Below are 41,431 nucleotides of genomic sequence, written 5' to 3'. Positions count from 1 at the left end.
GTTGTCCGTCGAGGCGGACCACTTCAGCGACACGCTCGAAGCCGTCGTCCCCGACACCGCGAGGTTCGTCGGCGCCGACGGAGCCGTCGTGTCGGTGCCGCCGCCACCGCCACCGGAGCCGAACCCTGGCGCCTTGACGGACGTCAGATAGCCGTCCTTGGCGGTGTCGACCGTCTGCCAGTCGTCCTTGAGGATGCCGCCGGTGTCACCGGAGTCGGGGTTCCAGCACCAGAAGGTCCACTGGAAGCTGTCGGCGCCGTACTGCGAGGTCGGGCGGAGGTAGTCGACCAGGGCCTTCAGCCAGGTCTGGTCGGTGGCCGACTGGAGCGTCGTGCCGAACTCGCCGACCCAGACGGGGGCGATGTTGTTCTTGAAGAGGTAGCCCCAGTACTTGTCCCAGATGCCGGGCATGTTGCTCGGGAAGGACGGGTCGCTGAACCAGGGCTGGTTGGCGACGCTGGTGGCGTAGTCGTGGGCCGAGTAGACCACGCGGTTGGCCACGTCGAGCTGGACCGGGTAGGTGCCGGCGCCCTCCAGGTTGCCACCCCACCAGATGGAGTCGCCGTTGTACGTCTGGACGCCCTCCACGAAGATCAGCATGTCGGGGTTGGCCGACAGCACCGCGTTGCCGCCGCGCTCGGCCGCGAGCCGCCAGTCGATGCTCGTGTCGCCGCAGCCCCAGCAGGCCGGGTCGTGCGGCTCGTTGTGCAGGTCGATGCCGATGACCGTGGAATTGTTCGCGTAACGGCTCGCCAGCGACTTCAGGTCGGCGATCCAGGTCGACTCCGGGACGCTGTTGGTGTACCAGAGGGCGCTCTGACCGCTGGAGTCCGGCCGATGCCGGTCGAGGATGATCTTCAGGCCGATCTGCCCCGAGTAGTCCACGATCTTGTCCAGGACCTGAAGGGAGTCGAGCCCTTGGAGGTCCGCGTTCTTGCCGCTGGAGAAGTCGATACTGGACGGTGCCGTGCCGGCCTTGAAGATGTCGTCGGAATACGGGATGCGCAGCGTGTTGTATCCGGTCGCGGCGATCTGGTCGAGCATGCTCTTGTAATCCCGTGACCACAGGCCGTGGACCACGTGGTTGTCGGTCTCGAAGCCGAACCAGTTGATCCCGGCGATGCGTACCGGGGTGCCGTTCGCGTCCACGATCTGGCGGCCGCTGGTGTGCCAGTAGCCCGATCCCGCGGTGCCCGCCGCCCGCGCGGGCGCCGTACCGGTCACGGCGGCCAGCAGGGCGAGCAGGATCACGGCCACGGCCCCGATGACCGTATACCGCCGAGGTGGGCCCAAGTCCGCAGGTCTCATAGCAGCCAACTCCTCTTGTATGGCGTGCCCCCGTGCTGGCTGACAGCGCTGCCGCAGCGTGGCGCGCCGTTGCGCCGCGGTGCGGTTCGGCATGCGGTTCGCACGCGGTGGTACTGCGCCGGGGAGCGCCGCCCCGGTGCCGGCGGACCGGAGGCTTCCGCCACTCGGTACCGCGTTGACCGACTTCGGCTTGGTTTAAGAGCGTTGAGCGTGGGAGCGCTCCCAGCGCTGAGGAAAGTAACAACTCGAAACAGCGCTGTGAAGGGGCCTCGGCGAAACCTGGGCGCAATGGCGTGTTCACGCGCCCTCTCGGCGAGGAGGCCGGAGCGCTCGACGGCGGCGGGTCGTCACCGCCCGAAAACGCGGTGAACTCGCCCCATCCGGCGGCGATGCACGACGGGGCACGGACCTACCGCCGGGTATCCGCCGCGGGCCGTCGGGGATCGGATACCGAGCGGGGGCAAAGGCAAGGCGGAGAAACAGCCATTCGGCAATTGCACGGACGACGCCCGCGCGCCGCGCACGCGCGCCCCCGGTTTGACGCAGTGAGCACCGGGGCAGCCCTCATGGGCCGGCGGTATCCGGATGCCGGGCAGGCCCCCACGGCTCGACGGCGTGCGGCAGCCGGAACAGGCCCCCGTGGCCGGATGGATTGCCGGTACCAGGCAGGTCACACGCCTCCGCGGCCTGCGGACGCCCAGGCAAGCCCTCGCCTCGGGATGCGGCCGCCGGGGCGATCCCCGCTACCGGCCTCAGGCGGACTCGCGGAGCACCAGCTCCGTGGACAGCACCACATGGCGCCGGACGCCGGTGCGGGACTCGATCTCCTCCAGCAGCACCCGCGCCATGGTGCGGCCCATCTCCTCGGTCGGCTGCCCCACGCTGGTCAGCGGCGGGTCGGCGTGCCGGGCCACCGCGGAGTCGTCGAAGCCGACCAGTGCCACGTCCTCGGGGACGCGTCGGCCCGACTGGCGCAGGACGTGCAGAGCGCCGCTGGCCATGACGTCGGAGGCGGCGAAGACGGCGTCGATGCCGGGGTGCCGTTCCAGCAGTGCCCGCATGGCGGCGCGGCCGCCCTCCTCGGTGAAGTCGCCGTGGGCGACCAGCGAGGTGTCACCGCCGAGCCTCGCGGAGTCCATCGCCTGGGTGTAGCCGTCGAGCCGGCAGCGGGCGACGTACATGTCCAGGGGGCCGGTGATGGTGGCGACGGTCCGCCGGCCCATGCCGAGCAGGTGCTCGGCGGCCGACCGCGCGCCGCCGACGTTGTCGGCGTCGACGTAGGACATCCATTCCCGCTCCGAGCGCCGGCCGTTCAGCACGGTCGGCACCCGCAGCCGCTCCAGCAGGCTGGGCAGCGGGTCGTTCTCGTGCACCGACACCAGCAGCACCCCGTCGACGCGGCGGGCCTCCAGATGCTGGGCCAGGCGTCGGCGTTCGCGCGGGGTCCGGATGAGGGTGAGCAGCAACTGCATGTCCGTGTCGGCGAGTTCGGTGCTCACGCCGCGCACGATGTCCAGGAAGTACGGCTCCGCGCCGAGCCGGGTCTCCGGTTCCGGGATGACCAGGGCGACCGCGTCCGTGCGGTCGGCGGCCAAGGCGCGGGCGGCGCGGTTGGGCACATAGCCCAGTTCCGCGATCGCCGCCTCCACCGCCGCACGCGCCTGGGCGCTGACATGCGGGGAGCCGTTGACGACCCGCGAGACCGTGCCCCGCCCGACACCGGCTCGCGCGGCGACCATCTCCAGCGTCGGCCGGCCGCCCCGCCCCTCGGCCGCAGCCGTCGTGCCCTTGCCCGTCACCATGGATGACAACCCGTCAGTCGCACCAGCTCGGAGTGTCCGTTCCCTTGACACACCCGCGGGAACGGTGGACCTTCATTATGCCAATCTGGGAGCGCTCCCACGGGAGCGCTCCCAGATAAATGCCGCTTTGATCAGGCCACAGCCCGGGGTGAACGACGTGAACGCACGGTTCCGGAGGGGGTGGGCAGGAGGGGCCCGCCCTTCGGCCTCGCCGGGCCGCTCGCCCCGCGCATGCCGGATCACCGGGCTCGGCGAGCTCGGTGATCCGGAAGAAACCGGTGGTCCGGCGGGACGGCCGTGTCTCAGAACTTCGGGTCGGGTGACTGGGACCTGACCAGTTCCACGGCCTCCGCCTCCGATTCAACGGACGGCGGGGAGCCGTCCAGTGGCTTGTTCGCCGTCTCCCGCATGCACAGGACGGCGATGACGCCGACGGCCGCGGCGCCCACGGCGTAGAACGCCGGCATCAGACTGGTGTGGAAGACGCCGATCAGCGCGGTGATCACCAGCGGGGTGGTGCCGCCGAAGAGCGAGGCGGAGAAGTTGTAGGCGACCGACAGGGAGCCGTAGCGGACGTGCGTCGGGAAGATGGCCGGGAGAGCCGCCGACATCGTGCCGAGCATGGCCACCAGGGACAGGCCCATCAGCAGCAGACCCAGCGCGATCAGCGCGACGCCGCCCTGCCGGATGAGCAGGAAGGACGGCACGGACAGGACCAGGAAGCCGAGCATCCCCGTCATCAGCAGCGGTTTACGGCCGAAACGGTCCGAGAGGCGGCCGACCTGGTTGATGACGCACATTTGCAGGACCATCACGATCAGCAGGATCAGCAGCCCGTGGTCGGTGTCGTAGCCGAGTGCGTCGGAAAGATAGGTCGGCATGTACGACAGCAGCATGTAGTCGGTGATGTTGTACGCCGCCACCAGCGCGACGCACAGCAGCAGCGGCCGCCAGTAGCGGGTGAAGATCTTGCCGAGATCGGCGGCGGCCGAGGTCTCCACGGCGTCGGCGGCCTCGGTGGCCCGCGCCTGACCGCCCTCCAGCTTCTGGAAGGCCGGCGTCTCGTCCAGCCTGAGCCGCAGATACAGGCCGATGAAGCCGAGCGGGGCCGCGACCAGGAAGGGGACGCGCCAGCCCCAGTGCAGCATCTGCTCGTCGCTGAGGAGACCGGTCAGCGCGACGACCAGCCCGGACGCCCCGACGTAACCGGCGAGCGTGCCGAACTCCAGGAAGCTGCCGAAGTAGCCGCGCCGCTTGTCGGGCGCGTATTCCGCGATGAAGGTGGAGGCGCCGCCGTACTCGCCGCCGGTCGAGAAGCCCTGCACCAGACGGAAGAAGATCAGCAGGGCGGGGGCCCACATGCCGATCGCGTCGTGCGAGGGGATCACGCCGATGGCGAAGGTACCGATCGCCATCATGATCATGGTGAGGGCGAGGACGGTCTTGCGGCCGGTCCTGTCGCCGAGCGGCCCGAGGACCATGCCGCCGACGGGCCGCACCAGGAAGGCCACCGCGAAGGTCGCGAAGGTGCTGAGCAGCTGGGCGGTGTGGTTGCCCGAGGGGAAGAAGACCTTTCCCAGGATCGCGGCCAGATAGCTGTAGATGCCGAAGTCGTACCACTCCATCGCGTTGCCGAGCGCCGCGGCCTTCGTGGCGCGTTTGACCGCCGGTTCGTCGGTCACGGTGATGTCGCTGCGGCGCAGCTTGGGGTGGCGTCGCTTCTCGATCGCGCGGAAGAGCATGCGGTGGCGTCTGACCGCGGCGGGATCCACCGGATCGTCCTGGTCAGTCGCCGTCATCACAGGGCTCCTTTCGCCGATCGCATTGCACACGCCAACGCCTGTGCAGATCTCGCGCGCTCAAACTCGCCGCTTCGTACCGTACTCGCGCCGCTACGATGAGTGCATGACGATCCCGGTCGGTGTGCGTCAGGGGATGTCGCCGGTCCAGTCGAGGCGGGTGGGATCACCGGGGCGCGGGGTGTATATCGCCCGGCCGCCGGTGCCGAACCGGCCCAGCTCGGTCGGAAGCGGAACGCCCGCGGCGGAGGCGTCGTCGGCCCGGTCGGTGATGTCCAGGAGCAGGCCGTCCAGGGGGCCGCCGACCAGTTCGGCGTACCTGCGGTCCGGGCGCGGGCCCGGGTCCTCGTGGTCATGGCCGTAGACCCGGCCGCGCAGCAGCTGCTCGTCGTCGCCGTTCATGGTCCAAGCCTCGCAGCCACCACTGACAACGGGATCTTGGCCGATGGGGTCACCGAATCGCGTCCGGGCGGATTTTCTTCCCGGCCTTTGCGGTTGCAGCTAGAGGTGTGTGTCCGTGACCCGGCGGGGGAACGTGATTCCTCCGGGCGGGTCCGAGCGGAGAGGAGCCCAGGTGACAACGTCGACGCCAGCGGCGGACGGTCGCGGCCGGGGGGCTCAGGAGGCCGGTTACCAGCCGGATCCGCGGCGGTGGCGAGCCCTGTGGGTCACGCTCGTGGCCGGCTTCATGAGCCTGCTGGACGTGACGATCGTGGCGGTCGCCCTGCCCACCATCCAGCACGCTCTGGGTGCCTCCCCCGCACAGGTGCAGTGGGTGGTGTCCGGATACGCGCTCACCTTCGCCCTCGCCCTGGTCACCGCCGGGCGGCTCGGCGACGCCCTGGACCGGCGCCGGATATTCCTGCTCTCGCTCAGCGCCTTCGTGCTGGTCAGCGCGGCCTGCGGGGCGGCGCCGAACATCACGCTGCTGGTGGTGGCCCGGCTCGCCCAGGGTCTCGCGGCCGGATTCATGGCACCCCAGAACTCCGCGCTCATCCAGCAGCTGTTCCGGGGCGCGGAACGCGGGCGGGCCTTCGGGTTCTTCGGCGCGACCGTCGGCATCTCGTCGGCCGTCGGGCCGATCACCGGCGGCGCGATCCTGGCGCTGGCCTCGGGCGCCGACGGATGGCGGTGGATCTTCTACGTCAATGTGCCCATCGGCGTCCTCGCCGTGCTGCTCGGCCGCCGGCTGCTGCCCCGCGTCGAGGGGTCGGGGCGCAGCCATGTGGACGCGACCGGTGTCCTGCTCCTCGGGCTCGGGGTGCTCGCGCTGATGTATCCGCTGGTGCAGGCGGAATCCGGCGGGATCGACCGGCTGTGGTGGCTGTTCCCGGCGGGCGCGCTGATGCTCGTCGCCTTCGCCCAGTGGCAGCGGCGTCTGGTGGCCAGGGGCGACCAGCCGCTGCTCGATCCGCGCCTGTTCAGCACCGTGCGCGGCTACGCGGTCGGCGCGGGCGTCGGCACGCTGTACTTCATCGGCTTCAGCGGGGTGTGGCTGGTCTTCGCGCTCTTCTACCAGCATGGTCTGGGCTTCTCCCCGCTGCGGTCCGGGCTCGCCGTGACCCCGTTCGCGGTGGGCTCGTCGGTCGCGGCCGTCATCGCGGGGCGGCTGGTGGAGCGGCTGGGCCGTCTGCTCACCGTGTGCGGTCTCGCGGGCGTGATCCTCGGCCTGGGCGGCACCGCGCTGCTGCTGCGTTACGTGGACCTCGGCATCGCTCCCTGGGTCGCCGCCCCGGTGCTGTTCCTCGGCGGTGTCGGCGGCGGGTTCGTGGTCTCCCCCAACTTCACGATGACGTTGCGGGACGTGCCGGTGCGGATGGCGGGCGCGGCGGGCGGCGCGCTGCAGACCGGACAGCGGCTCGGGGCCGCGATGGGCACGGCCGCCCTGCCCGGCCTCTACTACCTGGTGCTCGGCCGGCACCATGACTACCGCGCCGCCGTCGTCCTGGCACTGGTTGCCGCGCTCATCGGCATGGTGGCCTCCCTGGCCCTCGCCACGTTCGACTGGCGGCGGGACCGGCCGACCCACGTGAGGCCTCGCGAAGTGGCCGACGACCCGGTGCGCTCCGGGCGGTCGTGACCGCCCGGATCAGAAGAAGCCGCCGTCCAGGGGGAGCGTACGGCCGGTCATGTACGCGGCGTCGTCGCTGGCCAGGTAGGCGTAGCCCGCCGCGATCTCCTCGGGTCGGGCGAGGCGGCCGAGCGCGCCGTGCAACGAAAGCCACCGCCCGAGCGGCATGTCGCCGCGCAGCCGGGGGTGCTGGTACCTGGCGGCGTTCTCGGCGGCCATGTCCGTGTCGGTGCCGCCGGGCGCGATGGCGTTGATCGTGATGCCGCGCTGACCCAGCTCGGCGGAGAGGTTGAGGACCATCGACTCCACGGCGGCCTTGGACGCGGCGTACAGGGTGTGCGCGAAGACCGCGCGGGACGCGCTGACCGAGGAGGTGAGCACGATCCTGCCGCCCTCCCCCATCCGGGCGGCCGCGTGCTGGACCGCGAAGAGCTGGCCGCGGGTGTTCACGGCGAAGACGCGGTCGAAGTCGGCCGGGGTCAGGTCCGCCAGGGCGCCGAAGTGCTCGATGCCCGCGCAGGAGGCCAGCACGTCCAGTCGTCCGAACTCCGCGACCGCGCGCTCGATCAGGGCCTCGCTCTGGCCGGGATCGGTCACGTCCGCGCCGTGGGCCACGGCCTGGCCGCCGTCCGCCTCGATCGCGGAGACCAGCGCGTCGGCCGCCGCCCGGTTGTCGCGGTAGCCGACGACGACGGCCGCGCCCTCGGCCGCCAGGCGCCTGACGACCGCCGCCCCGATGCCCCGGCTGCCGCCGGTCACCACCGCGGCCCTGCCCACGAAACGCCCGGTGTCCCTTGCCATGGAGACCTTCCTTCCTGTCCTTCGCCGGCCCGTCGCCGCCACTGTCCAACGGCGTTTGCGCACAGGCGGGTTGAGTGCGGCTCGACAACGCGTGCGAATCAGGCCGTTCCGCGTCCGAGCCCTCGTCAGAGTTGCGAGCCCCGTGGGGTTATGTGATCAAATCTGCCGATGCGTACCCCCCACGCATCGACGCATCACACCACTCGCTCCGACGGACCTGACCCCGACGGGGTTCCGTCCGCGCGAAGTCCGTACGACGAACTGGCCGCGCTCGCGGACGATCCGGCGGAGGGCCGGGCGGGCGATCCGGCGGACGGCCCCGCGGACAGTCCGCTGGACGACTTCCTCCGTATGGAGGACACCCCGGAGTCGCGCGACGAGGAAGCCGACGACCCCTGGGCGCCACCCAACCACAGGCGCCGGGGCCGCCGCCGCAACCGGGCCACCGGACTGCCCACCCTGCTCAGGCTGCTCGCCCGGGTGCTCACCCTCGCCTGCCTCGTCACCCTCGCCGACCGCTGGGCGCTGCTCTACGCCGAGCGCCAGGCCGCCGACCGGCTCAAGGACCGACTGCACCTGACCGCCGCGCCCGAGGTGCGGATCGGCGGTTTCCCGTTCCTGACCCAACTGCTCGACCAGCGCTGGATTCGGTCCAGGTCACCGTCCCGGACGTGCCCGCCGACCGGGTCACCCTGACGCGGGTCACCGCCACCGCACGCGGCATACGCGTCGACGGCGACGGACCGACCGCCGTACGCGGGGCCCTCGTTCAGCGGATGCACGGGCAGGTGCTGCTGTCCTTCGCCGACATGAACCGTGAACTGGGCGCCTCCCAGGTGTCGTTCAGCGCCCACGGACCGGGCCGGATCCGGGCGCTCGGCTCCCTGCGCCTGGCCGGGCACGATGTGCGGGTGCGCGCCGACGCCCGCATCCAGCGCGACGGGGACCGCGGCATCAGTACCTCGGTGGACGGGATGCGGCTGGACATCGGCGACCTCGCGACCTACCGGCCCGGCACCGGCCGCACCGAGGGGCTGCACCTCACCCGTGCGGCGGCGCACCGCATCACCAAGGAGGCGGACCAGATCAAGGCGCTGCTGGGCGTCCCTGAGATCGCGCGCCGCATGGGCGTGCCGGACCGCGCGGTGAACGCCGCGCTGCACGACGAGGGCGAGCTCCACCGGCTCACCGGCGCGCCCCGCTTCCTGCACCGGCTGACCCGGGTGAACCTGGTGGACGTGGCGCTCGCCCACCCCGAGGTGCTCAAGCGGCTCGGCGTCGATCTCTCCCTGCTCACCTCCCTGACCAAGCTGACCCGTCCGCAGATCGCCGACCGGTTCGACTTCGCCTTCCGGGTCCCGGAGCCGCCCTCCGGCGTGCTGCGGGTCGAGCGGGTCGCCGTGGACAAGGACGGGATCCACGTCTACGTCAGCGGGACGGGGCTGCTCCTGGGCAAGTGAGCGGCCCGTGGGCAGGGTTCACGCGGGTTCCGCGGACGGGAGCGGCGCGGGGTAGGGCTCGCCGAAGTCGGCCGAGCGGCTCACCTTCTCCCAGGCGCTCGCCTCGGCGAGCTGACGGCGGGAGTGGTCCAGCGCCATGGTCACGGCGTCCACCCCGAGCAGGAGATGGCTCGGGATCTCGCCGCGCCGCACGGTCTCGACGATGATCCCGGCGGCGCGGCGCGGGTCCCCGGCCGCGCCGGCCGTGTTCTGCCGCATCAGCCGGTTCATCGCGCCCACGGTCGCGTCGTAGGCCTCGGGAATGTCGTGGACGGTCATGGAGGAGCCGGCCCAGTCGGTGGCGAAGCCGCTGGGCTCGACCACCATGACCCGCACCCCGAACGGCGCGGTCTCCGTCGCCAGCACCCGGCTGAAGCCGTCCACGGCGAACTTGGCCGCCTGGTACGACGCGATGCCCGGCGAGCCGCCGACCCTGCCGCCGATCGAGGAGAACTGGACCACGGTGCCCGCCCCCTGTCGGCGCAGGACCGGCAGCGCGGCCTTGGTGACGTGGTAGACACCCCAGAAGTTCGTCTCGAACTGGGCGCGGAAGTCGTCGTCCTCGGTCGTCTCGATGGGCGACACGTTCGCGTACCCCGCGTTGTTCACCAGCACGTCGATGCGCCCGAAGCGGGCGACGGCCGCCTCGACGGCCGAACCCGCCGCGTCCGCGTCGGTGACGTCCAGGGCGACGGGCAGGACACGGTCGCCGTACGCGGCCAGGTCCGCCGCGAGGGTCTCGGGGCGGCGGGCGGTGGCCACGACGCGGTCGCCGGCCTCCAGCGCGGCGGCCACCAGGGCACGACCGAAGCCGCGTGACGAACCGGTGATGAACCAGACCTTGGGATCCTGTGCACTCATGCGGTTAGTACAACACTGTTCTCTTATTAGCGCAACACCGTTGCCTTAACTCTTCCTATGATGTCCTGCATGAGTGAGCCTGCTTTTCAGCGTGCGCGCAGTGCCGAGGCCAAACAGGCGCGGGAAGCGGCGATCCTGGACGCCGCCCGGACACTCGGCGCGCTGCGGGGGGTACGGGACGTCACTCTCACGGACATCGCCGCGGAAGTGGGCATGCACAAGTCGGCGCTGCTGCGCTACTTCGAGACGCGGGAGCAGATCTTCCTCGCGCTGACCGCCGAGGGCTGGCGCGAGTGGTCCGCCGAGCTGCGCGGCGACCTGGGACGACGGGCCGAGGCGACGCCCACCGAGGTCGCGGCCGTGTTCGCGGGCACGCTGGGGGCGCGCCCCATGTTCTGCGACCTGCTCGCGCAGGCTCCGCTGAACCTGGAGCGGAACGTGTCGATCGAGTCGGTGCGCTCCTTCAAGCTCGTCACGCTGAAGGAGGTCGAGCTGATCTGCGGCGAACTGGGCCGGCTGCTCGGCCTCGACGAGTCGCAGGGCGTCGACACGATCGCCACGGCGACCGGTCTCGCCGGGGCACTGTGGCAGATGGCCACGCCGGGCCCGCGCCTGCGCGAGCTGTACGCGAGCGATCCCCGGCTCGGGCATGCGGTGGTGGAGGTGGAGCCGCGGCTGAACCGGGTGCTCACCGCGTATCTCACGGGGCTCGGCGTACGGTCGGCCGCGGCCGACTGAGCCGCGGGCCGCGGGCCGCGTAACCGTAGACGCCGACCGTCAGGCCGTCCTTCGCGGCGGTGCGCAGGACTTGCGCGCCGGGGCGGATACGGCTGGGGGCGGCCGTCGCGCCGGGGGCGGATTGGGGGCCGGGGCGGATTCGGGGCCGAACCGGAATCCCCGCCCGGGACCGGCTTTCGCACCGGGGATGGATCACACCGGAGACCGGCTTCCATGTCGGGGACCGAATGCCGTGCCCGGTCGACGGCCCGCACGCCAGGGGAGGGAACACACCCCGCAGCCCCCCGCCCCGGGAGACTCCACACCAGGGACCGAATTCCACACCCGAAAGCGAACCCCACGCCACAGGGCGACCGCGCAGCCGGAACCAACTCCGCACCCGGAGGCCGACCCACACCAAGGGCCCGAACCACACACCAAGAACCAGCCCCCCTCACCCAGGGAGACCCCAGGGGGCCGAATTCCTCGCCCCGCGGCGAACCCCACGCCAAGGGGCGGACCCGCGCCCCGGGGCCGGCTCCGGCGCCGGAGGCGATGTCGCCCCGGTGGGTGTCGTACCCGTGGGTCTTACGACCGCACGCCCGGCCGTTGCTCCCCCGTCCGCGCCTCTCCGCCGGGCGGCATCGGCAGCAGCCGGTCCAGGGCCGTGAGGACGTGTGCGCAGACGGCGTCCGGTTCGGCGCTCGCCAGGGGTTCCTGGCGCACGACGACCCGCATCAGGCCTATGCCGAGCAGCCAGGCCATGGCGAGCTGGGCGCGCAGGGTGCCGTCGTCGGCCTCGGAGAGGGCGGCGAGCGCGGCGGCGTACTCCTCGCCCAGCGCGCGGACCGTCTCCGGGGCGGCGTCCGCGCTGCCGATGGAGCGCAGATAGACGGCGAGCAGCCGGTCGGCGCCGGCGCCGCCCTCGGCGAGGACGCCACGCAGCGCGGTCTCGAACAGCCGCTCGGGCGGCGTGGTGCTCACCTGCTCCTTGCCGTCCTGGGCCATCACCTCGGCGAGCAGGGCTTTCTTGGAGCCGAAGTAGCGGAATATGAGCGCCTGGTTCACCCCGGCGCGGGCGGCGATGTCGCGGACCGTGGCCGCGTCGTATCCGCGTTCGGCGAAGACCGCGCCGGCCGCGCGGAGGATGCGCGCGCGGGTCTCCCGGGCGTCGCGCGGACGCTGCGGCGGCTCCCCGCCCGGGGCACCGCCGGCACTCCGGTCCTGGCCCTGCGTGTGCTCGCCGCCGTCCACCCGCTGCTCCTTCTGCCGCCCCGCGCCCGCGCGCGTCTGCCGAGGACCCGCAGAGTAACGGCCGATTAGCGTCGTTGCGCCGTCGGTGCGCAGCTCCTAGCGTTGTAAGCGTGTGCTTACACAAGGGAGACAGCTGTGACGGCAACGGACCACGCACCCCTCGCCTACCCCTTCAACTCCGGCTCGGACCTGGACCTGTCCGAGGCGTACGACCGCGCACGTGACACCCCCGGGCTGCTGCGCGTGCGGATGCCGTACGGGGAGCCGGCCTGGCTCGCCACCCGGTACGCGGACGCCCGGCTGGTCCTCGGCGACCAGCGCTTCAGCCGCGCGCTGAGCCTCGAACACGACGAGCCGCGGGCTTCCGAGGGCCGCCGGGACAGCGGGATCCTCAGCATGGACCCGCCCGACCACACCCGGCTGCGCTCCTTGGTCGCGAAGGCGTTCACCGTGCGCCAGGTGGAGAAACTCCGGCCGCAGGTACGGGAGTTGACGGCGTCCCTGCTGGACGCGATGGAGGCGGCGGGCCCGCCCGTCGATCTGGTCGACCGCTACGCCCTGCCCATTCCGGTGGCGGTGATCTGCCGGCTGCTCGGGGTGCCGGAGCGGGACCGGCCGCAGTTCCGCGTGTGGAGCGACGCGGCACTGTCCACCAGCTCGCTGACGGCGGCGGAGTTCGACCGCAACCGCGAGGAACTGCGCGCCTACATGGCCGAGTTGATCGCCGCGCACCGCGCGGCGCCACAGGACGATCTGATGACGGCGCTGATCGAGGCGCGCGACCACGGCGACCGGCTGTCGGAGCTGGAGCTGGTCGACCTGTGCGTCGGCATCCTCGTGGCCGGGCACGAGACCACCGCCACGCAGATCCCCAACTTCGTGCTCACGCTGCTCGATCACCCGGAGGCGCTGGCCCGGCTGCGCGCGGAGCCCGCGCTGATCACGCAGGCGATCGAGGAGCTGCTGCGGTTCGTGCCCCTGGGCAGCGGGGCGGGGCAGGCCCGTTACGCGACGGAGGACATCGAGGTCGGCGGCACGCTGGTGCGGGCCGGGGAGCCGGTGCTGGTCGCCATCGGCGCGGCCAACCGGGACGCGCTGCGCTTCACCGACGCCGGGACACTCGACATCTCCCGCGGCGGCAACGCGCACCTGGGCTTCGGCCACGGCGTGCACCACTGCCTCGGCGCTCCGCTCGCCCGGCTCGAACTCCAGGAGGCCATCGGGGCGTTGGTGGCCCGCTTCCCCGAGCTGCACGTCGCCGGTGACATCACCTGGAAGACCGAGATGCTGGTGCGCGGGCCCCGTGTCATGCCGGTGGGCTGGTGAGGCGGCGATGAGCTGGCAGCTGCGCGTGGACCCCGGCCGATGCATCGGTTCCGGCATGTGCGCCGGGGCCGCGCCGGATCTGTTCACCCTCGACGGCGACCGTTCGCATCCGGTGCGCGAGCACATTCCGGACGGCGACGAACGCGCCCTGGACGCGGCGGACATCTGCCCGATGCAGGCCATCACCGTCCGGGACGCCGACGGGAAGGAGATCGGGCCCCGGGACTGACCCCGCGGCTGTTACAGAACGAGGACAGACCGTCAGTGAACGCCCGCCCTCGTGGTGTCGTCGTTTCAAGTGACCGCGCCAATCGGCATGTTCCTCTCCTTTGGCGTGAACAGTTGAACTCACCACAGAAAAGGACAGATTCATGATGGTCACGAAGCGGCGTTCCCTGCGCCTCGCCGTCGTCGGCGTCCTCGGCGCGACCTCTCTCGCCCTCGCGGGCACGGCGATGGCGGCCACCCCGGCCGCCCACACCACCGCTCCCGCCGACGCCCGCACGGCCGCGGCCACCAAGCCCGCCATCACGGCCACGCCGTCCGTGTCCTCGGTGCGCGCCTGGACGCTGTTCCGGGTCACGGGCAAGACGACCGGCATCAAGGCGGGAAGCAAGGTGACCCTCCAGCAGAAGCAGCGCGGCAAGTGGGTCACCCTGCCCGCCTCCACGCCGGTCAACCGCAGCGGCTCCTACGCGCTGCGTGTCGAGCTGGGCCTGAAGGGCAGGAACGACCTGCGCATGGTCAGCGGCGGCACGGCGTCCCCGGTCTTCGAGGTCACGGTGCTCTGAGCGGCCGCTTTTCCACGGAACACCGGTGCCGGGACGGGTCGTCCGTCCCGGCACCGGGCATGTCCGGACGGTCTGCGGCCCGATCCGTTCCCCGCTCCGGAACTCCTTACGAAGATTTTCATAGGGTTCCTATATAGGCGGGTGATACTTAAAGAGTGTGGATCACTCTCACAGAGATCACCCTCACAGAGACCCGGACGTGCGGCAGACCGCACAGTCACTGGCGGAGACGGCATCTGCCGTGATCAGAGTCGTGACGGACCACAGGGGCCTCAGTTTCACCGCGGCCTCCACCTTGGCGCGACTCGAACGCGAGGGTCCGGTCCGGCTCACGCTCCTCGCCGCGGCGGAGGGCGTGGCCCAGCCCTCCATGACCCAGTTGGTGCAGCGGCTGGAACGCCAGGACCTGGTCATGCGCGTCGGTGACGCGGTGGACGGCCGGGTGACGCTGATCGCCATCAGTGACGTGGGACGGGAGGTGCTCGCCGCCCGCCGCCGGTCGCGGGACGCACGCCTGGCCGAGCTGATGGCCGCCCTGCCGGACGACGACCAGCGGGCCCTCGCCGACGCGATGCGCGTCGTCGCCCCGCTCGTGCAGCGCATGCTCACCGGCACCGCCAGGCCCGGCCGGCCCGCCCAGCCCGACAAGACCGCCCCTCTGCCCGAACGGCCTGACACCGGGAGCGACCGATGACGACCAGGGAGACCGATCACATACCCGGTGCCGCCGACACCGGGCAGCACCGCCGGCGCGCTTGGATCGGCGCGGACCACCCCGGCTACAAGTGGGTGGCGCTGACCAACACCACATTGGGCATGCTGCTCGCCACCATCAACAGCTCGATCGTGCTGATCTCGCTGCCCGGCATCTTCACCGGCATCCGCCTGGACCCGCTGGAGCCCGCCAACGTCAGCTATCTGCTGTGGATGCTGATGGGCTACATGCTCGTCACCGCGGTGCTGGTCGTGGCACTCGGCAGGCTCGGCGACATGATGGGCCGGGTCCGCATCTACAACGCGGGCTTCCTGATCTTCACGCTCACCTCGGTGGTCCTCTCGCTCGACCCCTTCCACGGCGGCGACGGCGCGCTGTGGCTGATCGGCTGGCGCATCGTGCAGGCCGTCGGCGGTTCGATGCTGATGGCCAACTCGGCGGCGATCCTCACCGACGCCTTCCCCGCGCGCCAGCGCGGCATGGCGCTGGGCGTCAACATGGTGGCCGGCATCGCCGGTTCGTTCCTCGGCCTGGTGCTCGGCGGTGTGCTCGTCACCTGGAACTGGCGCTCGATCTTCTGGGTCAACGTGCCCATCGGCCTGATCGGCACGGTGTGGGCGTACAAGTCGCTGCACGAGACCGGCATCCGCAGGCCGGGGCGGATGGACTGGTGGGGCAACATCACCTTCGCCATCGGCCTGACCGCGCTGCTCGCCGGGATCACCTACGGCATCCAGCCGTACGGCGGCCACACCATGGGCTGGACGAACCCCTGGGTGCTGGCGGGCCTGGTCGGCGGCGCCGTGATGCTCGCGGTCTTCTGCCTGGTGGAGACCAAGGTCCCCGAACCGATGTTCCCGCTGCGGCTGTTCCGCGACGCGGCCTTCGCCGGCGGCAACGCCGCCACGCTGCTCGGCGCCATCGCCCGGGGCGGGCTGCAGTTCATGCTGATCATCTGGCTGCAGGGCATCTGGCTGCCGCTGCACGGGTACGACTATGCCGACACACCCTTGTGGGCCGGCATCTACATGCTCCCGCTGACCATCGGCTTCCTGCTCGCCGGGCCGCTGTCGGGCGCTCTGTCGGACAATTTCGGGGCGCGGCTGTTCGCGGCGTGCGGCTTCCTGGTGATGGCGGTGTCGTTCGCCGGGCTGCTCGTGCTGCCGAGCGACTTCTCGTACTGGGCGTTCGCCGCGCTGATCTTCCTCAACGGGCTCGGCGGCGGTCTGTTCGCCGCTCCCAACACCGCGATCATCATGTCGAGCGTGCCCGCCGACGCCCGCGGCGCGGCCTCCGGCATGCGCGCCACCTTCCAGAACGCGGGCATGGTGCTGTCCATGGGCGTGTTCTTCTCGCTCATGGTCGCGGGTCTCGCCGGGACCCTGCCCGACACCCTCACCACGGGTCTGACGGCCCAGGGCGTGCCCGCGGGGGCCGCGCACACGGTGTCCGCGCTGCCGCCGGTCGGCGTCCTGTTCGCCGCGTTCCTCGGTTACAACCCGATCCAGCACCTGCTCGGCCCGGACATCCTGCACCATCTGTCGCCGGCCGCCGCCGCGCATCTCACCGGCCGCGAGTTCTTCCCCCACCTGATCTCGCAGCCCTTCCACGACGGCCTGGTCGTGGTCTTCTCCCTCGCCATCGCGATGTCGCTGGCGGCGGCGGGAGCGTCTCTGATCCGCGGGCGCGGGCCGGAGCCGGCGGCCGCCGCGGGATCGCCGGCTCCGGCACCGGCCGGGGCCGCGGCTCCTGCCGTCAAGGACGCCGATGTCCCTGCCGACGCGTCGCACGAGGCCGCCGCCGCGACCACCACCGCGCCGCCCGCCAAAGTGCTGCGCGGGCGGGTGTACGACAGCGCGGGGCGGCCCCTCGCACGGGCGACCCTCACCCTGGTCGACCGTTCCGGCCGACAGCGGGCGCTGGCCGGCACGGGCGAGGACGGCACGTACGAGCTGACGCCGACGCAGCCCCGCGCGTACACCCTGGTCGTCTCGGCCCCCGGGCACCACCCGCGGGCCGTCCGGCTCGACGCCGATGCCGGTCCCGTCGTCCCGGACGTCACCCTCGCGGGCCTGGGCGGCGTCCATGGCACGGTGCGCCACGAACACACCGGTCGGCCGGTCCCGGACGCCCGCGTCACCCTGCTCAGCGCCTCCGGCGAGGTGGTCGCCTCGGCCGCGACGGACACCGACGGCACCTACACCCTGCAAAACCTCGTCCCGGGCGCCTACACGGTCGTCACCTCCGGCTATGCCCCCGTCCTCGCCGACGTGGAACTGGGCGAGGGCAAGTCCTGCGAGGTGGACCTGCACGTGGGCCACCACGACGCCGACTGACGTCCGGCGACATCGAGGGGGCGCGGTTCAGGGAACCGCGCCCCCTTCGCGTACGGACGGCCGGCACCGGGTACCGCGGGTCGCCAGGTAGAGGGCCGAGGCCGCCATCAGGACCGTCATCACGGCGAGCACGACCCGGTAGTCCACCAGCGCGATCAAGGCGGCTCCGGAGGCGACGGCGGGTGGGGTGGGCGACGGCCCGCATGGCCTCGGGTCGGTGAGCACGTCGTCGACCCGACGACTCCCCGGCCGGCGCGCGCCGACGGGTCGATCGCGTGGCTTCCCTGGGGCGGCGCACGGCCAGGCGGTGGAGGCGGTGTCGCTCGTACGGGTGGAGCGGGGGGTGATGTCCGTGGCGCGGGCGGGGTTGCCTCGTTCGGCATCTGTGTGATGTTCGCCATGTGACGAGATGGAACGGGGAGGAGCGGGCAGCAGATCCCTCCCTTCCCCATGCCAACCCTCTGCGGCAGGTGATTCGATGACCACGGCGACGACCCGGGCGCTCCGGACGACGCCGCCCGCCCCGACCGGCACGACGAACGCACGTGTCCCGCCCGCCGCCAATCCCTCCCTGCCGTCCTTGACGGGGCTGCGGTGGATGGCGGCGCTGCTGGTGTTCGGACTGCATGTCAACAACTTCGGCTATTTCGGAGGCACCGGAGGCCACCTGGTCAGCTGGGGATTCGGCGCCGGCGCCACCGGAGTGTCGTTCTTCTTCGTCCTGTCGGGCTTCGTCCTGACCTGGTCGGCGCGGCCGGGCGACAGACCCCTCGCCTTCTGGCGGCGGCGCCTCGCCCGGATCTACCCGGTGCATCTGGTCACCCTCGCCGTGGCCCTGCTCATGGGCCTCACTCTGGCGCACCAGAGCGAGCCCGCGCCGCAGCAGGCCCTGGCCAACGCCCTGCTGCTGCACTCCTGGTGGCACCCCTGGTGGCAGACGCTCAACCCGGTCAGCTGGTCGCTCGCCTGCGAGGCGTTCTTCTACGCCGGCTTCCCGCTGCTGATCCTGCTGCTGCGCCGCCTCGGCCCCCGCTCGTCGGCCGCGCTGGGCGCTCTGTCGGCGGCCTCGGTGCTGGTGCTGGCCTGGTCGGACGCGCACCACTGGTGGACGTACACGCTCTACTCGTTCCCCGCGGCGCGGCTGCCCGAGTTCGTGCTCGGCGCGGTGACCGCGCGGCTGGTGCTGCTCGGCCGATGGCGCGGGCCGGGGCTGGAGGCCTCCCTCGCGCTGGCGATCATCGGTTACTTCCTCGTACCCCAGGTCACGCCCGGCTATTCCGCCACGGTGTGCACGCTCGCCGGGTTCGCCCTGCTCATCCCGGCGGCGGCCGTCGCCGATCTGAACGGGCTGCCGTCCCTGTGGCGGCACCGCCGCCTGGTGCGGCTCGGGGAGCTGTCGTTCGCCTTCTACATGATCCATCTGCTGGTGCTGCGCGCCGCCACCAACCTCCTGGGCACCAAACCCCACTTCGGCGTCCTCGCGGGCCTTGCCGTCACCGCCACCGCGTTCGCGATCTCGCTCGGGCTGTCCTGGGTGCTCTACGAGGCGGTCGAGTGCCCGGCCAGACGGCTGCTGCTGCGGCGCCGGCGGGGGGCCGCCCAGGAGTCGCGGCGCCAGCCGCAGCCGGACCCTCTCCCGAGCCACCGCGAGGTCCCGACGGGTACGTCGGAGCGACGGGCCGAGAAGGAATAGGGCCGTCGGAAAAAGGGTCCTGCGGTCGGACCGCAGGACCCCTCCAGGGGTCCCGCGGGGCCGCAGGGGGCGCGGGGCGGGGCACCGGCGAGGGACTTCCCGGACAGGCCGTTCGCGGGAGGACGACCGGTGGACCGGGAGTGCGGCCACCTGGTGGGACGATGCCCACGCGGTCCGGGACGGACCCGTTCTCCCCCGTCGCGATCGGCGGGGCCGGCAAGCGGGCGCGGGAGGCCGGTCTCGGTGTCCGTCTCCGGATGCGGAGCCCTTCCTGTGGGCGGCCCTCTTCCGTCGGTCGGCCGAAAACACCCCGGGCGGCCACCCGGACGGGTGACATCCGCAACAGTCGGGAGACTCTCGCGCCATCCGGGGTAGACGGCCCACCGGTGACCGCGCCCCGACGGCGGTGCCGGACGGCCGTCACCGGCCGGGCAACCGTCACCGGCCGGGCGACCGTTCAACTCCCTTCGGAACGAGGGGAGTTGGCAGGTCAGATGCCCTCTTGGGTTTGGGCCGGCCGGACGGTGGGGGCTAGGGTGCCGGGCGGTGAAGATCGACTGCCGGACGATGGCGGCCGGATGTGCGAGAGGAGCGTGTGAACAGTGCCCATGGAGCAGGACGCGGCCGCGTCGGCACCGCAGTTGGTGGGGTCCTTCCTGGAGCGGCGCCGCGAGCAGATCGCCCAGCGATGGGCGGACGCCCCCCTGTTCAGGTCGGTGTTCACGGTCTCCCGGGACGAGGCGGTCGAGGCCAGCAAGGCGGTCGTGGACGCCCTGTCCGACGTGGCCGTGAGCGGGCGCCTGGAGGACACCGGCGCGCCCGGGTACGAGCCGGTGCGCGATCAGTTGGGGCGGATGACCCAGAACCGGGCCCGCACCGGTGCCACGCCGTCCGGGATCGCCGACGAGGTGGCCGCCCTGCGCACCCCCGCCGTCGACCTGCTGCGCGAGGAGTTCGCCGACCCCACCGCCCCGCAGGCCCAGGAGAGCGTGCTGGCGCTGACCCTGCTGCTCGGCACCCTGCGCCTGGTCGTGATGGAGACCGCCCTGGACGCGGGCACGGAGCTGATCGAGCGGCAGCGTCTGCAACTGCTCGAAGTGGCCACCCCCGTCATCAAGTTGTGGGAGGGCACCGTCGCCGTACCGCTGATCGGGACCCTGGACAGCGCCCGCAGCCAGGTCGTGATGGAGTCGCTCCTCGAAGCCATCGTCGACCAGCGCGCGCGGTACGCCATCCTGGACATCACCGGCGTTCCCACGGTGGACTCGCTGGTGGCGCAGCACCTGATGAAGACGGTGGCCGCGGCGCGGCTGATGGGGGCCGAGTGCATCGTCTCCGGTATCCGTCCGGCGATCGCGCAGACCATCGTGCAGCTCGGCATCGACCTGGGCTCGGTGCTCACCCGGGCCTCGCTCTCCGACGCGCTGGCCTACGCGCTGAGCCGGCAGGGCATCGAGGTCTCCCGTGCGCAGACGGGTACGAGCGCCCGGTGAACGAGCCCATCCCGCATCCGGCCCCCGTACCGGTGCTCGCTCTGGGGGACGTCCTGCTCGTCTCGCTCCAGGGCGAACTGCACGACGGCCTCGCCGAGCAGTTGCAGCAGGACCTCAGCCACCGCATCGCCACGACCCGGGCGACGGGGGTGGTCATCGACATCTCCGGAGTGGACATCGTCGACTCCTTCCTCGGGCGGGTGCTCGCGGAGATCGCGTCCACCGCCCGGCTGCTCGCCGCCCGTACGGTCCTCGCGGGCATGCGGCCCGCCGTCGCGATCACCCTGGTGGAACTGGGGCTGGCGCTGCCCGGTCTGACCACCGCGCTGGACGTCGACCGGGCCATGGAAGCGCTGTCCCAGAGGGGGAGATGATGCGGCCGTCCGGCCAGACGTCCGCGACCAGCGTGCCCATCGGTTCGGACGCGGATCTGGCCTGGGTACGGCAGCAGGTGCGGCAGTGCGCGGCGGCCCTCGGATTCGGTCTGGTGCAGCAGACGAAGCTGGTCACGGCGGCGAGCGAACTGGCCCGCAACACCCTGGTGCACGGCGGTGGCGGGCACGCGGAGATCACTCCGCTGGACAACGGCCGGGCCCGCGGCCTCAGGATGAGGTTCGTCGACAGCGGCCCCGGCATCCGCGACCTGGAGCTGGCCATGACCGACGGCTACACCACCGGGGGCGGCCTCGGGCTGGGGCTCAGCGGTGCCAAGCGGCTGGTGCAGGAGTTCAGCGTGGACACCGAACCGGGCCGGGGCACGACCGTCACGGCCGTGGCCTGGGTGACCCAGGTGCCTTTGGCACGACCGGGGGTGGGATGAGCCGGGTGTGGGAGGTCCCGGTGCATGACTCCACGCGGGTCCGGGACGCCCGTACGGCGGTCCGGGAGGCGTGCGGGCAGGCGGGACTGGGGCCCGACCGTACGGCGGCCGGGTAACTGGTGGCCACCGAGCTGGCCACCAACCTGCTGCGGCACGCGGGCGGGGGCACCCTGGTGGTCAACCTCGTGTCCTCGCCCTCGGGCACGGGAACCTCGGTCCGGCTGTTCGCGCTGGACCACGGACCGGGCATCGCCGACGTCGCGGCGGCCCTGCGCGACGGCTGCACCACCGCCGGGCCCTCCCTCGGCGCGGGACTCGGCAGCTGTCTGCGCAACGCCGACGCCTTCCGGCTGTACGGCGCCCCGGGGCGCGGCACGGTGGCGACGGCGCGGATCGATCCGGAGCGCGAGCGGGGCGGCCGGACGGCCGAAGGTCCCTCGGCCGGCGGCATCGTCGTGTCCCTCGCCGGGGCCGAGACCTCCGGGGACGCCTGGGACTGCGTGCGCCAGGACGGGCGGGCGACCCTGCTGCTCGCCGACGGGTTGGGGCACGGGCCCAAGGCGGGGCACGCGTCCACCGCGGCGGTGACGGAGCTGCGGCGGACCGCGCATCTGCCGCCGCCGGAGATCCTGCGGCGGCTGCACGGCGCGCTGCGCCCCACCCGGGGGGCCGCGGTCGCCGTGGCCCAGGTGGACACGGCCGAGGGGGAACTCGCGTTCGCCGGGGTCGGCAACATCGGCGCCCGGCTGCGTACCCCGGACGGGTGGACGTCCCTGGTGTCGCATCCGGGGATCGTCGGGGCGTACTTCCCGGCGCACGTCCCCTTGCGCCGCGTGCCGTGGCACCGGGACAGTCTGCTCGTGGTGCACAGTGACGGGCTGCCCAGCCGCTGGACCCCGCCCGAGGACCCCCGGCTGCTCGCCCATGATCCGTCGGTGCTGGCCGCGACCGTCCTGCGGGACGCGGGCAGCCCCGCCCGTCCCCCGCGCGACGACACCAGCGTCGCCGTACTCGCCCCGGACCAGTGCCCATGACGACGACCTCCGCCATCTGGACCCTCACCGGCCCCGTCGACGCGGCCCGCGCCCGTGCCCTGCTGGCGCGGCTCACCGCGGACGCGGGGGTACCGGCGCGGGACCGTGCCCGTTTCCTGACCGCGCTGACCGCCCGGCTGCGGCCCTGCCGGGACGGGCGGCGGCAGCGGCTGACCCTGACCGCCGACGGGACGCTCCGCCTCGCCCTGGACGGTCCCGAGCCCTGGCGGCACACCCTGGCCTGCCCCTCGCCCTTGCCCCGGCCCCTGCCCCGGCCGGGCGAGGTGACCGAGGCCGACCTCGCGCGGGCGCTGCTCGACGCGGGCGAGGACACCGCCGTCGTCCTGGCGGGGCTGGACGAGGCGGAGGAGCTGGTCCGGTTCCACCGGGAGGAGCTGCACCAGACCAACCAGGGCGTGCTCGCGCTGCACGCCGAGCTGGAGGCGGCCGCGCTGGCGCAGCGGGAACTGCTCGACGCCGAGCGGGCGGCGCGCGCGGAGGCGGAGGACGCCCGCCGGCTGCTGACCTTCCTCGCCGACGCCAGCGCCGCGCTCAACGCCTCCCTCGACCACGAGGACATCCTGCGCCGGCTGCCCAAGCTGCTGGTGCCGGAGTACGCCCGGCACGTGGACGTCTGGCTGGTCGACGACGAGCGGACCCCGCCGGCCGAACGGGCGGCGGCCGCGGTGACGGCGGCCCGCACCGGGCGCCCCCAGCACGCGGGGCCGTACCCCGGCGGGCTGCCGGGCGTGGACGACCTGCCGGCCTCCGCGCTCTCCCCCGAGCGGCCGCTGCTGTGCCTGCCGCTGGGCGCGCGCACCGTGCAGGGCGTGCTGACCCTGTCGGCGCCCGGCGAGCGGTTCGCCCCGGACACCGCCGTGATGCTGCTGGAGCTGGCCCGCCGGGCCGGCATCGCGCTCGACAACGCCCGCCAGTACGAGCAGCACCGGGACGTCGCCGAGGCCCTGCAGCGCGCGCAGCTCACCGAGTTGCCCGACACGCCGGGCCTCGCGCTCGCGGCGCGCTATCTGCCGGCCACGCACGGGCTGAACATCGGGGGCGACTGGTACGACGCGTTCCCCGGGCCCGACGGCAGTGTGCTGGCGGTGATCGGGGACGTCACCGGACACGGGCTGCGCGCCGCGGTGATCATGGGCCAGTTGCGCACCGCGCTGCGCGCCTACGCCGTGGAGGGCAACGGACCCGCGCGCATCCTCACGCTGCTGCACCGGATGCTGCGCCATCAGCAGCCGGAGCTGTACGCGACCTGTGCCATCGCCCGGTTCACGCCCGGCGAGCCCGGTGTGGTGTGGGCGGCGGCCGGGCATCCGCCCGCGCTGGTGCGCGGCCCCGGCGGCGAGGTGCGGGTGCTGGACGCCAAGCCGGGGATCATGCTCGGGGTGCCGGTGCCGTACGAATACGAGGAGCACCACGAGGAGTTGCCGCCGGGCGCCACGCTCGCGCTCTACACGGACGGCCTGGTGGAGCGGCGTTCCGCGGGGATCGACGCGGGCATCGGGCGGCTGGCGCGGGCCGTGGGCGCGCTCGGCGCGGCGGAGCTCCAGGAGCTGGACTCGGCGGCCGACGCCGTGTTGAAGCCGATGCTGCGCGACTCCGAACACGACGACGACATCTGCCTGTTGCTGTGCCGCACCGCGGCGTCCTGACCGGCCCGTGCGCCGGCCCCCGGGGCGGGGAGCCGGCGCACGGGCGTGCCGTCACTCGTTGACGCAGATGTTGCCGACCGTCGGGTTCAGCAGCGAAGCGTAGTCGACGGTGTCGCCACAGATGTTGACCGGGGCGTCGATCGGGATCTGGACGACGTTGCCGGACAGGAAACCCGGGCTGCCGACGGCGACACCGGTCGTCGGGTCGTGGTCGGCGGCGAAGGCGCCGGCGGCGCCGCCCAGCGCGAAGACGCCTGCGAGAACGGCGGTTGTGGCGATGCTGCGGATGCGCATGGCTCTGCCTCACTGGTGGAAACTAGGGACAGCACCATCACACCCGGCGCCCGGCGGGTCCGCCTCCCCGGATACGCCGACGGGGTGGCTGCCTTCGGAGGGAACCATCCCGCGGCGCGGCCGGGCCGCTCAGGCGGTGGCCGGGAAACGCTCCCAGACACGGTGGGCGCCCAGCAGCCGGACGAGCTCCTGGAGGACCGTCGTCGCGCCGTCCCCCACGATCACCCCGGGGGCGTCGAGCGGGATGCCGGCCGCCTCCAGAACGTCCTGACCGCCCTTGGCGGCGCCGATGGCCTTGCCGTGCCGGAAGGCCTCCACGAGCAGCAGCCCCACCCGGGGGTCCGGCGTGGACGGGGCGGACGGCAGGCCGGCCTTGGCGTCGCGGGCGCCGTACGCGTCGGCGCCGACGCCAGGGGTGCCGGCCACCAGCAGGGCGTCGTACTCCACCGAGCGCGCGGTGGCGTAGGTCCGCTGCACGGTCAGGGCGTCGCCGCCCGAGCCGAGCTTGCCGCCCTTGGGGGCGATGACCAGCGGGACCATGCCGCCGTCCAGCACCTCCCGGCGGACGGCGGCCACGCCGTCGAGGTCGCCGTCCTCGCCGGTGATGATGCCGATGACCCGGCCGTCGGTGGGCCAGGTGCGGCCGACCTGGGACAGGGCGGGGCTGGGCGCGACGTCGGCGAGCGGTTCGGTGGGCTCGGGGGCGGGCAGGCCGAGGCCGGCGGCGACGCCCTGGCACAGCTCCGGGTCGATGTTGGCGAGCACCTGCAACGCCCGCTCGCGGATGGCCTGTTCGTAGCACTTGGCGAGTTCGAAGGTGTAGGCGCCGATGATGTGCTCGCGCTCCACCGGGCTCATGCTGAGCCAGAACCGGCGCGGCTGGCTGAAGTGGTCGGCGAACGACTCCGGCGCCTCGCGGACCTTGGTCGCCTCCGGGACCCGTACGGGCGCCTCGACGTAGGCGCCCATGTCGGCGCCCGCGGTGAACGGGCAGCCGCCGTCGAGGGAGTTGGGCCGGTAGGGGGCCACGCCCCGGTGCACGGCGGTCTGGTGGAAGCTGTCGCGCAGCATGTCGTTGACGGGGGCGTGCGGCCGGTTGATCGGGATCTGCGCGAAGTTGGGGCCGCCGAGGCGGGTGACCTGGGTGTCCAGGTAGGAGAAGAGCCGGCCGGCCAGCAGCGGGTCGTCGGTGATGTCGATGCCGGGGACGAGATGGCCGGGGTGGAAGGCGATCTGCTCGGTCTCGGCGAAGAAGTTCGACGGGTTGCGGTCCAGCGTGAGCAGCCCGATGGGCTGCACGGGGGCCAGTTCCTCGGGGACGATGTTCGTCGGGTCGAGCAGGTCGATGCCCTCGAAGGTCTGGTCGGGGGTGTCGGGGAAGGTCTGGATGCCGAACTCCCACTCGGGGTAGGCGCCCGCCTCGATCGCGTCGGCGAGGTCCCGGCGGTGGAAGTCGGGGTCGACGCCGTTGATGATCTGCGCCTCCTCCCACACCAGGGAGTGCACGCCCAGCCTCGGCTTCCAGTGGAACTTCACGAGGGTGGTGCCGCCGTCGGCGTCCACCAGGCGGAAGGTGTGGATCCCGAAGCCCTCCATGGTGCGGAAGGAGCGCGGGATGCCCCGGTCGGACATGTTCCACAGGGTGTGGTGGGCGGCCTCGGTGTGCAGGGTGACGAAGTCCCAGAAGGTGTCGTGCGCACTCTGCGCCTGCGGGATCTCCCGGTCCGGGTGCGGCTTGCCGGCGTGGATGACGTCCGGGAACTTGATCGCGTCCTGGATGAAGAAGACCGGCATGTTGTTCCCGACCAGGTCGAAGACGCCCTCGCTGGTGTAGAACTTCGTGGCGAAGCCGCGGGTGTCGCGCACGGTGTCGGCGGAGCCGCGGGAGCCGAGGACCGTGGAGAAGCGCACGAACACCGGGGTCTCGACGTCCTCGGCGAGGAAGGCCGCCTTGGTGACGTTCGCCGCCGTGCCGTAGCTGCGGAAGAGGCCGTGGGCGCCGGCGCCGCGGGCGTGCACCACGCGCTCGGGGATGCGCTCGTGGTCGAAGTGCATCACCTTCTCGCGCAGGTGGTGGTCCTGGAGGAGGACCGGGCCCCGGGGTCCGGCTTTGAGGGAGTGGTCCGTGTCGGGGAGGCGGGTGCCCTGCGCGTTGGTGAGGTAGCTGCCGCTCTGGGCCATCCGGGCCTGGTCGGCGCCGGTGGGCTGGCCGGTCGGCGAGACGGTGTCCGGGCCGGTCTGGTCGGGCTTGGGGGGCAGCGGCTCCCGGGCCTGGGTCGGCTCGGCGACGGACGGCGACTCGGGTCCCGGCTTGCCGGGGATGCCTTCCTCCGGCCCGTCACCCGCACCCTTCAGGGCGTCCGCCGCTCGCTTCAGGGGGTTCTTCTCGCTCATCAGTACCATTCCTTCGCTGATCACGGGCGGGCCCGGCAACGGCGAGGCGCGATGACCCGCCGGACGGACGATTCAGGCCAGACATGAGCAAAAGGGCGGCCGACCCTTGTTCCGAGGTCCCCGGGCCGGGGCGTCCGAAACCGGGGAATCGGCTGATTTCCCGGCCGGGGTGAAGTCGGGCCGTCTCCCATAGAGTTGCCGGGACAGCTGGCCCGCCGGACGCGCTGGTCCGGGCCCGGAGACCGCTCGGGCAGGGTCAAGTCCCCTTTGCCGAGGGCACCTTCGTCAGGGGCCGGCTTCTTGACCCGAGTCAGGGCAGCACCCGGCCGCCCGCATACGACACCCTAGGGGCAGCACCGCGTCCGCGCAGTTCGGGACGGCCGGTCACGCGCGACCCGCGCGAGGCCGAGTCGTACGGGGCGGGCGTGGGCGGGCGGCGCGGGCCGGGACCGCGACGTGGGGGGCCGGGACCGCGACGACCGGCACTCCGGGGGGCTGATCATCTCGGCGGCGGCGCGTCCGGCGCGGTGCGGGGCCGCGTCCGTCGGTTCGCGGCCCCGCTCGACCATCTGGCGTAGCCGGACGGAGCGCCGTACACACCGAGCTCTGCTCGATGGCGCCGAGGGGCAGCGGGGCGCCCTCGGCGTGAGAGACGTCCAGGCCGAGGATGTCGGCGATCCGGGGGGCGGTGCCGCGAGTGGTCCATTGCGTCCTCCTGAGCCGGTCGGCGCCGTGCCGGACGGGTTGCACCGGGCCCGCCGCGCAAACCCGTGAAGGCGCTCCGGCCAGGGGCGATCCGCGCGGTGCGTCCCGGGACCGGACCGGTGGTACCCGGCCCGGGGCGCGGTGGGGTCACCGGAAGGACGTCAGGCGATGCGATTGCTCACTACTTGATTCAAGATTTGATTTGATTGGCGAGCCGTAGGGCGCACAAGCCTTCGGGAGCCGAACGACCAGTGCGGGCCCGCGCTGACGTAGCGTCAGCTGGCCTCTTGCGTCTGCCGCCTGACCATCGCGAGGAGTGCGGCATGCGTCCCAGGATCGGCCGCGGCGATCAGTCCGCCCCTTCCGGTGTGCACCGGTTCGCCGTACAGGCCGGTCACCGTGCAGCCGGCGGCCCGGCACAGGGCGATCCCGGCGGCGAAGTGCACGCTGTCGCGGAGGTCGCCGTCGGTGACGTAGGCGGCGCGGCGCCCGGCGGCGACCCAGGCGACGGCCAGGGTGCTGGAGATCACCCGGGGCCGGAACCACTCGGTGAAGCCGGGGTCGGCGAGCAGGAGCGGCGCCCGGAAACCGGGGGCGTTGGGGAAGGGCGGGTCGAGGTTGACGTCCACCAGAGCGGAGGCCGCGGACGGGGTGAGCTTCTCGTCGCCCTGCTCGGTGCTCAGCCGGGCCCGGGAGCCGTCGGTCCAGAAGACCTCGCCGGTGAACGGATCGGCCGTCGCCGCCGCGGTCACCTCTCCGTCCACCCGCAGCGCCACGTTGACGCCGACGAGGGGGGTCCGCACCGCGTAGTTGAGGGTGCCGCACAGCGGGTCGACCAGCCAGCGGCGACGGGCTCCTTCGGCGCCTGTGGCGCCGCTCTCCTCGCCGGTGACGGCGTCGTCCGGGCGGGCGGGGCGCAGCACGTCCAGGATGGCCCGCTCGGCGGCGAGGTCCGCCTCGGTCGCGAAGTCGCCCGCGGTCTTCTCGTAGCGCGCGAGCCGGCCACCGTACAGGTCGCGCACGACGGCGGCGCCCGCCCGGGCCGCGGTCACGGCCAGGCGGGCGTCGGATTCCCCGTTGGTGATCGTCATGGATGCAGCCTATGCCCGACTCACGGGTGCTGCGGGGGAGTTCATCCCCGTTCCGGAGTCAGGGTGAGCGTCTGCTCGGCGGCGGTGCGGTGCAGCGCGCGGTGGTGCGGTCGTCGGGGTCGGCCGGGTTCACCGCGGTGCTCGGCGCGCCGTCGAAGCCGGCGGTGTCGAAGTCGGTGCCGGTGGAGAAGTCCCGGCTGCGCGGGTCGCCGGCGCCGTACAGGGCGGCGGACTGCTGGTGGTGGAAGATGCCGTCGCGGTCGAGGAAGGGGCTCGCGGGGGTGCCCGTGGGGTACGGGAAGGGCACCGGGCTGCCCACGGACACGGTGTAGGCGGCGGGGGCTGCGGTCACCGGGGTCGCGGTGACGCCGCCCAGGCCGAGGGCGGCTGCCGCGGCCACGGCTCCGCCCGCTCCGCTCAGCAGTCTCGCGGATGCTCCTCGTCGCCGAGAGTGATTCCGGAGGACCGGTCCCACGGGACGATCAGCCCCCGGCGGTTTCCCGGCAAGGGACTCCCGTACGCCGCCTCTCGCACTTTCGCGCGCGCCGCGCGGTCAGCCCTTCTCGGACAGGGGCTGGTCCCAGGCGAGTTGGCGGATCAGTTCCTCGTCCCGGTGGTCGGGGCGGTGGTTCGGGTCGGCGGGACGGGCGGGGGCATGGGTGCCGCGCGAGATGCCGCCGCTGACGGTGATGTTGTGCTCCACGCGCGGGCGCCGGTGCCGCTCGTAGGCGTCGAACGCCCGTGCGGCGTCCGGGAGATCGCGCAGCGCCTTGGCGAGCACGACCGCGTCCTCCAGCCCCGTCGAGGCGCCCTGCCCGGTGGCCGGGGAGGCCGCGTGGGCGGCGTCCCCGATGAGCAGGACCCGGCCCACGTGCCAGCGGGTGCCGAGCGGCATCTCGGTGGCGTTGGTGACCATGACGGGGGCCGCCGCGGCGGCGACGAGCGCGGCGGCGGGTGTGGTGTCCTCGCGCAGCAGGGGCAGCAGGTCGTCGCGCGGTACGGCGCGCTGGGCGCCGGTCGCCCGGCCGGGCAGCGGATCGCCGCCGACGCGGGCGAACCAGTACGCCTCCCCCGTCGGCGCGTTGGCGTACCCGAAGGCGCTCTCGCTGCCTCGCACCATGGTGATGACGCCGCTGCCGCCCGTGCCCGGCACGCCCGGTGTGCAGCCGTAGAAGACGCGTTGTCCCGCGTAGGCGGGCCGGACGCCGGGCAGGAGGGCACGGCGGACGGCGGAGTTCAGCCCGTCGGCGCCGACGAGCAGATCGCCGGTCGCGGTGGTGCCGTCCGCGAAGCGCGCGGCCACGGCTTCCGGGCCGTCCGTCACGGACGTCAGCCGGGCGCCGTGGACGAGGCGGATGCCGCGCCGCAGCACCTCCTTCTGGAGCGCGGCGTTCAGCTCGCCGCGGCGCAGGCAGCGGTAGCGCAGATCGGGGTCGGCGATCTCGCCGAGCGGGACATGGGCCAGTTCGGCGCCCCGCGCGTCGAGCAGGCGCAGCGAAGTCAGCGGAAAACCGATGGCCGTCACGGCTGTGACGGCGTCGAGCTGGGCCAGGGCGCGCATGCCGGTGCTCGCCAGGGTGAGGAAGGCGCCGATGTGCTCTGCAGGTCCGGGGTGCGCCTCGTACACGCGGACGTCGCAGCCCGCTCTGTGCAGGCCCAGTGCGGCGGCGCTCCCCGCGATGCCGCCGCCGATCACCAGGACCCTGGTCGCTGTCGTACCGGTCATGTGCCGCTCCCCATGCCGACAGTGGTGGCGTCCATCCAAGTACAGCGGTGGGCCCCCGGGGACGGCCGGGGCCCGGATCCGGACAGGGGCGGGTGGGCCGCCGGGGGCGCGCCGGTCGGTGTCCGTCGTGCCCCGGGCGCCGCCCGCGAGGCCGGGGTGTGCGCGCGTCCGCCCCTCGGGCGCAGGCGTTCCGGCGGGTGGAGTGGGTACGCACCCGGCCATGCGGGTGAGTGTGGTGGACGCGGGATCGAACACGGTGCGACTGGTGATCGCGGATGTGGAAGGGGGTGTTCCGCTGCCGGTGCACACCGTCAAGTGGAAGCTGCGCCTGTCCGAACAGGTCGGTGCGGACGGCACGATCGCGGAGGAGGCGGTGGAACGGCTGGTCAAGGCGGTGGCCGAGGCGGGCGACACGGCGCTGCGGTGGAGTGCCTCGGGCCCGCTGGCGTTCGCCACGGCGGTGGTGCGGGGTGCCCCGAACCGCGCGGAGGTGCTGGAGCGGGTGGCGTCCGGGACCGGGATCCGGATGTGCACGCTGCCGGGCGAGACCGAGGCCGAGCTGACGTTCCTGGCGGCCCGCCGCTGGCTCGGCTGGAAGGCGGGGCCCCTCGCGCTGCTGGACATCGGCGGCGGCTCGCTGGAGGTGGCCTTCGGGCGGGGGCGGCTGCCGGACTTCGCCGCCTCGCTGCCGCTGGGCGCGAACCGGCTGACCCGCGAGTACCTGGGCGTCCAGGACCCGCCCGGAGCGCGCGAGCTGAAGGAGCTGCGCCGCCGGATCCGTCATGAACTGCGGGACGTGGCGGCGCGGATACGGTGGGAGGCGCCACGCACCGCGGCCGTCAGCTCCCGTACGTTCCAGCAGCTGGCCCGGCTGTGCGGGGCCGCGCCGGGGCGGTTCGGCCCGTTCGAGCCGCGCGTGCTGCTGCGCCGGGACCTGCGGGAGGCCGTGGGGGCACTGGCCGCCCGGCCCGCCGCGGAGCGCGCCCAGTTACCGGGCATCTCCGCGCCGCGCGCCGCGCAGAGCCTGGCCGGTGCCGTCGTCGGGCACACGGCCCTGAAGCTGATGGGGCTGCGCCGGGCCGTGGTCTGCCCGTGGGCGATCCGCGAGGGCATCCTGCTGCGCTACGTCGAGGACGGCGCCGACTGGTGGACACGAACCACGGGGGCCTGTCTCACGGCGCCGCCGTCCTCGGCGGTGTCGCTGCGGAGCGTCGCGGGGCCGTCCGCGTGACGCGGGGGAGGGGTGACCGTACGGCCACCCCTCCCCCGGTCCTGGTCAGCGCAGTTTGCCGACCTTGATGGTGTAGATGCCCCGGCCGTGCGTGGCGGCGTACAGCGTGCCGCCGTCGGGGCTGGTCCTCAGCTGGAGCACGGCGACGGCGGGCAGGTCGCCGACGCGCTTCCAGGTGGTGCCGCCCGGCGCCCGGTAGACGACGCCGAGGTCGGTGGCGACGGCGAGGCCGCCGTGCGCGGTCACCAGCGCGCCATCGGTGGGCACGTCCGGCAGGTTCTCGGAGATGTCCTTCCAGGTGGTGCCACCGTCGGTGGACTCGAACACGTGGCCGACCCCGGCGCCGGGACCCTCGGTCCAGTGGCGGGAGAAGCCGTTGACCGTCAGGTAGACGTGGTCGGCGTCGTCCGGGTCGACGGCGAAGCCGCTGAGGTAGCGGTTGGGCACCGTGCCGTCCACGGGCAGGCTGATGTCGTGCCAGCCGGTGCCGTCCGCGTTGCCGACCGAGATGCCGCGGGCGAATCCCTGGTCGTTGCAGGGGCCGCACCAGGCGGCGTACACCTTCCCGCCGGAGGCGGCGACGGCGGTGGCGGTACGGCCCTTGCCGAGGTCGTAGGCGCTGGTCCACTCGGAGCCGCTGCGGATGGCGTAGCCGTGGTGCTGCACCCACACGTGCCGGCCGCCGGCGACCCAGGTGTCGCTGTCCTTCAGGTCCGCGGCGAGCGGGGCGATGAAGCGGGCCTCGCCGGTGGCGTTGTCGGGCGGGGCGACCGAGTACGACGTGATCTTGCTCGGGTCGTTCACCCAACCGCCGTCGTTGACCGCGCAGTTCTGGGTGACCTGGACGGCGAGGTAGACGTACTCCTGGGCGATGTTGCAGCCGTTGGCGGGGTCGGTGAGCGTGTCGCCGCCGTCACCGCCGAAGTTGGAGCCCATCACGGTGTCGTTGCCGCGCAGCATGGACTGGCCGTTGTCCTGCAGACCGCCGGTGACGGAGACGCCCCCGTGGTCGAGGTCCTTGCCGATGCCCACGGAGTAGTACTCCAGGGCGTCGATGGTGCCGTCGTTCAGGGACGTCCAGTCGGTGGCGTGGCCGTCGGCGTCCTGGGAGCCGTCGACCGGGCGCTTGTAGATGCCTCCGTCGTTGCCCACGTACACGTACGGCTTGCCGTGGTAGGTGCCGATGGCGACGCCGTGCTGGTCCGAGTGGGTGGTGGGGTTGCAGTCACCGGTCTGCTTCGCGGGGTCGATGCTCCAGCAGGAGAAGGTGAAGTTCCAGTACGGGCCCACGGTCGACCAGGTGCTGCCGCCGTCCCTTGTCTCGTAGACCTCTTCGAGCCCGGCGTACAGGTGCTCCGGGTCGCTCGGGTCGACGGCGAGGAACTGGTTGTACCAGGCCTGCACGCCGGGCATGTAACCCGGGGAGGTCAGCGCCGAGTTGTCGGCGGCCAGGCCCTTGTAGTCGGCGATCTTCGTCCAGGGGCCGGCCGGGGAGCCGGACTTGGAGACGTAGATGCCCTCCAGGCCGCTGTCCGGGTTGGTCCCGAGCTGCTCGGGCGACTGGTCGATGGCGTAGTAGCGGGAGCCGTCGGCGGACCGGGCGAAGGTCACGTTGCCGACGTCCTCCGGGTCGGCCGGCAGGTCGCCGAGACCGCTGGTGATCCGCTTCCAGGCGCCGTCGGACTTGGTGTAGAAGCCGTTGTAGTCGTCGCCGCTGCGCCAGCCGACCGCGAGGACCACCTTGGCGGGGTCCTCGGGGTCGATGGCGATGTCATTGGCGATGTTCTTGTACGCCGCGGCCGGGTCGTGGGCCTTCGGACCGTTCGGCAGGTAGTCGGGGTTCGGCGCGAACTCCAGCTTCCAGGGGCCGTCCAGGTCCCTGGTGGAGTGGCTCCACACGCCCTCGCTGGTGGCCGCCCACACCGTGCCGCCGGCGAAGCGCAGCTCGTGGATGGTGGTGCTCTCCAGCTCGTCGCCGCCGACCCGGGTACGCCGGGAGAAGGTGCCGTGGTGCGGGTGGGCGAGGACGTAGACGCCGCTGCCGAGGTAGGCGTCGGAGTTGGTCGTGGCCTCGCCGGTGCCCAGCCACAGCCGGCCGCCTCCGTCGACGGCGAGGGCGCCGGTGGACTGCGAGGGCAGCTCGTCGCTGATGGGCTGCCAGTTCCCGCCGCCGGTGCGCGAGCGCCACACGCCGCCGCCCGCGCTGCCCGCGTACACATAGCCGTCGTCGTCGGCGGCGACGGCTGCCATCCGTCCGGTGACGTTGCCCGAGCCGCCGCTGGAGTTGGAGTCGAAGTCGCGGTAGCGCGGGTCGTCCGAGTTGTACGGCAGGTCCGTGATGTTGTGCCAGCTGCCCCCGGTGCTCTTGAGCTTGCCGAGGTCGCCCCACGCGGCGCCGTAGGCGCCCGGCGCGACGATGCCGGGCGACGTACGGGCCTCGGCGTACTGGTCCGCGCCCTCGGCGATCTCGTCCGCCTCGTTGCCGCCGTCGCCGTCCGCCGACAGGTGCGGCGTCATGGCGCCCACCGACTGGGTCCGCTCCTTGGCGAGCTGACCGAGGGCACGGACGCCGAAGGGGCTCGCCGAGCGGCCGGCGGCCGACGACGGGGGTATCGCCACGAGCGCGGCGGACGCGGTGATCGCGCAGACGGTGAACCACCGTCTGCTGCGGGTTGGTTCGGACACCAGACCTCCAAGAACAGGCATTCGACTCTGCCGACGCAGGAGACCCGATCACATCGATGGGCGGCACTCCACCACTTGGTGAACATTTGACACGTACGCGCCAGTAATGGTCCCGACGGTCGGCGGGCCCGCGCAGCCGCGGGTGGGCCGGCACGGTGTCGCGCGGTCCCCGCACAGGCCGGCGCCACAGGCGGTGGACGAGGGCCACCGGACGCGGCCGGACCAGGAAGCCCTCACCGAACCGCAGTTCACGGGTCTTCAGCCAGTCCTTGTACTCCCTGTCGCCGCGCCGGGGTCCATCAGGCGCGCCCCGTGCCGGGCGGCGGCCTCGGCGATCTCAGACGCATCATCAACCCCGAGGAACAGCGGTGCGGTTCGGGATCGCACGCGGTGAACCAGACAGCCAGGTGCTCGAACCCGGGGTCCGACGTGGGCGGCGGCACGAGGGTGCGCGGCACCTCGGGATCGCGCTCGGCGAACGCGAGGCGCGCCTCGCCGATGCCCCGGCCGAGGCGGCGCTCCTCCTTCACGCGCGAACGGCCGCTGTCCGGCGGCGAGATGGCCGAACTCGAAGACGCCGAGCCCGCAGGCCGGCAGCGACTCCCCGGTGTCCCAGGTGATTCCGGGCCGGTGCGCCAGGGCCTGGCGGCAGAGAGTCCCGTGAACTTCCCTTTCCCGCGCGGGAGGAGACTCCGACTGGCAGACTCGGGATCGACCTGGCACCCGTGATCAACCTGGCACTCACGAAAGGCGGTACGTCATGACGTCCCTCTCCGAGCCCGCCGAGCTGCTGGCCTCCATGCCGTTCGCGGCCGGCCTCGGCATCGAGCTGCGGGAGGCCACCGCCGAGCGCACCGTGGGCTCACTCGCCTGGTCGCCCGAGGCGTGCACGGCCGGCGGCGCGCTGCACGGCGGGGCGCTGATGGCTTTGGCGGACAGCGTGGGCGCGGTGTGCGCGTACCTCAACCTGCCCGACGGGGCCGCCGGCACCTCCACGGTGGAGTCCAAGACCAACTTCCTGCGGGCGGTCACCTCGGGCCGGGTCCACGCCACGGCCCGGCCGCTGCACCTGGGCGGCACGCTCATCGTGGTGCAGACGGACCTGCGGGACGACCGGGACCGGCTGGTCGGGCAGACGACGCAGACGCAGATCGTGTTGCGGAAGCAGGCCGGCTGAGCCACCGCGGCCGAAGGGGCCGGACCGCGCCGGAAGGCGGGGCCCGGCCCCTTGCCGTATGCGCTCACGTCATCCCGGCAGGCACCCCGGATGAGCCTGCGGTATCGAATACCTGTGTCCCCTCCGAGCGGGACGACCGTGTCCGTGGGCGCCGCCGAGGGCGACCACGCGGGCAAGGTGGCCGCCCGGACGCGCCGGTTCACCGCGCACGGCGGCTCCGCGCCCGCGCGGGCGCCGGCGGACGGGCGCCGACTACCCTCCTCCGCCTGGTCGTTCGACCCGGCGGCCCGGGTCACGACGGTCACCACGGGGAGCCTGGCGCTGGATCGGGACTTCGGTCTGCGTTTGGTCGGCAACAAGTAAAGGGATCGCATGGTCTAGTCCAAAGAGCAAGTTGGTCTAGGCCAACTTATTGACGTGAGCGCAACAGCTCTTGGAGGGTGGGGGCTCCTCCCCCACACGGGCTCACCCCCACCCTCTGGAGGCACGCAGTGAGACGTCTTCACGCCTGTCTGAGCGCGGCGGCCGCCGTCACGCTCGCCGCCGCGGGCACCACCGCACTGGTCGCGTCCAACGCCTCGGGCGCCACTCCCCAGGACGCCCTGGGCAACCGCTGGTACGCGGCCGCCCCCTACCTGATGCCGCTGGACAACGACCCGCCGGACCCGGCCGCCATCATGGACGCCACCGGTCTCAAGGCGTTCCAGCTGGCCTTCGTCCTCGCCCCCGACGGGGGTGGCTGCTCGCCCACCTGGGGCGGCACGGCACCGGTCTCCTCGGACACCGCCGTGAAGTCGATGATCGACACGATCCGGGGCAAGGGCGGCGACGTGTCCGTCTCCATCGGCGGCTACGGCGGCACCAAGCTCGGCCAGGCCTGCGCGGACGCGGCGTCCACGGCGGCGGCGTACCAGCAGGTGATCACCAAGTACGGCCTGCACGCCATCGACTTCGACCTGGAGGAGCCGGAGTACGAGAACACCGCGGCCATCAGGAACGAGATCGGCGCGGCGAAGATCCTCCAGCAGGACAACCCGGGCCTGTACGTCTCCGTGACGACGGCCGGCACGGCGGACGGCACCGGCTGGTTCGGCAAGCAGATGCTGCTGGAGGCGAAGTCGCAGGGGTTCACCCCGAACAACTTCTCCATCATGCCGTTCGACGGCGGCTTCAGCGGAGCGGCGAGCCAGACCAGCGCGCTGACCAACTTCAACTCGATCCTGCGGTCCACCTTCGGCTGGGACGAGGCCACCGCCTACGCCCACGAGGGCTTCTCCGGCATGAACGGCCGCAGCGACACCGGCGAGATCTTCAGCCAGAGCGACTTCCAGACGGTCCTGGACTACGCCACCAGCCACCACATGGACCGGTTCACCTTCTGGTCGCTCAACCGGGACCGGCAGTGCAGTCCGCCCGACAACGGGGGCCGTACGTCCGGGACGTGTTCGAGCGTGGCGCAGAACGACTGGGACTTCGCCACGTACTCGGTGAAGTTCGCGGGCGTGACCCCGCCGACCAGCACCCCGACCCCCACCCCCACGCCGACCCCGGCCTCCTGCAAGCCCGCCTGGAACTCGTCCACCGCGTACACGGGCGGAGCCGAGGTGTCGTACGACCAGCACAACTGGAAGGCCAAGTGGTGGACCCAGAACGAGGTGCCCGGCGCCTCGACCTGGGGCCCCTGGCAGGACGAGGGCGCCTGCTGACACGCGGTACGACCTGCGCGACTGGTGGAATGCGCCGCGTGGTCGTAGCGTCGATGTGACCTGCTCGGACACGGCACGAACGGTGGGAGCGGCCATGCGCGGAACAGTGATGGGAACGGCGGTGACCCTGGCGGCGGCTCTGCTGACGACGGGGATGACGGCGGCCTCGGCCAGCCCGCCGACCACGCACCCGTCGCCGACCGCGACAGCGCACTCCTCCCGCGGGGACAGAGTGCTGGTGGACTGCTTCTCCCACCGCAACGTACGCCCCACGGACTTCATCCTGGCCTGCGGTGACGGCAACAGCCGCCTCAAGGGGCTCCACTGGAGTTCCTGGGGCGCCGGCGGCGCCACGGGCACCGGCACGAACTGGGTGAACGACTGCAAGCCGTACTGCGCGGCCGGCGCCTTCCACCCCTACCCGGTGGTCATCCGGCTCAGCGGCGACACGAAGTGGACGAAGCACCCGTCCTTCGACCGCTACACACAGCTGAGCCTGACCTACACGGGCACGCGTCCCGAGGGCTTCGACCGGGTCATGTCGTACCCGCTGTGGGACGGACCCTCGTCGCCGCGCACCTGAGGCCGCGGCACGGAACGCCTCACGCCGGAGCGCCGGGAGCCCAGGGCTCCCGGCGCTCCGGCGCGTGCTCAGGCGATCTCGACCAGCAGGTCGCCGCCCTCCACCTGCTGGATGCGGTTGATGGCCAGCCGGGAGACCCGGCCCGCCTTCGGGGCGGTGATGGCGGCCTCCATCTTCATCGCCTCGATGGTGGCGATGGTGACCCCGGCCGCCACCTCGTCGCCCTCGGCCACGGCGAGGGTCACCACACCGGCGAACGGGGCCGCGACGTGGCCCGGGTTCGAGCGGTCGGCCTTCTCCGTCACCGGCACGTCCGAGGCGGCCGCCCGGTCACGCACCTGGATGGGCCGCAGCTGGCCGTTGAGCGTGGACATCACCGTGCGCATACCGCGCTCGTCGGCCTCGCCGATCGCCTGCAACTCGATCAGCAGCCGCACGCCGGGCTCCAGGTCGACGGCGTACTCCTTGGCCGGCCGCAGCCCGTAGAAGAACGCCTTGCTGTCCAGGACGCTCGTGTCGCCGTACGCCTGCCGGTGCGTGTCGAATTCCCTGGTGGGCGCCGGGAACAGCAGCCGGTTGAGGGTCGCCCGGCGGTCCTTGGCCAGCCCCTCGCGGTCCTCGGGGGACAGCTCGGTCACCGGCTTGGCCGCGGCACGCCCCTGGAGCGCCTTGGTGCGGAACGGCTCGGGCCACCCGCCGGGCGGGGTGCCCAGCTCCCCGCGCAGGAAGCCGATCACCGAGTCCGGAATGTCGAACCGGTCGGGGGTCTGTTCGAAGTCCTCGGGCGAGACGCCCGCGCCGACCAGGTGGAGGGCGAGGTCGCCGACCACCTTGGAGGACGGGGTGACCTTGACCAGGCGGCCGAGGATGCGGTCGGCGGCGGCGTACATCGCCTCGATGTCCTCGAAGCGGTCCCCGAGGCCGAGGGCGACGGCCTGGGTGCGCAGGTTGGACAGCTGGCCGCCCGGGATCTCGTGGTGGTAGACGCGCCCTGTGGGCGCGGCGAGGCCCGCCTCGAACGGCGCGTAGATCCGGCGCACGCCCTCCCAGTACGGCTCCAGGTCGCCGACCGCCTGGAGGTCGAGGCCGGTGGGCCGCTCGGAGTGGTCGGTGGCGGCCACGATCGCGGACAGCGAGGGCTGCGAGGTCGTCCCGGCCATGGAGGCGACCGCGCCGTCCACCGCGTCCGCGCCCGCCTGGATCGCGGCGAGGTAGGTGGCGAGCTGGCCGCCCGCGGTGTCGTGGGTGTGCAGATGCACGGGCAGGTCGAACTCCCGGCGCAGCGCCGAGACCAGCGTGGCGGCGGCCGGGGCGCGCAGCAGTCCGGCCATGTCCTTGATCGCGAGGACATGGGCGCCCGCGTCGACGATCTGCTCGGCGAGCCGCAGGTAGTAGTCGAGGGTGTAGAGCCGCTCGGCGGGGTTGCCGAGGTCGCCGGTGTAGCAGAGGGCGACCTCGGCGATCGCCGTGCCGGTCTCGCGTACGGCGTCGATGGCGGGCCGCATCTGGCCGACGTCGTTCAGGGCGTCGAAGATCCGGAAGATGTCGATGCCGGTGGCGGCGGCCTCCTGCACGAAGGCGTCGGTGACCTCGGTCGGGTACGGGGTGTAGCCGACGGTGTTGCGGCCGCGCAGCAGCATCTGGAGGCAGATGTTGGGCACGGCCTCGCGCAGGGCGGCCAGCCGGTCCCAGGGGTCCTCGGCGAGGAAGCGCAGGGCGACGTCGTAGGTGGCGCCGCCCCAGCACTCCAGGGACAGCAGCTCGGGCAGGGTGCGGGCGACGACCGGGGCGACGGCGAGCAGGTCCTTGGTGCGCACCCGGGTGGCGAGCAGCGACTGGTGGGCGTCGCGGAAGGTGGTGTCGGTGACGCCGATCGTCGGCGACTCGCGCAGCCGGCGCGCGAAGCCCTCGGGGCCCAGCTCGACCAGGAGTTGGCGGGAACCGGCGGGCGGCTCGCCGGCCGGCAGCTTGGGCAGCTTGGTCAACGGGTCGAACAGCTCGGGGCGTTCGCCGTGCGGCTTGTTCACCGTGACGTCGGCGAGGTAGGTGAGCAGCTTGGTGCCGCGGTCCGCGGAGGAGCGGGCGGTCAGCAGGTGCGGGCGCTCCTCGATGAACGAGGTGGTGATCCGCCCGGCCTGGAAGTCCGGGTCGTCCAGCACGGCTTGCAGGAAGGGGATGTTGGTGGCCACGCCGCGGATGCGGAACTCGGCGACGGCGCGCCGGGCACGGCCGATGGCGGCCTTGAAGTCCCGTCCCCGGCAGGTGAGCTTGACCAGCATCGAGTCGAAGTGGGCGCTGATCTCCGTACCGGCGTGGGTGGTTCCGCCGTCGAGCCGGATGCCGGAGCCGCCCGGCGAGCGGTATGCGCTGATCCGGCCGGTGTCCGGGCGGAAGCCGTTGGCGGGGTCCTCGGTGGTGATACGGCACTGGAGCGCGGCCCCGTGCAGGGTGATGGTGTCCTGGGCGAGGCCGAGGTCGGCGAGGGTCTCGCCGGCCGCGATCCGCAGCTGCGCCTGGACCAGGTCGACGTCCGTGACCTCCTCGGTGACGGTGTGCTCGACCTGGATGCGCGGGTTCATCTCGATGAAGACGTGGTTGCCGGCCCGGTCGAGCAGGAACTCCACGGTGCCCGCGTTGCGGTAGCCGATCTCGCGGGCGAAGCGGACGGCGTCGGCGCAGATCCGGTCGCGCAGTTCCGGGTCGAGGTTGGGCGCGGGCGCCAGCTCGATGACCTTCTGATGGCGGCGCTGCACCGAGCAGTCGCGCTCGAAGAGGTGGACGACGTTGCCCTCGCCGTCGGCGAGGATCTGCACCTCGATGTGGCGGGGGTCGACGACGGCCCTCTCCAGGAAGACGGTCGGGTCGCCGAACGCGGACGCGGCCTCCCGGGAGGCCGCCTCGATGGACTCGCGCAGCTGGGCGGGGTCCTCGACCCGGCGCATGCCGCGACCGCCGCCGCCCGCGACCGCCTTGACGAACACGGGGAAGCCGATCTCCTCGGCGGCACGCACCAGCTCGTCCACGTCGGTGGAGGGCTGGGAGGAGCCGAGCACCGGCACGCCGGCCGCGCGGGCGGCGGCGACCGCGCGCGCCTTGTTGCCGGTCAGCTCCAGGGTGGCCGTGTCGGGGCCGACGAAGGTGATGCCCGCCTCCTCGCAGGCGCGGGCCAGCTCCGGGTTCTCGGACAGGAAGCCGTAGCCGGGGTAGACGGCGTCCGCGCCGGCCCGGCGGGCGGCGGCCACGATCTCCTCGACGGAGAGGTAGGCGCGCACCGGATGCCCCGGCTCCCCGATCTCGTAGGCCTCGTCGGCCTTGAGCCGGTGGAGCGAGTTGCGGTCTTCGTGCGGGAACACGGCGACGGTGCGCGCGCCGAGTTCGTAGCCCGCCCGGAACGCGCGGATCGCGATCTCTCCGCGGTTGGCGACCAGCACCTTACGGAACATCCTGGAATCCCTTCAGCTGCCTGTCGGCGACGAACGTCATGGTGTCAGACACGCCCTGCCCTGCCATTTCCCGCGCAACCCTAGGGGCTGGCCCTGGGGCGCCGTATGCGAAAACCATCACACCGAGGGTGTGTGCGGCGCCACAGATGTGCGGGGCGGGTCGGACGCGTCTCCGGGTTCCCGGCTCCGGCTCGGTCAGCGTTCGAGGGATGTCATCGCGGTCTTGCCGGTCCGGCCGCCGGTCGGGCAGGCGGACGCGGGGGCCGGGACGGAGGTGGAGGCGGGCTTCGAAAGGACCGGGGGCACCGTAGGGGCCGCAGGGGCCGCAGGGGCCGCAGGGGCCGCAGGGGCCGCAGGGGCCGCAGGGGCCATAGGGGCCATAGGGGCCGTAGGGGCCGTAGGGGCCGTA

35 protein-coding genes and 1 pseudogene are annotated in these 41,431 nt (G+C 72.7%); 20 read left to right on the top strand and 16 right to left on the bottom strand.

From position 1 onward, the window contains the following. The 4 genes from ACWDD7_RS29970 to ACWDD7_RS29955 all read right to left on the bottom strand — a co-directional run. Positions 1-1,308: glycoside hydrolase family 5 protein (locus ACWDD7_RS29970; protein ID WP_450459708.1), on the bottom strand; the 1,308-nt coding region annotated here is incomplete at its 3' end. Positions 1,309-2,060: 752 nt separating this feature from the next. Continuing rightward, the gene (locus ACWDD7_RS29965; protein WP_450459707.1) at positions 2,061-3,110 is read right to left on the bottom strand and encodes a LacI family DNA-binding transcriptional regulator; all 1,050 of its coding nucleotides are present in this window, start codon (positions 3,108-3,110) and stop codon (positions 2,061-2,063) included. Positions 3,111-3,412: 302 nt separating this feature from the next. After that, positions 3,413-4,909: an MFS transporter gene (locus tag ACWDD7_RS29960; protein WP_450459706.1), complete on the bottom strand. Its 1,497-nt coding sequence runs from the start codon at positions 4,907-4,909 to the stop codon at positions 3,413-3,415. A gap of 129 nt (positions 4,910-5,038) precedes the next feature. Further along, the gene (locus ACWDD7_RS29955; protein WP_351881002.1) at positions 5,039-5,311 is read right to left on the bottom strand and encodes a hypothetical protein; all 273 of its coding nucleotides are present in this window, start codon (positions 5,309-5,311) and stop codon (positions 5,039-5,041) included. A gap of 172 nt (positions 5,312-5,483) precedes the next feature. Here ACWDD7_RS29955 and ACWDD7_RS29950 point away from each other — a divergent pair, with 172 nt between their 5' ends. Further along, positions 5,484-6,989 (top strand): MFS transporter, encoded by a 1,506-nt coding sequence (locus tag ACWDD7_RS29950; protein WP_450459705.1) that lies wholly within the window; start codon positions 5,484-5,486, stop codon positions 6,987-6,989. A gap of 9 nt (positions 6,990-6,998) precedes the next feature. On the opposite strand, the gene ACWDD7_RS29945 is transcribed toward ACWDD7_RS29950, so the two are convergent. Next, positions 6,999-7,781, bottom strand: coding sequence for an SDR family NAD(P)-dependent oxidoreductase (locus tag ACWDD7_RS29945; RefSeq protein WP_392213314.1), 783 nt, complete (start codon positions 7,779-7,781; stop codon positions 6,999-7,001). A 168-nt stretch (positions 7,782-7,949) separates the two neighbouring features. Between ACWDD7_RS29945 and ACWDD7_RS29940 the strand changes: the two genes are divergently transcribed. Then, positions 7,950-8,477 (top strand): LmeA family phospholipid-binding protein, encoded by a 528-nt coding sequence (locus ACWDD7_RS29940; protein ID WP_450459704.1) that lies wholly within the window; start codon positions 7,950-7,952, stop codon positions 8,475-8,477. After that, positions 8,453-9,241: an LmeA family phospholipid-binding protein gene (locus ACWDD7_RS29935; protein ID WP_450459703.1), complete on the top strand. Its 789-nt coding sequence runs from the start codon at positions 8,453-8,455 to the stop codon at positions 9,239-9,241. Before ACWDD7_RS29940 ends, ACWDD7_RS29935 begins: the two co-directional genes overlap by 25 nt. 18 nt (positions 9,242-9,259) lie before the next feature. On the opposite strand, the gene ACWDD7_RS29930 is transcribed toward ACWDD7_RS29935, so the two are convergent. Further along, positions 9,260-10,141 (bottom strand): SDR family NAD(P)-dependent oxidoreductase, encoded by an 882-nt coding sequence (locus tag ACWDD7_RS29930; RefSeq protein WP_450459702.1) that lies wholly within the window; start codon positions 10,139-10,141, stop codon positions 9,260-9,262. Between the two features lie 69 nt (positions 10,142-10,210). On the opposite strand from ACWDD7_RS29930, the gene ACWDD7_RS29925 reads away from it, so the two are divergent. Then, positions 10,211-10,879: a TetR family transcriptional regulator gene (locus ACWDD7_RS29925; RefSeq protein WP_450459701.1), complete on the top strand. Its 669-nt coding sequence runs from the start codon at positions 10,211-10,213 to the stop codon at positions 10,877-10,879. Positions 10,880-11,446: 567 nt separating this feature from the next. On the opposite strand, the gene ACWDD7_RS29920 is transcribed toward ACWDD7_RS29925, so the two are convergent. Next, positions 11,447-12,112, bottom strand: coding sequence for a TetR/AcrR family transcriptional regulator (locus ACWDD7_RS29920; protein ID WP_450459700.1), 666 nt, complete (start codon positions 12,110-12,112; stop codon positions 11,447-11,449). A gap of 135 nt (positions 12,113-12,247) precedes the next feature. Between ACWDD7_RS29920 and ACWDD7_RS29915 the strand changes: the two genes are divergently transcribed. The 5 genes from ACWDD7_RS29915 (at position 12,248) to ACWDD7_RS29895 (ending at position 17,280) form a co-directional block, all read left to right on the top strand. Then, positions 12,248-13,438, top strand: a complete 1,191-nt coding sequence (locus ACWDD7_RS29915; protein WP_450459699.1) for a cytochrome P450 — start codon at positions 12,248-12,250, stop codon at positions 13,436-13,438. Between the two features lie 7 nt (positions 13,439-13,445). Beyond that, the gene (locus ACWDD7_RS29910) at positions 13,446-13,667 is read left to right on the top strand and encodes a ferredoxin (RefSeq protein WP_351880804.1); all 222 of its coding nucleotides are present in this window, start codon (positions 13,446-13,448) and stop codon (positions 13,665-13,667) included. A gap of 142 nt (positions 13,668-13,809) precedes the next feature. After that, on the top strand, positions 13,810-14,229 hold the full coding sequence (locus tag ACWDD7_RS29905; protein ID WP_450459698.1) for a hypothetical protein: 420 nt from the start codon (positions 13,810-13,812) through the stop codon (positions 14,227-14,229). A 253-nt stretch (positions 14,230-14,482) separates the two neighbouring features. Then, entirely contained in the window at positions 14,483-14,923 is a 441-nt protein-coding gene (locus ACWDD7_RS29900) for a MarR family winged helix-turn-helix transcriptional regulator (protein ID WP_450459697.1), read from the top strand. Beyond that, complete coding sequence (locus ACWDD7_RS29895; protein WP_450459696.1) at positions 14,920-17,280, top strand: MFS transporter; 2,361 nt, start codon at positions 14,920-14,922, stop codon at positions 17,278-17,280. The genes ACWDD7_RS29900 and ACWDD7_RS29895 overlap by 4 nt, the downstream gene beginning before the upstream one ends. 27 nt (positions 17,281-17,307) lie before the next feature. Here the strand turns inward: ACWDD7_RS29895 and ACWDD7_RS29890 are convergent, their stop codons facing one another. Continuing rightward, a complete protein-coding gene (locus ACWDD7_RS29890; protein ID WP_450459695.1) occupies positions 17,308-17,439 on the bottom strand; it encodes a hypothetical protein in 132 nt (43 codons plus the stop codon). A 319-nt stretch (positions 17,440-17,758) separates the two neighbouring features. On the opposite strand from ACWDD7_RS29890, the gene ACWDD7_RS29885 reads away from it, so the two are divergent. The 6 genes and pseudogenes from ACWDD7_RS29885 to ACWDD7_RS29860 all read left to right on the top strand — a co-directional run bounded on the left by ACWDD7_RS29885 (position 17,759) and on the right by ACWDD7_RS29860 (position 23,987). Further along, positions 17,759-18,973 (top strand): acyltransferase family protein, encoded by a 1,215-nt coding sequence (locus ACWDD7_RS29885; RefSeq protein ID WP_450459694.1) that lies wholly within the window; start codon positions 17,759-17,761, stop codon positions 18,971-18,973. A gap of 608 nt (positions 18,974-19,581) precedes the next feature. After that, positions 19,582-20,466: an STAS domain-containing protein gene (locus tag ACWDD7_RS29880; protein ID WP_351880179.1), complete on the top strand. Its 885-nt coding sequence runs from the start codon at positions 19,582-19,584 to the stop codon at positions 20,464-20,466. Next, on the top strand, positions 20,463-20,840 hold the full coding sequence (locus tag ACWDD7_RS29875; RefSeq protein WP_351880161.1) for an STAS domain-containing protein: 378 nt from the start codon (positions 20,463-20,465) through the stop codon (positions 20,838-20,840). The genes ACWDD7_RS29880 and ACWDD7_RS29875 overlap by 4 nt, the downstream gene beginning before the upstream one ends. Further along, a complete protein-coding gene (locus ACWDD7_RS29870; protein WP_351880176.1) occupies positions 20,840-21,286 on the top strand; it encodes an ATP-binding protein in 447 nt (148 codons plus the stop codon). Before ACWDD7_RS29875 ends, ACWDD7_RS29870 begins: the two co-directional genes overlap by 1 nt. Next, a pseudogene (locus tag ACWDD7_RS29865) lies at positions 21,283-22,320 on the top strand (SpoIIE family protein phosphatase). The gene ACWDD7_RS29870 and the pseudogene ACWDD7_RS29865 overlap by 4 nt, the downstream one beginning before the upstream one ends. Then, complete coding sequence (locus ACWDD7_RS29860) at positions 22,317-23,987, top strand: PP2C family protein-serine/threonine phosphatase (protein WP_450459693.1); 1,671 nt, start codon at positions 22,317-22,319, stop codon at positions 23,985-23,987. Before ACWDD7_RS29865 ends, ACWDD7_RS29860 begins: the two are co-directional and overlap by 4 nt. 51 nt (positions 23,988-24,038) lie before the next feature. On the opposite strand, the gene ACWDD7_RS29855 is transcribed toward ACWDD7_RS29860, so the two are convergent. The 5 genes from ACWDD7_RS29855 to ACWDD7_RS29835 all read right to left on the bottom strand — a co-directional run bounded on the left by ACWDD7_RS29855 (position 24,039) and on the right by ACWDD7_RS29835 (position 30,197). Beyond that, positions 24,039-24,281 carry a chaplin gene (locus ACWDD7_RS29855; protein WP_450459692.1) on the bottom strand — a complete coding sequence of 81 codons (243 nt, stop codon included), beginning with the start codon at positions 24,279-24,281 and terminating at the stop codon, positions 24,039-24,041. Positions 24,282-24,410: 129 nt separating this feature from the next. Beyond that, positions 24,411-26,675, bottom strand: a complete 2,265-nt coding sequence (locus tag ACWDD7_RS29850) for a catalase (protein ID WP_450459691.1) — start codon at positions 26,673-26,675, stop codon at positions 24,411-24,413. Between the two features lie 980 nt (positions 26,676-27,655). Beyond that, a complete protein-coding gene (locus ACWDD7_RS29845) occupies positions 27,656-28,471 on the bottom strand; it encodes an inositol monophosphatase family protein (RefSeq protein WP_450459690.1) in 816 nt (271 codons plus the stop codon). A gap of 58 nt (positions 28,472-28,529) precedes the next feature. Beyond that, a complete protein-coding gene (locus ACWDD7_RS29840) occupies positions 28,530-28,871 on the bottom strand; it encodes a hypothetical protein (protein ID WP_450459689.1) in 342 nt (113 codons plus the stop codon). A 153-nt stretch (positions 28,872-29,024) separates the two neighbouring features. Further along, the gene (locus ACWDD7_RS29835; protein ID WP_450459688.1) at positions 29,025-30,197 is read right to left on the bottom strand and encodes an FAD-dependent oxidoreductase; all 1,173 of its coding nucleotides are present in this window, start codon (positions 30,195-30,197) and stop codon (positions 29,025-29,027) included. Between the two features lie 220 nt (positions 30,198-30,417). Here ACWDD7_RS29835 and ACWDD7_RS29830 point away from each other — a divergent pair, with 220 nt between their 5' ends. Further along, entirely contained in the window at positions 30,418-31,428 is a 1,011-nt protein-coding gene (locus ACWDD7_RS29830; RefSeq protein ID WP_450459687.1) for a Ppx/GppA phosphatase family protein, read from the top strand. A 45-nt stretch (positions 31,429-31,473) separates the two neighbouring features. On the opposite strand, the gene ACWDD7_RS29825 is transcribed toward ACWDD7_RS29830, so the two are convergent. Together ACWDD7_RS29825 and ACWDD7_RS29820 are read right to left on the bottom strand one after the other, a co-directional pair. Next, positions 31,474-34,113, bottom strand: a complete 2,640-nt coding sequence (locus ACWDD7_RS29825; protein ID WP_450459686.1) for a glycosyl hydrolase — start codon at positions 34,111-34,113, stop codon at positions 31,474-31,476. A gap of 299 nt (positions 34,114-34,412) precedes the next feature. Then, on the bottom strand, positions 34,413-34,643 hold the full coding sequence (locus tag ACWDD7_RS29820) for a hypothetical protein (RefSeq protein WP_351879026.1): 231 nt from the start codon (positions 34,641-34,643) through the stop codon (positions 34,413-34,415). Between the two features lie 230 nt (positions 34,644-34,873). On the opposite strand from ACWDD7_RS29820, the gene ACWDD7_RS29815 reads away from it, so the two are divergent. From ACWDD7_RS29815 to ACWDD7_RS29800, 4 genes are all read left to right on the top strand, one after another. Next, entirely contained in the window at positions 34,874-35,290 is a 417-nt protein-coding gene (locus ACWDD7_RS29815) for a PaaI family thioesterase (RefSeq protein WP_351879028.1), read from the top strand. A 114-nt stretch (positions 35,291-35,404) separates the two neighbouring features. Further along, a complete protein-coding gene (locus tag ACWDD7_RS29810; protein WP_450459685.1) occupies positions 35,405-35,653 on the top strand; it encodes a hypothetical protein in 249 nt (82 codons plus the stop codon). A 128-nt stretch (positions 35,654-35,781) separates the two neighbouring features. Then, on the top strand, positions 35,782-36,996 hold the full coding sequence (locus ACWDD7_RS29805; RefSeq protein ID WP_450459684.1) for a carbohydrate-binding protein: 1,215 nt from the start codon (positions 35,782-35,784) through the stop codon (positions 36,994-36,996). A gap of 94 nt (positions 36,997-37,090) precedes the next feature. Further along, the gene (locus ACWDD7_RS29800) at positions 37,091-37,579 is read left to right on the top strand and encodes a hypothetical protein (protein WP_450459683.1); all 489 of its coding nucleotides are present in this window, start codon (positions 37,091-37,093) and stop codon (positions 37,577-37,579) included. Between the two features lie 68 nt (positions 37,580-37,647). Here the strand turns inward: ACWDD7_RS29800 and ACWDD7_RS29795 are convergent, their stop codons facing one another. Next, positions 37,648-41,022 (bottom strand): pyruvate carboxylase, encoded by a 3,375-nt coding sequence (locus tag ACWDD7_RS29795; RefSeq protein WP_450459682.1) that lies wholly within the window; start codon positions 41,020-41,022, stop codon positions 37,648-37,650. Positions 41,023-41,431 lie beyond the last annotated feature (409 nt).

The sequence above is a fragment of the Streptomyces sp. NPDC001056 genome (genome assembly GCF_053598955.1).
Note: the sequence above shows the minus strand (reverse complement) of the source record. Positions and strands in the feature narration are given on the sequence as shown.

Excerpts from the sequence above, each read along its gene's own strand:
- ACWDD7_RS29965 (WP_450459707.1), bottom strand. The coding sequence starts at position 3,110 with ATGGTGACGGGCAAGGGCACGACGGCTGCGGCCGAGGGGCGGGGCGGC.
- ACWDD7_RS29960 (WP_450459706.1), bottom strand. The coding sequence starts at position 4,909 with ATGACGGCGACTGACCAGGACGATCCGGTGGATCCCGCCGCGGTCAGA.
- ACWDD7_RS29955 (WP_351881002.1), bottom strand. The coding sequence starts at position 5,311 with ATGAACGGCGACGACGAGCAGCTGCTGCGCGGCCGGGTCTACGGCCAT.
- ACWDD7_RS29945 (WP_392213314.1), bottom strand. The coding sequence starts at position 7,781 with ATGGCAAGGGACACCGGGCGTTTCGTGGGCAGGGCCGCGGTGGTGACC.
- ACWDD7_RS29940 (WP_450459704.1), top strand. The coding sequence starts at position 7,950 with ATGCGTACCCCCCACGCATCGACGCATCACACCACTCGCTCCGACGGA.
- ACWDD7_RS29930 (WP_450459702.1), bottom strand. The coding sequence starts at position 10,141 with ATGAGTGCACAGGATCCCAAGGTCTGGTTCATCACCGGTTCGTCACGC.
- ACWDD7_RS29925 (WP_450459701.1), top strand. The coding sequence starts at position 10,211 with ATGAGTGAGCCTGCTTTTCAGCGTGCGCGCAGTGCCGAGGCCAAACAG.
- ACWDD7_RS29910 (WP_351880804.1), top strand. The coding sequence starts at position 13,446 with ATGAGCTGGCAGCTGCGCGTGGACCCCGGCCGATGCATCGGTTCCGGC.
- ACWDD7_RS29905 (WP_450459698.1), top strand. The coding sequence starts at position 13,810 with ATGATGGTCACGAAGCGGCGTTCCCTGCGCCTCGCCGTCGTCGGCGTC.
- ACWDD7_RS29895 (WP_450459696.1), top strand. The coding sequence starts at position 14,920 with ATGACGACCAGGGAGACCGATCACATACCCGGTGCCGCCGACACCGGG.
- ACWDD7_RS29885 (WP_450459694.1), top strand. The coding sequence starts at position 17,759 with ATGACCACGGCGACGACCCGGGCGCTCCGGACGACGCCGCCCGCCCCG.
- ACWDD7_RS29880 (WP_351880179.1), top strand. The coding sequence starts at position 19,582 with ATGGAGCAGGACGCGGCCGCGTCGGCACCGCAGTTGGTGGGGTCCTTC.
- ACWDD7_RS29870 (WP_351880176.1), top strand. The coding sequence starts at position 20,840 with ATGCGGCCGTCCGGCCAGACGTCCGCGACCAGCGTGCCCATCGGTTCG.
- ACWDD7_RS29860 (WP_450459693.1), top strand. The coding sequence starts at position 22,317 with ATGACGACGACCTCCGCCATCTGGACCCTCACCGGCCCCGTCGACGCG.
- ACWDD7_RS29855 (WP_450459692.1), bottom strand. The coding sequence starts at position 24,281 with ATGCGCATCCGCAGCATCGCCACAACCGCCGTTCTCGCAGGCGTCTTC.
- ACWDD7_RS29850 (WP_450459691.1), bottom strand. The coding sequence starts at position 26,675 with ATGAGCGAGAAGAACCCCCTGAAGCGAGCGGCGGACGCCCTGAAGGGT.
- ACWDD7_RS29845 (WP_450459690.1), bottom strand. The coding sequence starts at position 28,471 with ATGACGATCACCAACGGGGAATCCGACGCCCGCCTGGCCGTGACCGCG.
- ACWDD7_RS29835 (WP_450459688.1), bottom strand. The coding sequence starts at position 30,197 with ATGACCGGTACGACAGCGACCAGGGTCCTGGTGATCGGCGGCGGCATC.
- ACWDD7_RS29830 (WP_450459687.1), top strand. The coding sequence starts at position 30,418 with ATGCGGGTGAGTGTGGTGGACGCGGGATCGAACACGGTGCGACTGGTG.
- ACWDD7_RS29815 (WP_351879028.1), top strand. The coding sequence starts at position 34,874 with ATGACGTCCCTCTCCGAGCCCGCCGAGCTGCTGGCCTCCATGCCGTTC.
- ACWDD7_RS29800 (WP_450459683.1), top strand. The coding sequence starts at position 37,091 with ATGCGCGGAACAGTGATGGGAACGGCGGTGACCCTGGCGGCGGCTCTG.
- ACWDD7_RS29795 (WP_450459682.1), bottom strand. The coding sequence starts at position 41,022 with ATGTTCCGTAAGGTGCTGGTCGCCAACCGCGGAGAGATCGCGATCCGC.